This window comes from Fructobacillus tropaeoli (assembly GCF_016860625.1).
GTDB classification, from domain to species: domain Bacteria; phylum Bacillota; class Bacilli; order Lactobacillales; family Lactobacillaceae; genus Fructobacillus; species Fructobacillus tropaeoli.
Window position 1 is genome coordinate 227,807 of sequence record NZ_BOJU01000003.1, and the last position, 52,704, is coordinate 280,510.

Below are 52,704 nucleotides of genomic sequence, written 5' to 3' on the forward strand. Positions count from 1 at the left end.
CAGATTCCTTCATTTCGTGGTACATGTCGTTACCTTCACGGGTACGTTCCCCGACACCAGTAAAGACAGAAATACCATTGTGCCCTTGGGCAATGTTGTGGATCAATTCTTGGATCAGAACAGTCTTTCCAACCCCGGCTCCACCGAAGAGCCCAATCTTTCCACCACGGATATATGGTGCCAGGAGATCAATAACCTTGATTCCTGTTTCCAAAATTTCCGTTGAAGTTGCAAGTTCATCAAATTCAGGGGCATCACGGTGAATTGGGTGGCGTGCGACTGAAGAGTCGACGGCACCTGCATTATCCACTGGTTCACCCAAGACGTTGAAAACTCGACCCAAAGTAGCTTCCCCTACGGGAACTTCAATGGGCTTACCGGTATCGGTCACGGCCATGCCGCGTTGCAATCCATCAGTTGAGTCCATGGCGATGGTACGGACAACACCGTTTCCCAAAGCCAAAGAAACTTCAACCGTCAATGTTTTGTCAGATCCTAAATCAACCAACAAGGCGTTGTTGATTTCAGGAACAACTTGCCCTTCTTCAAAGGCAACATCAACAACTGGACCGATCACTTGTACGACTTTTCCAGTAGTCATCGTTGTTTCCTTTCAAATTCAAAGCTTTGCTGCTTAAAAATCAGCAAAGATGCTGCGATTAGCTTATTCCAAAGCAACCAAACCACCAGTAATTTCGGTGATTTCAGTCGTGATTTGAGCTTGACGCGCACGGTTATATTGCAAACCTAACGTTCCAATCAAATCGTCGGCTGAGTCGGTTGCCGATGACATCGCCGTTGATGATGCGGCATGTTCCGCCGTCTTAGCATCCAATACGGCTTCGAAAACCAATGATTGGATGTATTGAGGCAAAACCACGTTCAAAACTGCAGTTGAATCAGGTTCGGAATCATAGGCTGATTGAACTTCAAAGTCAGCTGCCACGTGTTCGTGACTATCATCCATGTCTTCCAAAATGTCCTTTGTCAATGGCAATAATTGCGTGTTGCGTTGCTCTGATTCCAAGCGGTTCACAAAGTGATTGTAAACCAAGTGCAAAGAATCAAAGGCTTCCGCTTCATACAATGAAATCACCGTCTTTAACAGTTGGCGAATTTCATTGAAGGTTGGGACATCGGAAATACCGCGGTGTTCCAAGGCAATTGAGAAGCCACGTTGCTTGTAAAAATCAGCCCCGTTACCACCAATTGCTAAGATCACAGTATTTTCTTTGGTTAAGTTGTGCTTTTCCATCAAGGCATTGGTTTCCTTGATGATGTTGGCGTTATAAGACCCAACTAAACCTCGGTCTGAGGTCACAAGCAAGATTCCCGTCTTCTTTACCGGCCGCTTAGCAACCATTGGTAAATGAGCAGAATCGACATTGTCCAACACGTGCGCCTCAATTAAGTGGCCCACAACTGCCTTCAAACGGTTAGCATATTCATGATAACCGGTTGCCGAATTTTGAATCTTACTTAGCTTTGCAGTTGAAACCAACTGCATTGCGGCTGTAATCTGCCGAGTCTTTTTTGTTGAGCCAATTCGCCGTTTAATATCTTGTAAAGAAGCCATGTTGCCTCCTTTTATTGGTCAACTGAGCCAGCAAAGCCATCCTTAAAGCTCTTCACTGCAGCATCCATCTTAGATTCGTCTGGCAAGGCCTTTGTTGTGACGATTTCGTCCAACAAGTCCTTTTGACTAGCATCCAAGTATGAAACAAATTCATCTTGGAAGCGTTGCAAATCTTCGATTGCCACGTCATCCAAGAAGCTGTGTGTCAAGGCATACAAGACAAAGACTTGATGCTGAACAGACATTGGCGCGTGCAAAGGTTGCTTCAAGATTTCAACAGTGCGCTTTCCACGACCCAACTTAGCTTGTGTTGCCGCATCCAAGTCAGAACCGAATTGAGCGAAAGATTCCAATTCGCGGAAGGAAGCCAAGTCCAAACGCAAAGTACCAGAAACCTTCTTCATTGCCTTAATCTGGGCATCCCCTCCAACACGGGAAACAGATGTTCCGGCATCGATGGCAGGACGAATACCGGCGTAGAATGAGTCGGAATCCAAGAAAATCTGACCATCGGTGATTGAAATCACGTTGGTTGGGATATATGCAGAAACGTCACCACCCTGTGTTTCAATGATTGGCAAAGCAGTCATTGATCCACCACCGAGTTCGTCTGACAACTTGGCTGCACGTTCAAGCAAACGTGAGTGCAAGTAGAAGACATCACCAGGGTAAGCTTCACGTCCAGGCGGACGACGCAAGATCAAAGATATCTCACGGTAGGCCGTTGCTTGCTTTGACAAATCATCAAAGACAATCAAGACGTGCTTGCCGTTGTACATGAATTCTTCACCCATGGCTGCACCAGCATAAGGAGCCAAGTACAACAAAGCGGCAGCTTCAGATGGGCCGGCATTAACAACAATCGTGTAATCCATTGCGCCCATCTTCTTCAAAGTTTCAACTTGTTCACGAACAGTTGAATCCTTTTGACCAATAGCGACATAAACAACAATCATGTCTTGGTCTTTTTGGTTCAAAATTGTATCAATGGCAATTGAAGTCTTTCCAGTCTTACGATCACCAATGATCAATTCACGTTGTCCACGTCCGATTGGAACCAAGGCATCAATGGCCTTAATTCCAGTTTGCAAAGGTTCTGAAACGGACTTACGTTCCATGACACCAGGAGCCTTTACTTCGATTGGTCGTGTCTTCGTTGTTTTCAAGTCGCCTAATCCGTCAATTGGTTGTCCCAATGCGTTGACGACGCGCCCGATAAGTTCTTCACCAACTGGCACTTCCATGATGTGTCCAGTTCGCTTAACTGTATCACCTTGGCGGATACCATCTGAACTACCCAAAACGATAATTCCGACTTCGCTCTCTTCCAAGTTTTGGACCATTCCGAATTCGCCGTTTGTAAATTCGACCAATTCACCAGAAAGGGCATTTGCCAAACCAGTAGCTCGTGCAATTCCATCTCCGATATAGGTAACAGTACCAATTTCTTCTACAGTCAGTTTTGTGTCGAACTTTTCGAGCTGTTGCTTAATTAAAGCAGAAATCTCTTCAGCTTGAATCGCCATGTCTTTTCCTCACTAACCTAGTAACTCTGCCCTCATTTTGGCAATCTTTGTCTGCAATGAGCCGTCAATTAACAACGACTTCGATTGCATTACCACGCCCCCAATAATGTCTTGATCGACTTTATAGGTTGCTTGGATTTTCTTTGCGCCACTTTGCTTCTTAAAAGCATTTGACAACCGCTCTTTTTGGTCTTCATCAGCTTCCACTGCTGTGGTGATGGTCACGGCCTGAATGCCTTGACTTTGCTGGTAAAGGTCAAAGAAACGATCAACTACTGCAGGCAAATATGCGAAATGGTGGTGGGCCAAAAGAATTTTAACCAAGTTCACCACTGCATTATCTGCGCCTTGCGTCAGCGCATCAACTAACCCACCTTGGTCAGCATCAGAAATTGTCTGTGCTGTTAACAAAGAAGTTAATTTTGGTTCAGCGACAACCACTGAACGAATGGCTAGCAAGTCTGCACTAATGTTTTCTAAAACATTGTGTTCGTCTGCATAAGCCAAGATTGCTTGGGCGTATTGGTTAACAATTTTTTCTTTTTGCTTGGCCATACGCCCCCCTTACTGCTGGTCTAAGTCTGCCAAATAGGCATCAATCAAAGACCGCTGATCATCAGCAGATAAATTCTTTTGAATCAATTTAGATGCAATTGTTACAGACAAGTCTGCAACATCCTTCTTGGCAGAAGCCAACGCCTCAGTCTTCAACTGATCAGCATCATTTTCAGCTGCTTTACGCAAGCTTAAGGCCTGGTCATTAGCAGTCTTCAAGAGAGCTTCTGACTGGTCCTTAGCTGATTTCTTAGCAGCGCTAATCACTTGACTGGCTTGGTCTTTGCCGTCAGCCAATTCCTGTTCACGTTGTGCAGCCAACTTGGCTGCATCTTCGTTTGCCTTTTGGGCACTATCCAAATCGTTGTTAATTTTATCTGCACGTGCATCCAATGCCTTCGTTAAAGGACCGTAAGCAACGTGCTTCAAGATGACCATCAGAGTAAGGAAAGCGACGATAATGAAGACCATATCACCTAAAGGCATGGCCTTTGTCATTGATAGTGTTGGAACCATCATTTTTTCCTCCCTCTGGGACTATTACTTGTTGATAAGTGTGAAGGCCATACCCAAAACGATAATTGGTGTGGCTTCAGCCAAGGCCAATCCCAAGAAGGCACGTGACAAAAGCTTGTTAGCCAATTCAGGTTGGCGAGACATTCCAGCTAAGAACTGTGAGTACATCACACCGACCCCGATACCACCACCGATGGCAGATCCCGCAAAGGCAATCCCGGCTGCGATTACGCCTAAGTTGTGTAAATCCATTGTAATTCTCCTTTAATGCTAAAACGCTCCGCGTTTTTTTCTTTCGGTTTGGATGATAACGCTCCCGCGTGTGGCCTAACGCTGTGCTAGACCAAGTCAATCCTATTCATTGCCAGATAACTGAGCCGTAAAGACGGCGGTCAACATGACAAAGACATAGGCTTGAATTCCACCAATTAGTAGTGAGAATCCCTGCCATGCAATTTCCAATGGGAAGGCTAGGATAATCCAGAACCCATTTAGGTGAGTTCCCCAAGCCATGCTTGCGAGCAAATTTAACATCAATTCGCCGGCGAAGATATTTCCAAAGAGCCGCAAAGCAAGGGTCAAGAAGTTCGTAAACTGCTCAACCACATTCAAAGGAAACATCGCAACGTAGGGTTCGAAGAACATGTTCTTCAGATAGCCACCCAAACCAAGTGTCTTCACACCTGTTCCATGGGCAAGCATCAACGACATAATCGCCAATGTAAAGGCAAATAATGGGTCAGCTGTTGGCGACTTAACATAAGTAACGCCATTACCCATCTTAACTTGCAACAGCAAGCCCATCTCGTTTGCAACAATCAAAAACAAGAAAAGGGTGAAGGAATAGAGACCGAATTGTCGGGCCAAATTGGCCGGCAACTGGTCGCCTAAGATTCCGCGAACAAAATCTAAGACATACTCAATTGCGTTCTGCCCTCGGCTTGGACGAATACCCACTTTTCGAGTCATCAAAACCGCTACCAAAACCACGATTGACATTGCCAAAAGCGTTGAAATAATCGTCGTCCAGTTAAAGGTTAGACCCAACAAGGTAAAGGTTGATGTTGGTTCATCCATCGATTTTCTCCTTTCTAAAGAACTTATTTTGATGCAAGGCGTTGGGCGCACTCCTCAAAATATATCCCCAATAATACTCGTCAAAGTTCTCAAATACAAGCAACTTTGTTGGAATTTCACAACATTTTTTATTTTGTTTTAATCGTAACCTAATTAAACAACAAAATAAGGAAAGTGTTGATAAAACTCCATTAAATCAGGACTTTAGCGGTCTGATTTTGCCACCTTAGGCAAAATCAAATTCAGAATGATTCCGAGAACAGTCGCTAATGCGACACCAGAGAAGTCCACTTGTGAACCAAGCGCTAAATGGAAGTTTCCAATTCCAACAACCATCACTGGACCGGCAATCATTAAGTTCCGCTTTTGTCCATAATCAACTTTATTGTCAACAATTACTTGCACGCCAGCCGCAGCGATCACACCATACAGCATAAAGCCAACACCGCCAGTAACGGCACCAGGGACCGTTCCAATCAAAGCCGACAGCTTACCAATGAAAGCAAATCCAGCAGCTAAGACGGCGGCACCACCAATCACCCAGACAGAGTAAACACGTGAAAGCTGCATCACTCCAATATTTTCACCATAAGAAGTAACGGCTGGGCCACCAACTAAACCAGCAAAGACAGAGGCTGCTCCGTCACCGGCCAATGTCTTGTGTAAACCAGGATTTTCAAAGAAGTCTTGACCAGTAATTTTAGAAAGAACCAACAAGTGGCCTAAATGCTCCGATAAGGTCACCAAAACTAAGGGGGCCATGGTCAAGACGGCCATTGGATAAAAGTGCCAAGAAAGGCCATTATGGCCGGAAAAGAGAAAATCAAACTTTGGTAGCGCAAACCAGTGGGCGCTAGCAACAGGACTCAGGTCCACTAAGCCAAGTGCCAAAGCCAACAAGTAACCAAAGATAATGCCAATTAACACTGGAATTAGGCCCAAAAAGCCACCGAGATACATATTGGCAAAAATCGTGACTAACAACGTTGCGCCAGCAACTAGAAAGACCTTGATGTCATAGTGGCCATTAAGTTCCGTCGCTGATTGGGCTGCTGTCGCAGCCAATGAAAGACCAATCACCAAAATCACCGGTCCAACAACTTCTGGTGGAAAAATTTTATCAATCCAAGCAGAACCGACTCGCCAAACAATCAATGAAATAATCAAGTAAACAATTCCAACTGAAACAACGCCCTGACCAACGGCCGGATAGCCAATGGTCTTCATCATCGAAGCCATTGGGATGATAAAGGCAAAAGAAGATCCCATATAAGCGGGAACCTTACCTTTCGTTGTTAGCAAGTGAATTAATGTTCCAACACCTGATGAAAAAAGGGCGACACCAGGATTTAAACCAACCAAAAGTGGCACTAAAATCGTCGCTCCAAACATTGAAAACAAGTGTTGTAGTGACAACCCAATTAATTGAAAAAACGGAGGCCGTTCATGTAAGTCGTAAATCGGCTGCCTTTGCTGTTTTTCTTCCATATTTTTTACCTTTATCTAAAAAATCCTAATAAAAAGCCCACCGGGGAATACTCTTCCCAGACAGGCTTTTTGTTGACTTTATGCGCCCAACGTCTTCTTTGACTTGATTGACAAATCATCTGCCAAGTCATAAACGATTGGTTGGCCGTTAGCAATTTCAAGGTTCAAGATGTCATCATCTGAAATCTTTTCCAAGTGCTTAGCCAAGGCACGCAATGAGTTACCGTGAGCTGCGATCACAACGTTCTTGCCTTCTTCCAAGTCCTTCTTGATCTTGGCTTCGTAGAATGGCAATACTCGTTCCAAAGTAACCTTCAAGTTTTCACCTAATGGCAATTCTCCGAAAGGAACATCAGCATAACGGGCGTCAAAGGCAGGATAAGTCTTACCCTGAACTTCAACTGTTTCTTCATAGTTTTCAAGCAATGGAGGCAAAACATCGTATGAACGACGCCAGATGTGCACTTGATCGTCGCCCCACTTTTCAGCGGCTTCTGCCTTGTTTTGTCCTTGCAAAGCGCCATAGTGACGTTCGTTCAAACGCCATGACTTTTCTTCCGGGACGTACAATTGGCCAGCTTCTTCCAATGCGTAGTGCAAAGTCGTGATAGCACGTGTCAAAACAGAAGTATAAGCTTGGTCAAAAACCAATCCTTCTTCCTTCAAGAGTGCTCCAGCTTGCTTAGCTTGGTCAATTCCCTTGTCAGACAACTTGGTGTCAATCCAACCATTAAAGAGGTTTAATGCGTTCCATTCACTTTGACCGTGACGGATCAAAACTAATTTTGCCATTTCCATGCTCCTTTGATTATTACAATAAGATTCCTTGCTATTATACAACATTTGGTCTTTGAATTGAATTTATTCCAAAGAAAAAACCCGGGAAAAATTTCCCGAGTTTTTAGACAAAGACTAAATAATTAGTCCTTTACGATGTTAACAGCTTGCAAACCGCGGTCTGAGTTTTCAACATCGAAAGTTACGGCTTGGCCGTCTTCCAAAGTCTTGAAACCGTCACCTTGGATTGCTGAGAAGTGTGCAAACACATCTTCGCCTGATTCGCGTGTGATGAAGCCGTAGCCCTTTTCGCTGTTAAACCACTTTACAGTGCCTTTTTCCATGATTGTTTCTCCTTGGGTCATCCCAAAATTGTAGTTGTAATTAAGAATTGTTGGTATGACGCCTTCCGAAAAAAACAAATCAAAATCAAAACCTAAATTACATTGTTACTGTAACATAGAAATCAAGACTAAGCAATATTTTTCACTTAATTTAGGTGGAATCATACTAGTTTAATTAAAAAGTACAACTTCCTTTTAACTAATTTTTAATGATTATTAGCTAAGAGATTTTGATAATAAGAAACGGCAGTTTGCGCTGCTCCATCCGGATCGGTTTGGGATTGTGACTTAACCTGTTGGAACCATTGAATAAAGTCCGCTTGGTTAGCCATTCCCGAAACAATACTCTTCAAACGTTCCCCATCTTGTGATGAGAGTGCCAACCATGTTGGTGGCACTTGGTAAGTTACCTGACGTGACTTCAAGTCATGGTTGTTACCTGAGATGGCAAACATAAACTTATAGAAGCCGTTGCGGTAAACATAGTTCTTAGAAGTTGTCACCTTAAAAGCTTGATTTCCTTGAACATTTTGGATGGCCGTCTTGGTCTTCAAATCAGGCTTGGCCACCGTTGGCGTTGTACTTGTCGAAGTGTCTCGGTAAATAAAGACCTTTTCCTTACCAGACGTGCCAACTTGTTGGTAGGACAAAACGCCATAGATATTTTGACCCTGAACAGAATAAATTTGCTGCTTGGTCGTCATTGTTTGCACCTTCATTCCAAAATGATCATGCATATTGGCGATGATTAAAACAACTGAGGTAATCACGATTAGAAAAGAAACAGCAACAGCAATAATCCGCTTTCTCATATCCTGAATCATCATCAGTGAGACAAAAGCTAAGATAACAAAAATAAATAGAATAAAGATAATCATCTTAGTTCTCCTTTCCTGCTGCTGGCTTTGGCTCAACCTTACCCTTATGCATCAAAAATGACAGTGCAAAGGCTAGCAAAGCAAAGCAAGCGGCCAAGAGGAAGGACGCATGGAAACCATCCAAGCTGGCCTGTAAGGCCTTTGAGCCATAGGCAATCGGATCGGCCGTCTTCAAAGAATCGCTTGGCAAGTTATTATTAATTTGTGACTGCATCACGGAAGCAAGAATTGCCGTTCCCAATGAGGCCGCAATCTGACGAGCCGTGTTGTTAACCGCAGTTCCCTGCGCCGTTTGATTGAGGTGCAAGGCACCCATAGCAGATGACGTTAATGGCATCATCGTAATCCCAACACCCATCATTCGAACCATGTACAAGGCCGTGATATAAATCGTTGGTGTTGTTTCAGTCAAGAATTGGAACGGAATCGTTCCCAGCAAAATCATGGCAAAACCAAAGGCAGCCAAGCGCTTTGCCCCATAAAGGTCATAGAAATAACCAGCAATTGGTGACATGACCCCAATCATCAAAGCACCAGGCAAAAGTGTCAGACCCGAATTCAAGGCTGACAAACCACGAACCTGTTGCATATAGATTGGCAAAACCATCTCAACACCAATCATGGCGATAAAGGTCAAGGCAACCAAGGCTGACGTCAAAGCAAATTGCTTATTTTTAAAGACAGAAACGTCCAAGAATGGCTTTTCCATGTGGAGTTGGTGACGTACGAACTCAGCAATCACTAAGACCCCAACAATCATTGGTGCCAAAACCCAAGTAAAGTTTGTCCAAGAATAATTTGAAACCATGGCTGAGCCAAAAAGAACCAAACCGAACCCAACCGTTGATTCAATCAACGAGCGGATATCCAAACTAACCTTACGCGTTTCCAAAACATTGCGGAAGTAAACAATCGACAAAACGAGGACAATCACAGCCAGTGGCAAGACCATACCAAAAATTGATCGCCAGTCACCACCAACTGTCATCCCCAAGACATCATGCTTTGAATCCAAAATCCAACCAGTCAATGTTGGGCCAATAGCTGGGGCCATTCCGATGACCAAACCAACCATTCCCAATGCCTTACCGCGTGACTTGGCATCAAAAAGCGTTAAGGCCACAACCTGCATCAGTGGCATCACGATTCCAGCAGCAATCGCCTGCAATGCACGAGCGACCATTAACAGCCAAAAGGCATTCGTTGGCGTCACGTAAGCCACTGCCGTACCAATCGTATAGACCACCAAAGCAGATAGATACAGATACTTCGTTGGAATTCTCGTCGTCAAAAAGGCGGAAACAGGCACCATAATACCGTTAACCATCAAAAAGATGGTTGTCAGCCATTGAACCGTCGCCGTATCGACATTAAAAGCAGTCATCAAGGTTGGCAAAGCTGTTCCCAATGACGTCTGCATGATAATAATGATAAAAGATCCGATCATCAACAGGGCCATCATGGCCGCGCGATTAATCGGCTTTCCATTCATGTCAGTATTTTCTGCCATGTTCTTCCTCCATTTGTTGTGCAAATAAAATTTGTTGCCTATGGATACTTTAACCCATAATTTGTTATTTTTCTAATATTCTAAACCCAAGCAACAATCTTACCAATGGAAATGACCCCTGTCAAATTTCCGAACATTCGGTCTTCTAGTTCTGTGATCGAGAACCCATCGTTAAAGAAACAGGATGATGGTAGCGATCAAGCTGTAAAATCAGGTCGGCATCCGCCCGTGTTTTTTGGATATAGCGATCATAATTGACCTGATTTGTCTTCTCCCAAACGGATAAAGCAAGGTCGTAAAAGTCCTTAATCGCCATGTCCTTGTACTGGTAACGCCAAGACTGCGGCTGGTTGCTTGCCTTCACCGTTGCCAAGAAGTTACGTTCCAAGTACCAGTCCTTAATATCGTTCATATCCGCTTCGACAAAAACCGTTTGATCAAGGTTTTCTGCCGGTAATTGAAGGGCAACGACACCCTCAATAATTAAGACGTCTGGTCGACTAATTTCTTGCTTTTCACCCGGCACAATATCGGCCCAGGTTTGTGAATAGCGGTTAATGACCTGATTTGTCATGCCAGCCTTAAAGTTTTCAATCAACTGAACTAAATCCTGCAAATAATAACTTTGCGGGAAGCCCTTTTGATCAAAAATCCCCTCATCCTTTAAGACTTGGTTGGTTTTCAAAAAGTCATCCGTTGAAACCACCGTCGCTACGAGTCCTCGGTCTTGCAGACCCTGGGCCAATTCCGCCGCCAAAGTCGATTTACCAACAGCAACTGATCCGGTCATTCCAACCGTTAAAAAAGAACCATGATGGGCCTCATAAATTTTTTCAACTAAATTTGTCATGCTTACTCCTCCACTGTGGCGTAAAGGGCCTTTGGTACTGCAGCAATCAATGGTGACACCTGACCCTGACCAATCATCGTCAGACGGTGCATTGCGCGAGAGGCGACCGTATACAGCAAGCGCTGCTGGTCTTCCTTTTCGTAGTGAGCAGCATCCGCCTGCCAAATGATCACCGCGTCAAATTCCAAGCCCTTGGCCAGGTATGATGGAATAATCACGGCACCTGGCGCCAAGCGCTGATTTTCAGAGTGAATCAACGTCACCTTCGTGTCAGACAGCTGCTGAGCCAATTCTCTTGCAGCATCCAGTGTTTGAGTGATAATCGCCGTTTTTTCACCATCAGCCGCGTTTTCGGCCAGTTGTTCCTTGACCAAGTCAACAGCCTGGTCAGTCGTTTTTGCCATCTTCAAGACGGGTATTTCACCTTCACGGTTAAAGGCCTCAATCGCCTTTCCATTAGCCAACAATTCCTTGGAGAAATTCGTGATTTGTTCCGTTGACCGGTAGGTCTGAGTTAAATCAATCAATTCCACCTTAGCGGGATCGAAGAGTGAGGCAAAGTCTTCTTCAAGGCTATTTGCCCAGTCTTGTGTGAAAATGGCCTGGTTTAAGTCACCCAAAACGGTAAATTTAGCATTTGGGAAGGAGAACTTCAAGAAGGCCAGCTGGAATGGCGTATAGTCCTGAATTTCATCGATAAAGAGGTAACGAATGTCGCGTTGACCGTGCTTACCAGTAATTAAGTCATACAAATACAGGTAAATCGTTGTGTTTGCCAACGTTAATTCGTGCTTCTTTAAGTTTGCTACGACTTCGTTCAGATATGACTGCCATTCGTCTTCTGTTACGCCAAAATCATCTAAGGACAAGAACTTTGGCAAGGCCTTTAAGAAGTCAACAAACTGCGTGTTGATGTTGATAAAGCCAGAGCGACGAATCTTCTTCGCCAAGGGGCGCAAAGCCTGTGTCGTAATCTTTTTGGCGAGGAAATTTCTTTCCTGCTTATCTGATTTAAACTCGCGCTCCTGCGGACCGGCACCAAGTTGGTGACGACGAGTCATTGCTGCGGCGTCGCCCTCCTGGTCATCCCCCAAACGGGTAGCACCAGCGCCAACCAATTCGTCATATTCTTCCTTAGAGAGGTTTTCAATGGCTAATTCAACCCAGTCCTGCTTCATCTGGTGACTGACTTGGGCTCGCAGTGACCGTAGCAAGGAGTCCTGAGTAGCTTCCAAGCGCTGTGACAACTTGTAATTACTATTATATTGATAGTAAATTTCTAGGATTTTTTCTTTGGAAATCAGTGGTTCGCCACGGAAGTTCAGGCTGCGCGCAGCCAGTCCCTTTTCATTGAGGGATTCCGCGTAGGCCTTTGTTGCCTCAAACATCTGCAAAGAGCCAAGCATCCGTTCAATCTTTTCGTGTTCCACTGATTTTTCAAACCGCTCTGCCAAAGTCTGAACAGAGAACCGGGGCAGACGCCGGGAAGCGTATTGGAAGAAGGTCAATTGAACCAGGTTCTGTTCCCCTAATTCAGGCAAAACTTGGTCCACATAGTCATTAAACAACTGGTTGGGTGAGAACATCACAACCTGGCCAGAGTTCAACTTACCGCGATAACGGTAAAGCAAGTAAGCCACTCGCTGCATAATGGCGGCCGTCTTCCCAGACCCTGCTGCCCCCTGTACGAAGAGCAAATCAGCATCCGTATTTCGAATAATTTTGTTTTGTTCCTTTTGAATCGTCGTGACAATCGACTTCATCTTAGTGGAAGACTCACCGGACAAGGCGTTGAGGAGCATGGCATCCCCAATGGCCTCTTCGGTATCAAAGAGGGTCACAATGACCCCATCTTCAATTTCAAACTGACGCTTCAAAGAAACGTCGGCTTTTTGTGGGCCGACTGGCGTCAAGTATTCGACATCACCCAAGCCACCATCATAGTAGATGGAGGCAACCGGGGTCCGCCAATCATAAATGTAGAAACGACCATTATCATCGGAATAAGAAGCTAAACCAATATAGATTGACTCAGGCTCTTGATTCTCCTCACTGGGATCAGTAAAGTCGATGCGAGCAAAATAAGGCTTAACGATTTGCTTCGATAAGGTCTGATAGCGGACTTCAGCCCGTGACTGGGCTGCTTCACGCTCTGCAATGGCTTGTTGCTGTTGACGGACGGACATGGCCGTTTCAACAATGCCAGAATAAGTACTGGTTTTGACCCGGACATCGTCCCAGGCGCTGGCGACGTCTGCCAGTGACCCTTTGGATTTTTTAATCTCCTCTTTGGTACTTTCCAGGGAATCGGTAATCTTTCCCAGGGTTTGGTCTAAATAGGCTTGTTCATTGACTAATTGCTCTTTTGACACGGTGCACCTCTCGAAAATAAGTTGTTGTCATTATACGCTAATTTCTTCTATTTATAAAGAGTATAAATAACAAACAAATTCAAACTTTTTGTTCGTTTTCTCTCCCACGATTAGCTTCTATTTTAACAGACTTATTAGGAAGAATTCGGATTTTATGTATAAAAAAACCAAGCACAAAATGGCTTGGTTTCAAATCGTTTTTTACTTATCAGTCAATGATTGGATACCTGGCAAAGTCTTACCTTCCAAGTATTCCAAAGATGCGCCACCACCAGTTGAGATGTGTGACAATTGGTCAGCAACACCCAAAGCTTGAACAGCGGCAGTTGAGTCACCACCACCAACGATGGTTGTACCACCATTCTTGGTTACATCCACCAAGGCGTTTCCGATTGCCAAGGTTCCCTTGGCAAAGTTTTCCATTTCAAAGACACCCATTGGGCCGTTCCATACGACCGTCTTGGCATCTGACAAAACCTTCTTGAACAAGTCAATTGACTTAGGACCAATGTCCAAGCCCATGTAACCGTCAGGGATACCAGCGTCTGAATCAACAGTCACTGTCTTAGCATCGTTGGCAAAGTTGTCAGCAGCAACAGCATCGATTGGCAAAACCAACTTGTCCCCTGCTTCTGCCATCAATTCCTTAGCCAAGTCAACCTTGTCGGCTTCAAACAATGACTTTCCAATCTTGTTGCCCTTGGCAGCATCGAAAGTATAAGCCATTCCACCACCGATGATAACCTTGTCAGCCTTCTTCAACAATGATTGAACAACTTCAATCTTGTCAGAAACCTTGGCACCACCAATGATGGCAACGAATGGACGCTTTGGTGTATCAACAGCGTCACCCAAGAACTTGATTTCCTTTTCCATCAAGAAGCCGGCTGCAGCTTGGTCAACGTTTGAAGCGATTCCAACGTTTGAAGCATGGGCACGGTGAGCAGTTCCAAAGGCATCGTTGATGAACATGTCATCACCAAGTGAAGCCCAGTACTTACCCAATTCAGGGTCGTTCTTTGATTCAAGCTTAACTTGTTCACCGTCATGAACATCTTCATAACGAGTGTTTTGGACCATCAATACTTGACCGTCCTTCAAATCAGCAATAGCTTGTTCCAATTGAGCACCACGTGTTTCAGGAACAAAAATAACTTCTTGTCCAAGCAATTCGCCCAAGCGCTTTGCTACTGGTTCAAGTGACAAACCTGGCTTGTCTTCTTCTGACTTGATTCGACCCAAGTGTGAGAACAAGATTGCACGGCCGTTTTCGGCGATAACGTGCTTGATTGTTGGTAATGCGGCTACGATTCGGTTATCGTTACCAATCACACCATCTTTGATAGGGACATTAAAGTCCACACGCATCAAAACCTTCTTGCCGCTCACGGCCAAGTCAGTTACTGCTAATTTTGCCATAATTGCCTCCAAATATTCTTTGTTTAAACAAGACCAATTATAAAGCAAAAAGCTGTAAATGTCTTGGGGTCTCATAGAATTTTATTGTCGAAAGACGTCAAAAAATAACGATTCTAAATCAGATACTCACCAAAACTGATTTTTTAAGAAAATCAGAAAAAAAGACGACAAAAAAACCGGCTCATCACTGAACCGGCGTCTTAGTTGCCCCTGCTGGGATCGAACCAGCGCATGGAGGTACCAAAAACCTCTGCCTTACCACTTGGCCAAGGGGCAATGCTTCTATTTTGCCTGAAGCGAGGCAATGGGAGCGGTAGGATTCGAACCTACGAACCCGAAGGAACGGAGTTACAGTCCGTCGCGTTTAGCCAGACTTCGCTACACTCCCGTTTGCTAAACAACTATTCTATAATAACAAGAATTATTGCAGGTGGCAAGTCTTTTTTCTGATTTTTCTGATTATTTTTCAGTAATTATTCCAAAAAATAACGTCCTTTGCCGTTAATGCAAAACAAAAAGAAAAAGCCAGTTGCGAGAATTTGCCCACACGAATGTTTCGTGGCCAGATTTGTAACTGACTTTTTCTATTTTTTCGAACAAGGTGAATAGCCCTCACCCCGCTTTGTTCAATTGAGGAAAAAACTTGAACGTATTACCAAATTTGAATGCGCTTTTCAGGATCCAACCACATGCCATCCCCCACCTGAACGCCATAAGTTTGTTGGAAGTCATCAAAGTTCGGCAAGATAACGTTCGTCCGCAACTTCGCTGGTGCATGGACATCAATCTTCGCTAACATAGCAAGGTAAGCCGGTGCTGCCTTTTGCCGCCACAATGTGGCAAAGTTTTCAAAGAAGGCTTTGGCATCAAAGTCCTTTTGTTCCTTAGCGGCTGCCAAAGCGGCCGAGACCCCGCCCAAATCAGCAACGTTTTCGGAAACCGTTAGGTGGCCATTAATCTTAGCCCCTGCTGAATCTTGACCATCAAAAGCAGCAACAACCGCTTGTGTCTTCTGCTCGAAGTGTTCAAAGTCTTTCTTTGTCCACCACTCCTTCAAGTTTCCATGTTCATCATAACGGGCACCGTTAGTATCAAAGGCATGAGTAATTTCATGAGCAATCACCGTCCCAATGCCACCAAAGTTTTGGCTTGATGATTGGTGGTAATCGTAAAATGGTGCTTGCAAAATGGCTGCTGGGAAGACAATTTGATTAAATTCAGGTGAATAATAGGCATTCACAAGGTCCCCTGGCATTTCCCAGCGACTCGTATCGGGTGCCTGTCCCCACTGACTAAAGTGGTCGGCCACTGCTGCCTTAGAAAAGTCTTCCACGTTTTCCAAAAGCGACTTGTGAACATCGACTTTACGATTCTCCAAGTAGGCAGGAATCTGATCCGGATATCCAACTTTGACTTGCAAGGCAGCCAACTTCACCTTGGCCTTTTCACGCGTGGCAGCCGACAACCACTTTTGTTGATCAAAGCGGCCATCGTAAACGCCAATCAAATCCTGGACCATCTTTTCAACATCTTTTTTAGCAGCCTCGCCAAAATAAGTTTGACCGTACCAACGACCAACGATTTGGGCAAAGAAGGCTCGAGCCTGGCGGAAGGCAGCTTTGTCTGCATCAACCGCTTCCTTGGCACCAGACAGCTTTCGCCCAAAGACACCGGCATCGATTCGGCTCTGATTTCCCAATAATTTGGCAATATCAAGCATATTTTGAACAATCGACCAAGACTTGATCAAGGCAAAGTTCTTTTCTTGATAAATGGTGTTCGCCTTGTCAAAGAATGCCCCATCAAAGATGATGACCTTTTCCGGCTTTTGTCCTAGCACCTTTTCAATCACCGCAGCAATTCGATAGTCGGTGAATTGTTCTGTCAAATCAGCCAAGGCCGTTGGATGATAATTCTTCCAGTAATCCGACAACGTTTCACGAGAACTCTCACTATCCGCCAAAATTTGGTCAAACGCCAAAGTCTCTTCAACTAATTTTTGCGCCTCTTTTTCTGCAAAACCAAACCGTTGCAAGAGCCCAACAACCATTGTTGACCAGGTAGCCAACAAATCCTTTTTGCTGTCTTCGTCCTGATAACTGGTTGTATCAGGCAAAATCAGCCCCGGATTGGCCAACCACAATTCGTTACGAGCCGTATTTTTTGAATCCGGACTAACCGTCAAGGACAGCGGTGTCGTATAAGAATCCAAAATCAATTGGCCTTCGGCTGCTTGGAAGTCATCCCAGTTTTCAATCTTGAGCAACGGTTGCAAGAATTGCTGTACTTGACCAGCCTCATCTTGACCGCGACGGTCCCAGTCCTTTGTCAACTGGTGGAGGGCAACAAACTGGTCCAAAGCGGCAACTGCCTTTTGACCGGCTTCAATTTCTTTGACCGTGGCCCGTTCCAAATCTTCAATCTTATCCGCCAAATCATAAAAACCGCCGGTGACAGGTTTGTCGGCTGGAATTTCGGCCTGATTTAGCCACTCCTGATTGACCGCTTGATAAAAATCATCTTGATACTTTGCTACCATGTGCGCCTCCTAATAATTGTTATTTTCATTATTATCCACTAGACCACTTCTAAAAAGCAAATTTCTTCATAAAAAAAGCCAAACAAAACGCTGTTTGGCATTCTTTTATTAAATTTAACTAAGAGTTTGCGCACCCGCATCCTTCGGCAATGTTAAGACTTCCATGAGCGGATACAAAGAAACTAGCCCCACAATCAAGAAGGTTAACTGGTAGGCCGTTGTGGTTTTCACAACCTGGCCAAGCAAGGCCAAAATTGTTGCGACAATTCCGACCCCCAATGCTTGTGATAGCATTTGCAGGACAGATGTCAGGGTATTGGCTGAATTCTTCTGTTCTTTTGAAAGTTCCGAGAAAGACAATGAATTATAAGCCGTCAAAGCCAACGAACGACCAACACCAGATACGAAAGCGACGAAGGCAATCCAGACCTTGGCGCTATCAGCATGAAAGGCGGCCATCAGCAACGTTGCCAAACTAGCCAAGCTCAGAGCCACTACTAGAGCATACTTGTAGCCTAAACGGCGAATAATCACTGTGGTAAAGGGCTTAATGGCGATATTACCAACGAAGATAAAAATGACATAGGTTCCAGCCATAATTGGTGACCAATGGAAAGCGACCTGCAGAACCAAGGTCAAAAGGTATGGCAACGCACCAATCGTCATCCAAAAGATTGAACCGCCAGATTCATAGACACGGAAAGTTTTGACCTTTAGAGGTTCTAGCGAGAAGAGCGGTTGGTCACTAGCCGAAAGATGATGCCAGGCCAAGGCCAAAAAGACGAGTGCTACGAAAAGCACCAAGAAGCCCCAGAAAAAGAGTGACAGTCCACGTGAAAGAATTTCGGAAGCAATCAAAAGGCCACCACCGGCAACTGCCACCAACAAGAAACCAAATAAATCAAAGGGCAAGTCTTCCCGTTCGTTATCATCCAAAATAAAGAATGCACCCGTTAAAATGATTAACAGGCCAATTGGCAGGTTCAAAAAGAAAATCCAATGCCAGGACAAACTAGCAATAACGTAACCCCCAAGTAAAGGCGCAATCGCAGGTGCCAAGAGTGCCGGCCAAACCAGGTAAGACAGGATTTGGAGCATTTTCTTTGGTTCCGTATTTTCCAAAATAATTAAGCGGCCGACGGGCACCATCAAGGCCCCGGACATCCCCTGGATAGCCCGCATGACCAACAAATAGGTCAAATTGTTAAAGAGCCCGGCCAGCACGGATGAGACAGTGAAAAGACCCACGGCAATCAAAAATAAGTTCTTGCGGCGAACCTTTTTGGCTAACCAACCAGATAATGGAATAAAAATAGCGGAAAACAGCATATAAACCGATACGAGCAATGAGGCTGTACTCTGGGCAACTTTCAAATCAGTTGCAATCTGTGGTAGCGCTGTTGTGACAATGGTTGAATCAAGCATTTGCATAAACAGGGCTGCAGCTACGACCAAAGCCGCCCGTTTCATCTGCGAAAAATTCATTTGCGAATTATTGGTCATGAAAAAAATCCCCTTTTAAATGACGAATGAAATCAAAGAAGCTCCTCATTTGTTAGAGAAGCTCACTTTACATCTATCAATTTTAGTCTTAGATCAAAAAGAAAACAAACGGCATTGAAAAAAGCCCGAAGGGCTTTTGAACTTACTTTGAATGAGTCACCGTTGATAAGTGGTGATAAACCACCGTCCGCCCGGATAAGGGCTGGCAATCCCGGTAGTTATCCGGATAGGCTTCGGCAAAAGTTGCCAAATCTTTAGGACTTATCCCCACCGGTTTGTCTAACAAGAACCAATTTATGTCTTTTTTCAACGGCGGTGTGGTTAACGAGCCCGTATAGGTAAAGCAGCCCGTTTTTTCCACAGGCAGCAAATCCTGCAAATTGACGGTCTTTTTTTCTTCCGAAAAGAGCGGAGCGAAGATGACAGGTTGCTTTTCGTCGACTTCGGCAAAGGCCCCGACCACCATGGTTTGGCCAAGCTGATTTTGACAAACGATGTGAATCTCAGCCGCATCGCGCTGACCATCAATCAGGTGTTCAGCGCCATCATGAATATGAAAACGAACGACATTCCAAGTTTGCTGGTTTAAAATCAGCTGACCCTGACAATAAAATTGATCACCAATCACTTCCGGACTCTTCTTGACCGGTGTGTTTTGAAAATCAGTCCAATCAATCTGCCAGTCATCACCCGTGACAACGGCTGATTTTTCAATTGCAATTGGCGACTCTAGGTTGCTTAACGCAGTGGCTGTCCAGGCACTTTGAAAGTGATAATCCAGCTTTTCCATCTTTTTGACCTTCTTTCAATCTAAAGAGTTAGATATATTGAGCAGTACATGAGTCCGGCACCAACCAGCACAAAAACATGCCAGTAAACGTGACCCATGGGAATTTTTGGTACGAGGTAAAAAATGGTTCCAAGAGAGTATACCACACCACCGGCTAATAGTAACCAAAAGGCAGTCGGTGATAAAGCAGTCCACAATAATGGCATGGCAATAATAATTAACCAGCCCATCACCAGGTAAATCAGGACAGATAACCAAGGAAAGCGACCAACCAGAAACAAATCATAAATCAGACCGGCAATGGTCATCAATAGAATGGCGGACCAGATACCGATTCCCCAACCACCCTTCAAAACTAACCAAGTATAGGGCGTATAAGACCCTAATATCACAAAGTAAATACCGGCATGATCCATAAATTGAAAAATCTTGGCCGCTCTAGTAAAAACAAGTGAGTGAAAAAGTGTCGAAGCCAGTAAAAATAGTGATACCGAGGTCAAATAAATACTGACCGCCGCGATTTCAATGCCACTCGTCTGCCCATCACGGACGATTTTCAGCGCTAAAAAGACACTGGCGATAATGGCTAAGATAAAGCCAAGACCATGGGTAACGGCATTTAAAACCTCATAGACAATCTGATAAGCTTTTCCATGTTTTTTGATTTCCATTTTTTATAAAACCCCTTAAAAGTTGTCTGTCGCACGAATTTTCTCTATTGTCATCGTAAAAATAAAACAAATAACAACTATACCAATTGACAAACATTGTTAAACATTATATACTAATCTTGTTACTTAAAGATGAATTGGAGGAATATTTTATGAAATTGACTTTTACACCAGCAGCAGCTGACCGTTTGCAGAAGTTCTTAGGCGACGATGTCAAGATGGTCTTGGACTTTGACGACGGCGTTGGCCCATTCTCAGACGAAGCAAACTGCACCTTGGCTTTGTCATTTAACCTCGTGTTCGTCAATAAGGATACTGATTTGTCCGAATTTGGTGCGAAGATTGACTCAAACCTTGGTGAAATCTATGCTAAGCCTTATTCAACCGATCAAATGGACGAAGAAATGACCGTTGACGTCAATGAAAAGTACTTGCGTTACTCATTGGCTGGTCGCGGTGGCGAATTGGACCCAGCCTTGGGTATCAAAAAAGTTGCCTAACCCATCTTGATAGTCAGGCATTAACCAATATTTATCTGCTTACTAAAAAGTCAGCCGTTCGGCTGGCTTTTTATTTACTCTAAATCACTATTTCAGTCTTCTTTTGCCATGACTTGCCAATCATGTGACCAAATAACGGCCATTGCCCCATCTCCTGTATGCACACCAATGACGGGATCCATGCTGGCGCGATCAAAGGCAACCGTTGGATACTTGGCCTGAAAGTCCTTCAGCCATCTATCCCCTAATTTGGCATTATTACCATCGATAATATAAGCCCGAACTGGAAAATCAGCAGCTCTTAGGTAGTCTTCAAAAGCTTCTTGAATCTGTTCCTTTGCCCCAGACATCTTTCGTGCTTTGCCAACGGCGCCAATCTTTCCATCCCCAACGATGTCAAAGGATAGGATTGGTTTAATATTCAATAAACCGCCAATAAGGGCTTGTCCACGAGATAGGCGTCCCGTTCGCTTCAGATGCGAAATATCGTTGACGACCAAACGAACGCCCAGGTCTTCACGGAAAGCCGCGAGCGCTTGGTCAATTTCGGCCAAAGTACGGCCCTTTTCGGCTAATTTAGCGGCCAACAAAGCTTGACTGGCCTGCCCCATGTTAGTCAATTTGGAATCGACTACAAGAATTTCTTCAAGGCCATCGAAACCATCAGCAACCAGCTTTGCCGTTTGAAAGGCACCTGAAATTCCTGAAGACAAGGTGATGATGATGGCTTCTGTATAGCCAGCTTGGACCGCCTGGTTCAAAGCCTGTTCCCATTCGGCTGGACTTGGTTGCGATGTCGTTGGCAAAACATCTTTTTTAGTCATTAATTCAACCAAATCAGCTAGAGAAGTTAAATCCTGGCCACCCATATAAGTTTCTTGGCCAAATAAAATCGGAATTGACACTTCCTCAATTCCATATGAACGGCGGATTTCGGCCGGCAACGCTGCCGATGAATCCACGATTATTGCTGTTTTCTTTGTCATAAGTTGCTCCTAATCCTAAGGGCTATTTTACCATACTAACGAACGGCCCCTGCTAGGACTTGACCCAAGAAGAAAGCAATGGCACCTGCGAGAACCTGCACGAATAAATAAAGCAGTTGCTTAAAGAGGCCATCTCTTTGCTTCGCCTGAGTCATCATCGTTGAAAAGGTGGTCAATCCACCCAAAAAACCAGTTTGCGTCAACAAGACAGCATGGGAGCCTTGACCGATACTTGAAAGAATCCCAAGTAAAAACGATCCAAGGATATTAACCGCCCAGACCCCGGTAAATAAATCAAAACGTTGCGGCCACCAAATCAGTAACAGGTAGCGTAAAAGAGCCCCGAGCCCGGCACCAATCATCACGAGCAGGTAGTTTTCAAGCATGGCTGACCCCCTTCTGATTTGGATTCAAAACGGCCCGAGCCGTTAACTGTCCGGCAATCACCAGTGCTAGACCACCAAAAAGCGAAAGGAAAAGATAAGAAAAGGCCAAAAATGGTTGATGCAGGCCGAGATGGAAGGTTTGTAAAATCATGGTTCCAAAGGTTGTAAACCCACCCATGATGCCGGTTCCCAAAAATGATTGCCAATAAGCGGGGCGTTCCATCTTGCCCACTAAATATGCCCCCAAAAAGGCCAATAAGAAAGCCCCGAGCCAATTAATCAGCATCGTCGTCAATGGCCATTCGCCAATGACTGGCACAAAGCTTAATAAATAGCGGAATAGGCCCCCAATCGCTCCCCCAAGGAAAACAACCAATCCTTCAATTTTTCGATTTGTTTCAACTGTCATGATGTCGCCTACTTTCTATATATAAGAAGATTCTATCACGCAATCATGGTTCAAATTGGGAGCGTTTGGTTCTTTTTAACGTCTTCGACGAGATCAAAAAGAGTCATTTCACCCATGACGGCCATCACCGCTTGGTCGATTTCACCATAATACTTTGACAGGGCCGAACCAATTGAAGAACCGACTGGACAGTCAGGGTTGGTGTGCTTATCCAAGGCAAAAACGGCTGCACAGTCCTCAACGGCCTGCAAGACCTCTGCAAAGGTAATGTCCTTACTATCTCTTGCCAGCACAGGACGGCCAGGATAAGGACCCTGCCGACACAAAATATTAGCATTCTGCAATTCAGCTAAAAGTGCTCGCACGCGTGACGGGTTAGTATTAATGGAACCCGCAATCGTAGCGGAGCTTAATGAATCTGTTGGGCGCGCGGTTGCCACATAAACAAGGATGTGGAGCGCATTTGTTAATCGTAATGATGGTTTCATAAAAATTAGTCCTTGTATTTTTCTAAAGTCTATTATAACATAGTGTTGTACTTTTAAAAAATACAACCAACAAGGAGACAGAAATATGTCAGAATTTTTAGATTTGCAAAAGAAGCGTCGCTCAATTTACGCCCTTGGTAAGGACGTTTCAAAGACTCCTGAAGAACTTAATTCAATTATTAAAGAAGCCATTGAAAACACACCATCAGCCTTTAACTCACAATCAACACAAGCCGTTGTTTTGACTGGTGCAGCACACGATCGTTTGTGGGATATCACATTAGCTGAATTGAAGAAGGTTTCTGCTGATGAAGAAGCCTTTGCTGCTACGAAGGCCAAGGTTGACGGTGCTTTCAAGGCCGGCTTTGGTACTGTTTTGTTCTATACTGATACAAACATCGTCAAGGGCTTGCAAGAAGGCTTCCCACTTTACGCTAACAACTTCCCTGATTGGGCAGAAGAAGCAGTTGGTATCTCACTTTACGCCGTTTGGTTGCGCTTAGCTGAAGAAGGCATTGGGGCTTCATTGCAGCACTACAACCCATTGATTGATGCAGCCGTTGCCAAGGAATTCAACTTGCCTGAAAACTGGACTTTGCGTGGTCAAATGCCATTTGGTTCAATCGTTGCTCCTGCAGGCGACAAGGACTACTTGGCAGAAGACGTTCGTTTCCGTTTCTTCCAAGACTAATTTTCTCTTAACGTTATTGTAGACTTTTCTGATAACTTTTTCATTTTTTCTTGACAGGCCTAGTCCCGTCTTGTATGCTTAACTTAACTTTTAGATGTTTTAAGGAGTCGCGTATGCGTCAGTTTGCTTCACAATCTAACCGCCAATGGTGGCGCCGGTAGGAAAGCAGCTCGTCGATTGGACAAGCTGTGACAACAGTTTTGTCCCAACCGGCTCTTTTGCAATGTTGCAATTCATTAAAAGTCTGTTTGGGTTTAATCACAATACCCAGGCAGGCTTTTCTTTTTGTCTAAAACTTGTCTGGGCCAGTATATTAGAAGTTTGAAGGAGTAAAAAATGAATAAACGTCTACTAACCGTGACATCATTCATCGCCCTTTTCCTAGTCGTTGCCTTTTTCACCACGGGCAATAGCAACACGAGTACGAAAAAAGGCATCCCCACTGTGGGTATTTTGCAATTAGTCACTCACCCTGCCTTGGATCAAATTCACCAAGGAGTAGTGGCCGGGCTGGCTGATGGTGGTTACAAAGCCGGCAAAAACGTGAAAATCGACTATCAAAACGCGCAAGCGGACCAAGCTAATTTGAAAACAATGGCACAAAACTTTGCCAATAAGAACGAAGACTTAACCGTTGGAATCGCTACGCCAGCAGCCCTTTCCTTAGCTAAGGCAGCTGATGGCAAGACCCCCGTTATCCTAGCAGGAATTACCAACCCTAGCGGCTCTAAGTTGGTGAAATCAGATGCTCATCCTGGCGCTAACATTACAGGGGTTGGTGGTGATTCTCCTTATGAAAAACAGGTTGCTGTCTTCAAGGAAGTCTTACCAAAGGCCAAGACAATCGGAATCGTTTCCACTTCTTCTGATGCTGGTGGTACTTATAATGCGAAAAAAATGGCCAATGCATTAAAAAAGGCCGGTTATCAAGTCAAAAACTATACGATTGCTTCCACTAATGACATGCAACAGGTTGCAACCACCATGGTCAGCCAAGTCGACGCTGTTTACGCACCGCAAGATAATGGTGTTGCCACGGCGATGAAGACTTTGGTTGCCGTCGCTAACCAAGCCCATGTAGCTGTGATTCCTGCCGCTGACTCAATGGTGAAAGACGGTGGTTTAGTTACTTTCTCTAATTCACAGTATGAAATTGGTTATCAGGCTGGTCGGATGGCTGCCCAAGTCCTTAGTGGCAAGAAGAAAACGGCCACGATGCCGGTTTACAACGTTACTAAGGGAAATTACGTCATCAACCAACAAACAGCGAAAACGCTTGGCATTACATTGCCTGCCGATATCGTTGCAAAGGCTGAAAAAGCTGGGGAGGTCTTCTAATGTCAATTGTTGTTTCGAGTATTTCTCAAGGGATCTTGTGGGCCGTTTTGGGCCTGGCCCTGTTCTTAACCTTTAGAATTTTAAACTTCGCTGATATGACGGTTGAAGGTTCCTTCCCACTTGGTGGTGCAACCGCTGTTGCCCTGATTGCCCATGGGACCAACCCTTATCTGGCAACATTAGCCGCCGTCTTCGTTGGTGCACTAGCCGGTTTAGTAACTGGTCTTCTGTATACCAAAGGTAAGATTCCGATTCTGCTATCCGGAATTTTGGTTATGACAGCCTGCCTGTCCATTAACCTCCGGATTATGGGCTCTGCCAACATTTCCCTCTTGAACCAAAAAACAATCTTCTCGTCACCATTCTTAGAAGGTCTACCAAAATACTTTGACGGCGTCTTTGTGGGCCTGATTATTATTGTTTTGATTACCCTCGCCTTAATCTGGTTCCTACAAACGGAACTCGGCCAAGCCTTCATCGCAACTGGCGATAACGCCAAGATGGCTGCCGCCTTTGGGATTAAAACTGATCAAATGACCATCATGGGTCTGATGGTCTCAAACGCCATGATCGCCTTTGGTGGCGCCGTTATTGCCCAAAACAACGGTTTTGCGGATATTAACATGGGAATCGGTATTATCGTCATTGCCCTGGCTTCGATTATTATTGGCGAAGTTGCCTTTGGTGATTTGTCATTAAATCAGCGTTTAGTGGCTGTCATTATCGGTTCCATTATTTATCGCCTGGTTTTGCTGGCCGTCTTGCAACTTGGCTTCTCAACCAATGACTTGAACCTGATTTCATCTATTATTCTGGCCATCGCGATGGTTTTGCCTCAAGTGCGCCATTATTTGAAATTAGACAAGATTTTGCAGTTAGGAGGACGGCATCATGACTGAACCTGTGATTACGCTGAAAGATGCAACCGTGACCGTCGGCAATCAAACCGAAATTTTAAAGCAGCTCAACCTAGAAATTTATCCCGGTGATTTTATCACTGTCTTAGGGACCAATGGGGCTGGGAAGTCGACTTTGTTCAACGCCATTTCTGGAGATCTCGCACTTAGTTCCGGATCTGTCTATCACCAGGGCAAAGATATCACCAACCTGCCAGCCGTTAAGCGGACCGCCTTTTTGGCCCGGGTTTTCCAGGATCCAAAGATGGGGACGGCCCCCCGGATGACGGTTGCCGAAAACCTCCTCTTGGCTGAGAAACGTGGTTCACGACGGACATTAAGAAACCGTCACCTCACCAGTCAAAAGCTGGATTTCTACCATGAAATCACCGAAAAGATGGGTAACAACCTTGAAAATCGTTTGCAGACAGCTGCTGGCTCTCTTTCTGGGGGCCAACGACAGGCCTTATCTTTTCTAATGGCTATTCAGGTGAAACCGGAGCTTTTGCTCTTAGACGAGCACACAGCCGCCTTAGATCCCAAGACTTCGGCACAACTAATGGATGCCACAAACCACCAGGTTGTCGATAATCATCTGACAGCTTTGATGATTACCCATAATTTGGCAGACGCCCTCACCTATGGCAATCGCCTGATTGTTTTAAACGCTGGTAAGATTGTCTTAGATGTTAAAGACCAAGAAAAAAAGGACCTAAGTGAAGAGGACCTTCTTGAATACTTTGTTCACTAAAATGAGGCTTCACAAATAATCAGTGATAACCATTTTGACTAGTACTCACTACATCAAAAATAAAAAGAAAACATGTTTTCTTAAAAAGCTCTGATTGTGATTCGGAGCTTTTTTATTTACCAGAATTTGTATAGACGATTTTAAGTAATCAATGTGTAATGCCCTGAAGGCTCCACCCGGTAAAGACCCGCTGTACCTGTGCCTCCATCCAACCGATAAGCTTTAATAATCAACTTGACAATGAAATCTTTTGGATTACTTTCATCATTGAATACATCAAATTCCAAAGCATTTAAGTCTGATCCAACCGACTTATAAGCTTCCTTAATAACATCAACCGCATCCTGACCATTGCTAACTGCATGCCCTTGGCCCTCTATGGTTGCTGATGGTACATCTGAGGCGCTCGATTCACCAGTACTTGCACTATTTCCAGTACTGCTGGCATTTGCCGTCGAAGATGCGGAAGATTCGCTGGCACTCATACCCTCTCCAGCACTGCTGACATTTGCCGTCGAAGATGCGGAAGGTTCGCTGGCACTCATACCCTCTCCAGCACTGTTTGCATTAGTCGTCGAAGATGCGGATGATTCGCCAGCGCTTGCGCTATTTCCAGCACTGCTAGCATTATCCGCAGAGGAAACTGGGGATACACTGCTTGAATTGGCTACAGAAGATGCAACCTTTTTTGCATTCTTCGCATTGCCAATAGCAAAAAGAACAGTCCCACATGTCAGTACAATCATGGTTAGCACAACAACAATTTTTTTCATTAAACCCCCACTATCTTAAAATCACTTCTTTTCATATAAACTATTAAAATATTAATGGTCGTCTATCTTATTTCGAATGACTACAAAAGGAAACCCAGTAATATAACTTCTATCATCAAGTTTTCCATGGTCTCGAATCTCGAGAGCAAAGTAAAAGGACTAAAACCGATTAAATATCGGGCATCAGTCCTAAAGGCTATTCAGTGACATCCCCTTATCTTGAGGGACGAATCACTTTTTACTTTTTAAAATTCCATCCCAGAACCATTAGTATTAATCCGATCAAAAACTTCAAAAAGATGTTCTCGCTCGGTTAACCGGTACTTTTTACTTTTGCGATCAAAGATGATTTCTGATTTAACCTCATCTTCGACCTGCAAGTCCGCAAGAAACTCACGAATCGCGGCAATATCACGCTGAACGGTCTTGCGACCAACGAAAAAGAGGTTTTCGATTTCATCTACGCCCATTGATTGCTTGGAAATCAGGACGGAATAAAGACGTAAAATCCGTTGCTTGTCATTATATGCTGGTGGTTTTCTTGACATAAGATTTCTCCTAACCCTATTTTATCAAAGCCAAACAGAAAGAAAAGACCTGTTTTTAGAATTATTCGCATGTATGTACTAAAAAAGACTGCTTAAGCAGTCTTTTTTATTTTTAAATTAGACAGAACGTCGGTTGAAAATCCAGTAAGCCAAGGCGTACATCACCAAGACATAGGCACCATAAACGACGAAGAGCACCCAAGAACCAGCACCAAAGTAAGAATGGATAGTTTTATTAAAGTCTGAAGTACCAGTGTAGTAAGAAACAACATTTTGGACCGTCAATGGGTTCCACTTTAATGGAGCCCACAGTTGAATCAGTGCAGAGGTCACTGCTGACAAGATATTGGTTGCCACTAATATCACAACACCCAAAGAAATGGCTGCCGCAGAAGACTTGGCAATATTTGAAACCAAAAGAACAATAGCCATTACGAATAATGAACCAATAAAGCTCATCAACAAGGCAAATAGGAATGCCTTCCAATCAAGGGATGTGTAATAAGTCGTATAAATCTTTTCAGTTGAACCATCATGCATTGCCCGGTAAATTAAACGACCGATTGCGGTTCCAGCGAGTGAAAAAACAATCAAGAGGAAATATTCAACAATGACCGTAATAATCTTAGCTAAGAAAATCTGAAGCCGTGAATATTGCCGTGAAAGCAAAGGTCGGATAGTACCAAAAGTAAATTCTTGTGTAAATGACAAGGCTGTTAAGACCAACATTCCAATCGTAACAATGATGCTTGATCCACCCAAGGAACCGTACATTGTTGCTTGACTAGCCATTGGCGTAAAACTAGTCAAAGTAATAATTGGTAGAACAAAGGCGATAATCGCCCAGATATAGACCCGGTTTTGCTTCCAGGCCTTCATTGCTTCTTGCTTTAATAACGTAAACATGAATTCTCCTTCGTTGACTAGGCCCGAGTGGCGTCAGTTGACAATACAGATAACAAATGATCCTCTAAGTTGCCTTGACCAGTTTGAATATCCGTTACTTCAAGCCCTTCATCAGTGGCTAGTTTCAACACTTTTTGTGCTGTCACATCGCCCTGAACAGCAATCAAGACACGGTCATCGCCCATTGAGGCGTCCCAACCGGCAGCCTTAGCTGCAGCCAACATCTTATCATTATCATTGGTTTGAACCTTGACCTGTGTCTTTCCTTCGGCCAAGAAGTCCACCATCTTTTCACGACGCAAGACTTTTCCCTTGTTAATGATCACAACATCATCAGCCAAACGTTGCAATTCATCCAACAAGTGTGAAGAGATCAAGAAGGCTACACCCTTGTCAGCTAGTGAACGAATCAAGGCACGAATGTCACGAACAGACTGTGGATCCAAACCGTTCATTGGTTCATCCAAAACAACAAATTTTGGATTACGAATTAAGGCGATGGCAATCCCAAGGCGTTGCTTCATTCCCAATGAGAATTTCTTTGCCTTACGCTTACCAAACTTTTCGCCGTCGATTCCAGTAATCTTCATCAATTCATCGATGTCTGCATGATCCTTGGCATCCATGGCATAGTATGTCATATGGTCACGTGCAGTGAAATTAGGGTAAATTGCTGGATATTCAATCAAATTACCCATCCTTGCCAATGACTTATTCTTGGCAAAGCGGATGCGTTCATCATCAAAAATGATTTCCCCATCGCTATAAGACATTAATCCAGTAATGGCGCGCATTGCTGTCGACTTCCCAGCCCCGTTAGGACCAATCAACCCAACAATTCGCCCAGGTTCTACGGAAAACGAAACGTTATCCAAAGCCTGGTAAGAACCGAAGTTCTTTGACACGTGATGCAGTTCTAGTAATGACATTAACTATGTCTCCTTTGTCTTGATACTGATCTGAGGATGATTTCTGCGCTACCGGTCTTTGTTTTTGACAGTTTTAACACCATCGCAAAAATCAGTCTCTGCGCCCATTATAACAAAGACCCACACGCATTCAAAAGCCCAGCACCCATCACCAATAAAGTTTCAGGTAGTAAAAGGCCCCCTGATAAAAATCAGGGGGTCGTCCATCTGCTGAACCTCCACCTCGGCACGGGAGAGAAGGTATAAATTAGGTTTAGAGAGAAGTATTTATAGATGTGCCGAGATGAAGTTTTTGATGTCCGATATATCGCTATATCGATAATATAAGTATAGGGAATTGAGATTAAACTAAAATTAAAGAAAAAGATTTCTTTTTATTTATTTTTTTTAAAAGAAAAAAGGCCCCTAAAGGCCTTATAATCCACTTTTCTTACTTAACCGTTCCCAAGAAATACTTCTTCTTACCGCGTCGTACTAAGATATATTGACCATCATAACTGGCGCTTGGATCAACTTCGGCTTCAACGTCTGTTTCCTTTTGACCATTAATAGTAATCGCACCGTTCGTCACGTCTTCACGGGCCTGACGCTTAGACTTTTCAATGCCAGCGTCAACTAAGAAATCAACTACATTTTGCTTAGCATTAGTTGTTTCAAATCCTGGAACACCCGCAAAAACATCGCGAATTTGTTGGACAGAAAGTGCTGCAACATCACCCGAGAACAAGGCCTTGGACAGCGCTTCTGCCTCTTCCACGGCTGCTTGACCGTGAACAAAGGCTGTCACTTCTTCCGCTAAGCGCTTTTGGCCAAGACGAGCACCAGGATTTTCAGCAACTTCCTTTTCCAAATCAGCAATTTCTTCGGGGCTCAAGAACGTGAAATACTTTAGATACTTCACGACGTCTTCATCACGCTGGTTATACCAGAACTGGTAGAACGTATATGGTGATGTCTTTTCTGCGTTCAGCCAAATGGCATTCCCTTCTGATTTTCCGAACTTCTTTCCAGTAGAATCCGTCATCAATGGAATGGTCAATCCAAAAGCTGGTGCATCGGAACCTTCAACCGTATGAATCAAATCAACACCGGCAGTGATGTTCCCCCATTGGTCGGAACCACCGATTTGCAAACGCACGTTTTCTTCGCGCCAAAGATGCAAGAAATCAATGGCTTGTAAAATCTGGTAAGTAAATTCCGTATAAGAAATCCCTGTTTCCAAACGAGAAGCAACGACATCCTTCTTCAGCATGACATTCACGGAGAACAGCTTGCCGTAATCTCGCAAGAATTCTGGCAAAGTCATTGGGCTCAACCAATCGGCATTATTAACGATTGTTGTATCATCGGAACCAAATAACTTAGTCACTTGGGCTGCAATGCCCTTTTCATTCACTTTCAACTGTTCTTCTGATAGCAATTGACGTTCAGTTGTTGGTCGAGGGTCCCCAATTGATCCGGTTGCCCCACCAACAATAATCACGGCCTTTCCGCCTGCTTTTTGGAAACGCTTCAAAACCATAAATGGAATCAAATGTCCCAAGTGAAGGGAGTCGGCCGTTGGATCAGTGCCGACATAAGCCCCGATTTGGCCGGCTTTCATCGCCTTCAACAGACCCTCTTCATCAGTAACCTGGTTTAACGCCCCACGCCACTTCAAATCTTCAATAAAATTCATTTTACTTTCCTCCATTTGATTACCGGCACGTTCGTCTCAGCTAAAAATCAGGACAAAAAAAGCCCTAATCATCACTGATTAGGGCGAATTGTCCGCGGTACCACCTAAATTGCCTCTTTAAGGCCACTCATTTAGTCTTAACGCGACTCGACGTCATCGTTTCCTGTTGTGTAACTCAGTTTAAGAATGGGTTAGCTTACAGCGACCGCTAACTTTCTGTTTTTTCCATGGAAGTAAACTTTTGCCAACAGATGATAGGTCTATTATAACAAATTCCTTTTTTATTTGGGATTTACTTTGATTAGTTACCTTTTTTTTCAATCATATTTAGAGTAGAATTAGTTTAAGAAATATTATAAATTTTAGACACATTAGTTGTAATGTTTCTAACTTATTTTTTCAAAAATTCATTTTCATAGCTAGCGCTTACTTTATCGTTGGCTTTTTATTTTCACTTGATACAGGAGTCCCCATGCAAATTGCTTTAATTGGAGCGGGTCCGAGAAATCTTGCTATTCTCGACCGCCTTATTCAAAAAGCTGATTCAAACCAGGCCTTAACAATTAATATTTTCGACCCTTACCCGGTTGGTGGTCGCGTTTGGAATCCTTTTTTTGAAAATAATCAAACTTATTTAATGAATACAAATCCCAACCAGGTGACGTTATTTAATGATTATGATATTGGTCAACGTCGCGGTGAAGATTTAACGCCAAACCTACTTACTTGGGCCCAATCTTATGCCCTGCCCTTCTTAAAACAACATCACGAATATCCAATGGCTTATCGTGAGGAAGTTTTATCACTAACATCAATGACTGCCTATGCTTCCCGCGGTTTAATGGGTGTCTATGCGGCTTGGTTCTTTGAAGAAATTCTAAATAACTGCCCAAGTAACCTTTCAGTGCGCTTTCACCAGGTCGCCGTCAAAAGCTTATTAGAAGCTAATCCAGGTTTTAACATCACGACTACCGATTATAATCATTTTTTTGCTGACAAAGTCGTCTTGGCACTTGGTCACCTTGATGCCGAGTTAAGTGAAAAGAAGAAAGATTTGGAAAAGTTTGCAAAAGAAAAAGGCTTTCACTATTATCCTGCCTCTCACCCGGCGGAAAATGACTTTTCTAGCCTGAACGAAAATGATACTGTTTTGGTTCAAGGTCTTGGTCTCTCCTTTTTTGATGATCTCCTGTCTTTGACAGCTGGTAAAGGTGGTTTCTTTTTGACTAAAAAAGATGGTTCACTTGTTTACCATCCATCTGGTCATGAACCACATTTGATCATTGGTTCTGGCTCTGGGCTTCCACCCCGAGCACACGGGCTTAACCAAAAAGGAGCAAACGAGCTGTATCAACCACGATTCTTCACGCTCGAGCGCATGCAGCGCATTGCGAAAGATTGCGGTGGTCACCTGCCCTACAATACTTTCCGCCATGTCTTAGATCAAGAGATGACCTACAAGTATCTAACTAACCAAGTAAACCTGCTTGATAAGCTATCTGATACAGAAAGAGAAGAAATTTTGGATTTTCTAGAAAATCCAAAAAATTGGCAGCATGTTAACGAAAAGTTTCATCTAAAATTAGATGTGCACATTTCTTGGGAAAAGGAAGCAACCCCCTCCCGCGACGTAACTTCTCTTTCTGCTTTCCGGAAATTCTTCGTTCAACATTTAAAAGAAGATATTGATTCTGCCGCCTTAGGTAATGACAAATCACCGCTAACGGGCGCCTATGACATTCTTCGTGATGTTCGTGGTACTGTACGAACACTTTATAATGACCGTCTTTTTGATGAAGATGATTATCAAAAACTCTTAACTGACTTCAAGCTTTTTGATACGCAGCTATCGGTTGGACCACCATTAATTCGAACACGGCAACTTTTGGCCTTAATTAAAGCTAAGCAAGTCACTATTGCTGGTCCAAATTTCAGTGTTGCTCATGATCAACAATTCTTTACCGCAACTGACCGATTTGATGAACATTATCAAGGAACTGCCCTCATTGAGGCACGACTTGGTCGGCCTGATTTCCGCACAGCTAAGAGCCCATTGCTAAAATCTCTCCGTCAGCACGGATTAATTGTTGGTGATAATCGAATTATTAACCAGGATGGTACTGCTCCTTTAGCCAATACCATTAAAGTTGATCTGAAAACATTTACGGTTTATAACAAGGAAAATCAGTTAATTCCCAACCTGTTTGTCACTGGCGTCCCTCTGGAAGGCCAAAGTTGGTTCACCACAGTAATCCCCCGACCACACGTGCAAACAATCGCTTTCACTGAAGCAGCTACCGTTGTTAACCAAATTTTAAACCAATAAAAAGAAGGTAGGATTTGATTCCTACCTTCTTTTTATGTTCTAAATTTTCTTAAGCGTTGGTTTCAATCTTTATCTTTCAAGAAAGCCAGTTTTTCTTGGTAAATAACCGGTGTATCATAATCAAAAATACCATGGTGGCCGCCTGCGATGATATGGCAGGTGGCTTTTTTTTCTGTCATTTTCTGATAACGAGCAATCAAATCAATGCTTTGTTGATGAGGCACAACTTGATCAGCACTGCCTGCATAAGCTAATACAGCTGGCGTCTTTTGAGTAAAGTAGTTGGCTGGATTTGCCTGGCTAACACCGATTGGATTTTCAGCCACTGCTAAACCTGCTAAGGCTAATCCTTCAAACGAAATTGCTTGGCCAGATTCGGCATATTTAGGTTGAATGCCCTCTTCTTGAAACTGTCGGGCGAATTGATCAAATTCATAAGGTCCATAATTGGCAATTACATGTTTAATTTCTGGCAAATCAGTTAAATCATCGGGTGCTGCAATCCGTCCTAATTTCACTTTGGCCGTTACGGATGCGGCTGTCAGCATTGCCAGCTGAGCGCCTGAAGATTCTCCGATTAAATCAACACTATTAGCTTCTAACTGATACTTTTGTGCATCTTTTTTAGCTTTTACCAAAACCGCTCGAATTTCTGCTACTTGCTTTGGAAAAGAAAATGATTTGGTTGAGATAAGTGCATAGTTCATTGAAATGACGGCATAACCTTCTTTAACAAATTTCAATGAAGGCCCTAATTTAAAGGATGATTTCACCCCTCGAACTAAGCCACCCCCTTGAAGATCCAAAATAATTGAGTGTGCTCCGCCACCCGCTGGTAGGTAAATATCAAAAAGTTGATAATCTTCTGGACCGTATTTTTGATTTTCAATAACACGACCAACGTAATCAGGCACTTCAACAGGATCGATTGTCACCTGTGCATCTTTAAATAACATTTTCCCATCCTTTCTGTGTTTCACGTGAAACAGCCGGTAAAATGTTTCACGTGAAACACCACCAAAGAAAAGTAAAGAAAAAGCCAAGAAAGAATCTTAGCTTTAAGAAATATCAATGTTCTTTACTTTTTCTTAATCAATTTCATCCTTACGACGATTATCCCACAAATAGGCGATCAACAAAATGACCGTCCCCAAATTGGCGCAAACCAGAGAAAAACCTTCCTGCTTGAAAATCCAACTTGCAATCGAAATAAACATCAAAACCAACGCGATAATCGTGACGATAACTGTTGTTTGCTTCATCCTTCTTCCCTCTCCCTTTAGACTAACTCTTTTGCTTGCTTTCAGTTAGTGCCTGCAAAACCTTTTCCTGCAGCTCATTATTCTTTTTAATCAAATCATTGTTTTCTCGCTGCAATTTTTGCAAAGCCATCATATCCTCATGGGGTTCATCATAACCCCATTTTTCACTCTCCGAATTAATTAACTTATTATTAATAAATTGGATTGTATAATAAACCGCCAACGCAATCGAAATCATTGTTAAAAACGAAGTGATAAACGCTGACCAAGCTTGTTGCGTTGCCGCAAAGTACATCGGATGGTTCTGGGTAAAGAGCCATCGCCAAACAAAGGAAATAAAGCTAGCTAACAAACTCACTAAGTCTTTGATTGCGCCACCAAAAGCATTACCAACAACGACCGAAATCACAAAGGTCAACAGATTCGGTGCAAACAAAAAGCGGCGGAAAGAAACCCAGCCAGCAGAAGACTTCTCTAACAGTAAATCTCGCTGCTCGATAAATTCATTTTTCCGTTTTTTTCTCGACATAATATCCTCACAACATTTGAAATGTTCTTGTTATAAATTTATTATACGGCAATGTGATATAAAAATCAGGGTCTTTGTCTACTTTTTCAAAAAACCATAATGATAGAACAAATAGGTCGCACCAACCATCATTAAGAACATGATAATGATGGTGACCCACCAGCCCGAAGCACCATGAGCAAAAGGCAGATAATCAACGTTTTCACCATAAAAGCCAGAAACAATCGTTGGAATCGTAAAGACAATTGAATAGACAGTTAAGACCTTCATCGTCCAGTTCAAATCCCGATTTCCCAGTGATCCTGTCGCATCTGCAACAGCATTAATCACTTCCATTGCTAAACCAGCCATGTCCCGCGCCTGCTCAACCTCGACCCGAACGGCATCTAATCGATCCAAATCAGCTTCCGAAACGTGGCTTTCATATGAACGTCGGATTTGGTCAAACATAATTAAATCGTTTGCCAATGAATTTTGGAGGTAAATCATTTGAATTTGCAGATGCAATAAATCGTTTGTGTGCTTTGTTAACTGCTTGCGATTACTAAACTGTGCCTGAATCGCACGTCGTTGCCGGTTAATCTCGGTAATTTCATCACCAAACATCGTCATTAATGGGTAAATGCCCGTCACCATAAATTCAAAGACCGACATTTCATCATCATCCGAGCGATGAAAGGTAGTATCACCATTTAAAAAATTTTTCTTAATATAGTCCGTTGGTCGATGCGCAAAAGTATATAAATCACCATTAACCAAAACAATCCCTAACGGACGGGTTAAAACTGGTTCTGGTTCAGCAGAGATGACATCTAAAATAATCAAAGCCTCATCCGCTTCAGGATCAAATTCCATTCGAACACTTTCGTTATGGTCATCCGCATAGCCAATCATTTGTTCTGTTAAACCATGGTCGTCCAAAAGTGTTTTCTCATCTGCAGGACTCATATCGGTGATATGGTACCAAGAAAACTTTGGTGTCTGCTTTAACATCTCAATCATGATGACCCTCCCCTCACTAATTTTCAAAAGAAAATAACACTAGGTATCATAGCAAAAAAAACAGTCTAATTAAACCATCGTTCGTCAAACTTTTAAGACCATCAAACGCTCTTCTTTACTATAAAAGTAATCAAATAAAAAAACCACAGCAAGTCATTGCTGTGATTTCATTTAAACAATAAAAATTAACGCTTTTTACGCTTCTTTGAACGTTGGGCTTTGCGAACCTTACGTGCCTTTTCTTTTTCCAAAGCCAAGGCTTCTTCACGTTCGCGGCGCATCTTGAATGGATTTTGCAAGAAGAACGTTTGTACCATCTGGAACAAGTTTCCAACCACCCAGTAAAGAGAAACGGCAGAGGGAACAGCCAAAGCCGTAAACAAAATTAGGAATGGGAAGACATATGGCATCGCCTTCGTCATCGCATTTTGCTGAGGGTTAGCCTGGGTCGACAACCATGAAGAACCAAAGGTAAACAAGGCAGCCAAAATTGGCAAGATGAAATAAGGATCTTGGTGACCCAAATTCAACCAAAGGAAAGAACCTGAACGCAACACAGGTGAATTATGAATTCCTTGGTATAAGGCAATCAAAACCGGCATCTGAACTAACAAAGGCAGCATTGAGGCAAAAGGTGAAATACCGCGATCCTTGTAAAGTTGCTGCTGGGCGGCAGCTAACAACTGTCGACTCTCAGTATCTCGACCAGGATAAGTATCCTGCAAGGCCTTAATTTCATCTTGCAAGCCCTGCATCTTCTTCATGGAATCGACCTGATAAACCATCAATGGCAAAATTAGGAAACGAACAAAGACCGTAAAGACAATGATTCCAAGCCCATATGAAGACGAGAACCAAGAAGAAACGCCCAAAATCGAGCGAATAAAGATGGCCACAAAGCCACCCCACAGGCCAGAACCGGCAACATGGCCACTATATGAAAGGTCAGCAAGAACAATGCCAACAATGGCCAAGGCTGCTAAGAGCAGTGGCAAAAAACCAATTGTTTTTACCCATTTATTGATTCGAGTCATGATTTTCTTCCTTTAAAAGTTTCGCAAGCTTTAAAACATGTTCTAGTTGTTTCTTAATAAAAGCTTGGGACTGGTGTGCTGCAGCTGGTCTGGCAATCACTAAAATATCAACATGTGAATCCAACATTGGTTTTAATTCCAAAAAAGCTTGTCGAATTCGTCGTTTAACAAAAACCCGGTCATGAGCCTTACCGACTTTTTTACCAACTGAAAGCCCAAGACGGAAATGTTTTTGATTCTGTTTTTTTAACCGATATAAGACAAAATACTTATTTGCCACCGATTGATGGTGGTCAAAGACGTTTTGAAATTCGGCTGGTTTTTTAATCCGAAATGTCTTGCGCATGGTCTCTTACCTAAATCACCGTTCACTTATGTACACAGGAAAACCCTGCATTAAAAATCCAATAAAAATAAAAAGGCCACTGCATGCAGCGACCTGATTAGGCAGATAACACCTTACGGCCCTTAGCACGACGGCGAGCCAATACCTTACGGCCATTGCTAGTGCTCATACGCTTACGGAAACCGTGTACGCGTTCGCGATGACGCTTCTTTGGTTGGAATGTACGCTTCATCTATATTTCCTCCATTAATAATTTGTCTGCAAAATTTCTTGCAATTCGAGACTAATCATACCACGGATCCGCCTTTGAGGCAAGTTTTGCACCAAAGTCTCCAACTAAAATACTAAAAATTTTAAAATCGGGTCAAATCAGCTTTCCACGGTTTTATCCAAAAGAAAACCACAAGGTTGTGGACACAAGGGGACAATAACTGTCTTTTCACGTCTTATGCCCGACTTATCCACATATCCACAGGTTGGGGACTGCTTTCTGGGGATAACGTTGAAAAAGTCAGGAAAAACGAGCATAATCCCCTTTTCGTCGTTGATAACTTTGTTGATATGTGGATAACCCGAAAATTTGTTCCCTTTCTTCTCCACATGACAGACAGTTATTAGTCCCCAAGCGGGATAACTTTCTTTTTATTCGCTTTCCTGTGGATAACTAGTCTTTACCCCTTTTTTTTGCTATAATATTCAGCATAGCTTCATCCGTTATCTAATTTTTCTTGGAGATTTACATGTCAAAACAACTTGATCCCGACGTCCTCTGGAAAGAGGTCAGTCTCAGACTTTACAAAACAACCGGTCCTGTCAGTTTTGAAGCAATGATCGCCCCACTTACGCCAATTGGCTTTAAAGATGGCAAGCTTGTTTTATCTGTCCCTGCCGACCATGCCGCTGATATCATCCAGGCATGGAATACACAACAATATGCCATGGACTTCGTCCAACATGCCAACGAAATTACCGGTGACTTCATTCGACCTGAACTAAAGGTCGAAGAAGACAGCGAAGCTGAAACAAATAGTAACTTCAACGGCTACAACGAACCCACCCAAATTCCTTTCTCCCAAGAAAACGATTTAAATTCTGATTTTACATTTGATAAATTCGTCAAAGGTGCCGGGAACGAAAACGCCTTAGCAGTGGCCTTGGCTGTTGCTGAAGCACCCGGCAAAGTTTACAACCCCTTCCTTATTTATGGAGGGGTTGGTTTGGGTAAGACGCATTTAATGCAGTCCATTGGTAACGAATACGCCACTACCCATCCAAATGCCAGCATCAAATATGCGACAGCGGAAGACTTTTTAAATGACTTTACGGATTCACTTCGTGAAGGAAACAAGGCCGATTCGAATGCGACGGCTAAATTTAAAAAAACATACCGCTCGCTCGATATGCTTTTAATTGATGATATTCAGTTTTGGTCGGGTAAGGAAAAAGTGCAAGAAGAGTTCTTCAACACCTTTAATGCCCTAACGAAGGCCGGCAAGCAAATTGTGATGACTTCCGATCGCTACCCAACCGATATTCCAGACTTGCTAACTAGGTTGACCTCTCGCTTTGAAGCTGGCATTACTCAGGACATTCAAAAACCTGATTTGCCAACTCGAGTCGCTATTTTGCGAAACTTGCAGGAACGTAATGATCTCGATATTCCAAACGAGGTCCTGGAATTAATTGGCGAAAAAATTGATACCAACGTCCGTTCTTTGGAAGGCGCCTTTCACAAGTTTGAAGCCAAGATTCGCTTCATGAACAAGCCGGCAACCATTGAAACGGCCCAATCAATCTTGACTGAGCTGAATATCGACCAAGGCAAAAAGATTACGGTGGAACGGATTCAAGAAACCGTTGCCAACTACTTTATGCAAACAATTGCCGATATGCAGGGCTCCCGACGCCAGGCTGATTTAGTCACGGCAAGACATATCGCCATTTACCTCACCCGTACCATGACAAACAAATCATTACCCGATATTGGCCGATCATTTGGTGGCCGCGACCACTCATCCATTTCGCACGCCTACAACAAGGTAGCCGAACAGGTTGAAACGGAGCCAAAGACAAAGGAACTGATTGAAGACCTCGCAAACGAGATCAAAAACGGGAAATAAGCCTTGTGGATAACGCTTTCTTTTCTTTCAAGTTAGTCCCAAAGTTATCAACAGGCAAAAAGTGAGTAAATTAGGCCTCATTCATCAATCCCCCGTTTCCACAGCCCTTATTATTACTACTAGTTAAATAATACTAATATAATATAGATGTACCGACCATAAAGGAGGCCGTGCGCCATGAAATTTTCGATTAACCGTCAAGCCTTTATCAAAGCTTTAAATGATGTTGCTCGCGCAATTTCATCTCGAACAACCATTCCGATTTTGACAAACATTAAATTGGATTTGACTGAGGAAGACCTTGTCTTAACTGGATCAAATGCTGATATCTCAATTAAGATTACATTGGAAGCCAGTGATACCACCAATGAATTGGTAGTTGAAAGTACAGGTGGCATTACTTTGCCAGCAACTTTCTTTATTAATATCGTGAAGCATTTGCCTGCCGATAAGATGACACTTGAAATCGATGGTTTGCAAGCTTTGATTACTTCTGGCTCAGCATCATTTAAGATTAATGGCCAACCAAGTTCCGCTTATCCAAAATTACCTGAATTATCAGAAAGCAAATCATTAAAAGTTTCAGCTGCTCAATTAGTTGAAATTATTGCGCAAACAAAAATTTCGGCTTCAACGCAAGAAAGTCGGCCAATCTTAACAGGAATTCATTTAACGTTGGATGGTAATCAAATTAAAGCCGTAACAACCGATTCACACCGTTTATCGCAACGAATCGTGACGTTAACTGGCACTGAAAATACCGATAAGGTATCCGTGATTATTCCAGCAAAAGCCTTTAATGAATTGCAATCGTTGTTAGATGGACAAAACCGTGTTGAAATTAAGCTTTCAAGTAACCAGGCTGCCTTTATCTTTGGCAAGACAACTTTCTATTCACGGTTGTTGGAAGGAAATTATCCAGAAACTGATCGCTTGATTCCAAGTGAAGCAACTACCGAACTGCAAATTGATGCCGCTGCTTTATCAGGTGCCATCGATCGTGCTTCCTTGCTGTCACACGAATCACGCAATAACGTGATTTTGCTGACCATTAAAGATGGTCAGGCGCAACTTTCTGGAAATTCACAAGAAGTTGGTCAAGTGAAAGAAGAGTTAACAGCTGAAAAGGTTGTTGGGGAAGATTTGGAAATTTCCTTTAACCCGGATTATGTTCGTGATGCCTTGCGCGTTTTGCAGGGAAAGACGGTTGAATTGAAGTTTACGACTAATTTACGGCCTTTCATCATTATTCCTGAAGGTGAAACCGATAATAAACAACTCCAATTGGTAACACCAGTTCGTACATTTTAATCAATTCTTTAGAAAAAGATGGCTCATGCTGATGGCCGTCTTTTTTTGTGCCATTTTGCACAAAAAAGCCTTCTACTGCTTTTTTATCTGTTTGGCATGAATGCCCAAACGAAAGAAATTGAGCTAAAAACGGCTCTCAGGGGCAAATTAGCGTAAGTATGGTATAATAACGGGGTAAGTATTTACCAAGAAATCGGGGAAAACGATGGCTGAACGCGTAGCAATTAAAACCGCTTATATTACCCTGGCCCAGTTGCTTAAAATGGAAAACATTATTGCTTCTGGTGGCCAGGCAAAAGCTTTTCTCGCTGAGCAATCAGTGTTGTTAAATGGCGAAGAAGAAAATCGCCGGGGCAAGAAATTGTACCCAGGTGATCAGGTTGACTTCCAAGGAACGCGCTATTTGATTGATCATCAAAGTGCAGAGGAAGAGGCCGAAGAAGCTGAAAAACAGGCAATCTTAGCTCGGTTTGCTGCTAGCCAAAAGCAAGTGGCACACAAGGAACAAAAGCGCCAAACAGCGATTTCTCGTCAACAACGGGCGAATAAAAAAGCAGCCCAGCGGTCATCGAATAAAAAGCCGAGTGGACCAGGCTCTTGGAACTAAGCGAGCTGTCCCTCAGCCATTTTCGTAATTATGATCAAACTGATTTGCATTTCCAAAGCGGGATTAACGTCTTTTTAGGGGAAAACGCCCAGGGAAAGACGAACCTCTTGGAAAGCATCTACGCGCTGGCTTTGGCCCGCTCTCACCGGACAAAAACCGATAAGGATTTAATTCAGTGGGGACAAAAAGAGGCCAAAATTGCAGGGCGAATCAAAAATCGTTTCGGTCAAACTCCCCTTTCCCTTTCTTGGTCGGCTAAAGGCAAGCAGGCTCGGGTTAATCATCTTGATCAATCCCGGCTGTCAACTTACATTGGTCAGCTAAACGTCATTTTATTTGCTCCGGAAGACCTGGACTTGGTTAAGGGGGCACCGACGGTTAGGCGCCGCTTTATCGACATCGAGTTTGGACAAATGAACAAACTCTATTTACAGCAAAGTAGCCAATACAAAAAAATTCTCAAAGATCGCAATGCCTATCTGAAGGCTTGGGCACAGGGTGGCCAGCGCGACCAAATCTTTTTAGATGTCTTAACTGAGCAGCTAATTGACGTCGCTAGTCAAATTATTTTGGCGCGACAGAAATTTTTAATCAAATTAGAAGCCCAGGCAAATCAGATTCACCAGGAAGTAGCAAGCCAAAAAGAGGTTTTAACCTTGCATTACCAAACGGCGATTCCAGTTGAAGAAGGTATGCAAAAAGACCAAGTGCAAGAGGCCCTTTCATTGGTCTTTGAGAAGAATGCCGACCGAGAAAAGCGGCAAGGCACTACTTTGGCAGGAACGCATCGAGATGATTTTATTATTGATGTGAATCAAGCCAATGTGGCGGTTTTTGGGTCACAAGGACAACAAAGAACGGCGGCCCTGGCCCTAAAACTTGGTGAAATCGAGTTGATGCATCAAGAAACGGGTGAATACCCTGTCTTGCTCTTGGATGATGTTTTAAGTGAGTTGGATGCCAACCGGCAAACACACCTTTTAATGGCCATTCAAGACAAGGTCCAAACCTTTATCACGGCGCCTTCCCTAACGGAAGTTGCCCGTCAGTTGATTAAGGAACCTAAAATTTTTATCGTCAAAGCCGGTCATGTTCAAGTGGAAGAGTAGCCATGATGGCGTAAAGGAGAATGATGGCAGAGCAAGAGTATCCAGAAAATCAAGAAGTTGCCGCAGTAAATCCGGAAGAAGCAAGTCAAATGCATACGGATGCGGATGCCTATAATGCGGACCAAATCCAAGTTTTGGAAGGCTTAGAGGCCGTTCGAAAGCGTCCGGGGATGTATATTGGGACAACGACGGCCCAAGGTTTGCACCACCTCGTTTGGGAAATTGTCGATAATGGAATCGATGAAGCCCTAGCCGGTTTTGCTAGCCATATCACCGTGACAATTGAGAAGGACAACTCCATCACCGTCACGGATGATGGCCGTGGAATTCCAGTTGATATCCAGTCAAAGACGGGCAAGCCAGCCTTGGAAACCGTCTTTACGATTTTGCATGCCGGTGGAAAGTTTGGCGGCGGTGGTTATAAGGTTTCTGGTGGTCTTCACGGTGTTGGAGCCTCTGTTGTAAATGCCCTTTCAACGTCATTGGATGTCCAAGTTGTTCGTGACGGTCAACTCTACTATATGGATTTCCAAACGGGTCATGTTAAGACACCGATGACGAAAAAAGATGGGCCATTGCCAATCGAACGAGGAACAATCGTTCACTTCAAGCCCGATGCTGATATTTTCCAAGAAACCACTGTTTATAACTATCAAACTCTGTTAACCCGTGTCCGAGAATTAGCCTTCTTGAATAAAGGGTTGCGGATTTCAATCGAGGATAAGCGCTCGGATGAACCACTGAAGGAATCTTTCCATTTTGAAGGTGGTATTAAGGAATACGTTTCTTTCCTTGATGAAGACAAGCAAGCTTTGTTTGATCAACCGGTCTATGTTGAAGGTGAGGAAAACGGCATCGTCGTTGAAGTTGCCTTGCAATATACAACTGGTGTCAAAGAAAATCTGAAAACATTTACCAATAACATCAACACCTATGAAGGTGGTACGCACGAAACCGGCTTTAAGACAGCTTTGACCCGAGTGATTAACGACTATGCTCGGAAGCAAAAGATTATTAAAGAAGGGGCCGAATCATTAACCGGAGAAGATGTCCGGGAAGGGATGACGGCCATTGTTTCCATTAAGCACCCAGACCCTCAGTTTGAGGGTCAAACAAAGACAAAGTTGGGAAATTCGGATGCCCGTCAGGCAACTGATCGGATGTTCTCTGAGACTTTTTCACGCTTTATGATGGAAAACCCAGCGGTCGCTAAGCAAATCGTTGAAAAAGGTTCGCTAGCACAACGAGCTCGTTTATCAGCCAAACGGGCCCGCGAAATGACCCGGAAGCAGTCAGGTTTGGAAATTTCGAACTTGCCTGGTAAATTAGCTGATAATACTTCAAAGGATCCTGAAATTTCAGAACTCTTTATTGTCGAGGGTGATTCCGCCGGTGGTTCTGCTAAGCAGGGGCGTAACCGCTTGACGCAGGCTATTTTGCCAATTCGTGGAAAAATCTTGAACGTTGGAAAGGCAACGATTGACCGGGTTTTGGCTAATGAAGAAATCCGTTCCCTCTTTACAGCGTTAGGTTCTGGTTTTGGGGATGACTTTAATGTCGAAAAGGCCAATTATCACAAGATTATTATCATGACGGATGCCGATGTCGATGGCGCCCATATTCGAACACTGCTGTTAACGTTGTTCTACCGCTACATGCGACCAATGATCGATGCTGGCTATATTTATATTGCTCAGCCACCTTTGTACGGTGTTTCTTTGGGAAATTCCAAAAACATGACTTATTTGGATTCTGATAAAGAACTAGATGACTATTTGGCTCAATTGCCAAGTAATGCCAAGCCAAAGGTGCAACGATATAAGGGGCTTGGAGAGATGGATTATGACCAATTAGCGGATACAACGATGGATCCCGCTAACCGACGGTTGTTACGGGTTGACCCGGCCGATGCCGAAGAAGCAGATGCTGTGATTGATATGTTAATGGGTGGCGATGTGCCACCACGGCGTAAGTTTATCGAGGATAACGCGGTCTTTGTGCAAGACCTCGATATTTAATTGTCGGTCGTGTTTGACGAGGAGTAAATGAAATGCCAGAAGAAATGGATACTCGGATTCAAAATACACATTTGTCCGAGCAAATGAAGACGTCATTCTTGTCCTATGCCATGTCAGTAATCGTGGCCCGGGCACTGCCTGACGTTCGCGATGGAATGAAGCCTGTCCATCGCCGAATTTTGTATTCGATGATTGAACAGGGAAACACACCGGATAAGCCCCATAAGAAATCAGCCCGTGTTGTTGGGGATGTTATGGGTAAGTACCACCCTCACGGTGATTCGGCAATCTACGAGTCAATGGTCCGGATGGCGCAGGATTTTTCATACCGTTACATGCTTGTTGACGGTCACGGAAACTTTGGTTCCGTCGATGGTGATAGCGCTGCTGCCATGCGATATACGGAAGCTCGTTTGTCGAAAGTGGCGATGGAAATGGTCCGTGACCTGAACAAGGATACGGTCGATTTTGTGCCGAACTACGATGGTGAAGAACGCGAGCCAGAGGTTTTGCCTGCTCGAATCCCAAACCTCTTGGTTAACGGAGCAACTGGAATCGCCGTTGGAATGACAACCAACATCCCAACGCACAACTTGGGTGAAGTTATTTCGGCCTTGCATATCTTGATGAACAATCCGGAAGCAACAACCGCTGATTTGATGGAAGCATTGCCTGGTCCTGATTTCCCAACTGGTGGGATCGTGATGGGGAAGGCTGGGATCCGAAAGGCCTACGAGACTGGTCGTGGGACGATTACGATTCGGGCCAAGGTCGATATTGAAACGACAAAATCAGGTCGGGAGCAGATTATTGTAACTGAACTCCCCTATGCCGTGAACAAGGCGCGCTTGATTGAACGAATTTCGGAGTTAGCTCGCGATAAGAAGATCGAAGGCATTACCGGTATTCGTGATGAAACCGACCGCGAAGGGTTGCGAATTTCAATCGATGTCCGACGCGATTCTTCCGCGTCAGTTATTTTAAATAACCTGTACAAGCAAACCCTTTTGCAGACTGGGTTCTCTTTCAACATGTTGGCCATTGATCATGGTGCCCCTAAGACACTGAGCTTAAAGGAAATCTTGATTGCTTATCTGGATCACCAGCGTTCTGTTATTCGCCGTCGGACAAGCTTTGAATTAAAGAAGGCCGAAGCAAGAGCCCATATCTTAGAGGGATTGCGCATTGCCCTCGACCACATTGATGCAATCATCAATATTATTCGTTCATCCAAAACGTCTGATGAAGCCAAGACACGCTTGATTGAGGGATACGACCTTTCTGATAAGCAGTCACAGGCTATTTTGGATATGCGTTTGGTTCGTTTGACCGGCTTGGAACGCGATAAGTTAGAAGACGAATACCAAAAGTTGGTGGCGTTGATTGCTGATTTGAAAGACATTTTGGCCCATCAGGAACGAATCGATCAGTTAATTTACGACGAATTACTTGAGATTCAAAGTCGCTTTGGTGACCCACGTCGAACAGAATTACAAGTCGGTGATGTGACCAGCATCGAAGATGAAGATTTGATTGAAGAAGAAGACGTCATTGTCACTTTGACTAACAACGGCTACATCAAGCGGGTGCCAGCGAGCGAATTTAAGGCTCAAAACCGTGGTGGTCGTGGTGTCCAGGGGATGAATCTGAATGATGAAGACTTTGTGGACCAGTTGGTAAACCTTTCAACTCACGATTCCCTCTTCTTCTTTACCAATAAGGGAAAAGTTTATCGGATGAAGGGTTACGAGATTCCTGAATACGGTCGTCAGGCCAAGGGAATCCCTGTGATTAATCTGTTGAACTTTGAAGAAGATGAAAAGATTCAAACCCTTCTTTCTGTGAATGGTAATCCGGCTGAAAGCCAGGATAACCTCTTCTTCGTTACTCGTAAGGGTGTTGTTAAGCGAACACAGGTGCAAGACTTTGCCCATATCCGGACGTCCGGTTTGAAGGCCTTGACCCTTCGCGACGATGATGAAATTTTGAAGGTTTTGCAGACAGATGGTTTGCAAAATATTGTGATTGCCACGATGAATGGTTACTCTGTGACCTTTGCGGAAGAAGCGGTCCGTCTCATGGGTCGTGGCGCCGCGGGTGTTCGAGGAATCAACTTGCGTGACGGGGATGAAGTAATTGGTGCCGATATCCTAACGCCGGACTCTAAGGTCTTTGTGATTAGTCAAAAAGGCTATGGAAAGCAAACAGCTGCCGTAGAATACCCTGTGAAGGGCCGTGGTGGTAAAGGAATTAAGACGGCAACCATTACCGAAAAGAACGGACCTCTGGCCGGCATGGTCACGGTTGATGGCGATGAGGACATTATGGTCACGACCGACCAAGGGGTCATGATTCGCTTTAGTGTTGATACCGTTAGTCAAACCAGCCGAGCAACGCAAGGCGTTCGTTTGATTCGTTTGGAAGATGATAGTAAGGTAGCCACCTTAACGAAGTTGGAACCGGTTGAGATGGACGATGAGAGTCCAGAAGCTGCTTTGGCTGAAAGCCAGGAAGAAGCAGATAATAGCCAGTCCCCTGTTAGCGACCAAGTTAGTGACTTAGTTGCTCGAGCAGAGGCTGACCAAAACGATACAGATTCTGATCAATAATTAAAATGAAACGCCACGGTATTGAAGGACGAATCGTCCTTGATTGAAAGACCGTGGTGTTTTTTACCAGAAGTCAAGCTCATCAAGGGTTTTGACTTCTTTTCTTTTGCTAAAAGTGATGATTTTTATTTTGGATAAAAAATAAAATGAGAAAGTTGACATTTTAAACTCATCAATATATAATCATTTTAGATTAAGAGAAAAGAGGAGGACCACTCATGCGAATGTGTATGCAACGAACATATCGAGAACGTGATAAACACAAAAGTTGAGAAGATGGTCCTCAAAATAAGTCACGCATAGATTTTCGTTGCATTGTTTGATAATAGCTACCAGTAGTATTAGATGACTTTCATGAAATGAATATCGACGCGACTAAAAGGCAACTTCAATTTTTGGAGTTGCTTTTTTTTTGTGGCCTTTTTTTGAGGATACCGTTGATTCTCGTTGTGGAAATAGGGAGAATTTTATGTCTTGGATATACATCCAACAGGCAATTCCGGCTTTTATTAACGGCTTCTTTCTAACGTTAAAATTGGCCACCATTGGGATTATTGGTGCCCTTTTGCTAGGAATTGTTGTTGCGTTTTGGCTTTACTATCAAGTTATTGGCCACCATGTATTGCGGGTTTATATAGCCGTCTCACGAAATACGCCGTTACTAATCCAGCTATTTTTTATTTACTACGGTCTGCCGGGCATTGGGTTAAAAATACCCGCCGAACAGACAGCCATCATTGGCCTGATTTTTCTAGGTGGGTCTTATATGGCCGATGCTTTCTTAGGTGGCCTGGAGGCAGTGCCTAAGATTCAGGTGGAATCAGGGCAAGTGATTGGGTTAAGTACCTGGCAACTGGCACGATACGTTATTTTTCCGCAAGGAATTTTGTATTCGCTGCCAGCGATTGGTGCCAATATTATTTTTTTAATTAAGGAAACGTCCATCTTTACGGTGATTGCCATTCCCGAGATTACCAATACGGCATTAGACCTGATTGGTCAGAATTATCGTAGCAATGAATATTTATTGATGATGGTCGTTAGTTACGCAATTATTTTAATTCCCCTTTCGCTGGGACTTTCTTGGGTTGAAAGGAGGCTGCGCCGTGTTAACTTCAGCAATTAATCTTATTCTGGCTGGAACGAACCTTAGTCGATTGATTGAGGGATTGGGTGTGACGATTGAAATTTCGGTTTTGTCCATTTTCTTTGGCACAATTCTTGGTGGCTTTTTGGGTTTGTTGTGGTCGAACGTTACGGGGGCTGAACGAGGTTTTTTCCGTACTTATTTGGAAATTTTTCGAATTGTGCCAACGATTCCCCTGCTCTTTTTGTTTTATTACACCTTCCCACGGGATTTGAATTTCAATTTACCCGCAACAGCAGTGAGCGTTTTGGTTTTCTCACTATGGTTTGGCGCTGAATTTTCAGATATTGTCCGTGCCGCGGTTCAGTCGGTTGCGAAGGGACAAAAAGAAAGTGCTTATGCAATTGGGCTGACGGCTTGGCAGAGTTATCGCTATGTCCTGCTACCTCAAAGTTTGGTCAATATCTTGCCAGCATATATTAACTTGAGTACGCGGATTATTAAGACAACTTCTATCTTGTTATTGATATCTGTGACGGAAGTCATTACGGTTGGCCAGCAAATTATTGAAGCCAATTCGTCGAATCGTGCGGTACCACTTGTCGTTTACGGTCTAATTGCCCTTTTTTATTTTTTAATCAATGGCACCCTCACCTGGTTAAGCAAGAAAATTGAAAGGAAAGTTGTTGCTAATGACAGATGAAATAATTCAAGTAAGGCACTTAAATAAAAAGTTTGGCGACAAAGTCGTTTTAAAAGATATTAATCTCACCATTCCTAAGAATAAGGTGACCGTGGTTTTGGGCCCATCTGGTTCAGGAAAATCAACGTTAATTCGGACCTTTAATGGGCTCGAATCATTTGATAGCGGCGATTTAGAAATTTTCGGTCAAAAGATTGACCCACATGATAAAAAAGCCTTTGCGGTCATCAAACATGAAATTGGCATGGTCTTTCAAAGTTATGATCTCTTTCCGAATCGAACGGTGATGCAAAACATTACTTTAGGACCTTTAAAAGTTCAAAAAAGAGATGAAACAGAAGTTCTCGACCAGGTAAGACAGTTACTGGCCGAGGTCGGCTTACAAAAATTTGAAAATTATTATCCACAGCAACTATCCGGTGGTCAAAAGCAACGAGTGGCCATTGTGCGTGCGCTGATTTTAAATCCGAAATTAATGCTCTTTGATGAAGTAACGGCTTCACTTGATCCGGAGATGGTTCGTGGGGTTTTGGAAATACTCAAACAATTAGCTGAACAGGATTTGACGATGGTTGTGGTCACCCATGAAATGAACTTTGCTAAACAAGTTGCTGATAAGGTCATCTTTTTGGATAGCGGTGAAATTGTGGAAGAACAAAATGGGAAAAAATTCTTTCAGGAACCACAAACAAAAAGAGCTCGTGACTTTTTGGACAGTATGTCTTTCTAGAAACATAAAACTAGGTATTGATTAATTAGGAGAAAAACAATGAAAAAGAAAATTATTTGGTCAGTAGTGGCCGTACTGGTCATTATTATTGGCATTTTTAGCGTCCATGCTTTCACCTCAAAGGACGGCTCAAGTCAAAATGGTCGCACGATTCAGCAAATTAAGAAATCTGGTGAAATTAAAATTGCTGTCTTTGGTGATTTGAAACCTTACGGTTGGGTTGATCAAAACGGTAATCGTCAGGGATACGATATTGCTTTGGCTAAGAAAATCGGTCAGGACCTCGGCGTTAAGGTTAAGTACGTGCAGGTTAACGCCAATGCTCGAGTTGATGCACTTAATTCTGGCAAGGCCGACATTGCCCTCGCTAATTTCACGGTCACGCCAGAAAGAAAGCAAGTAATTGATTTTGCCAAGCCATACATGAAGGTGTCAATTGGTGTTGCTTCAAAGAAAACAAGCTTAATTACCAACGTTAATCAGTTAAACGGTAAGAATTTGATTGTCAACAAGGGAACAACGGCTGAAACATACTTTACGCAAACGTACAAAAATGCCAAGTTATTGAAGTTTGACTCCAAGACACAACAGTTTGCTGCCTTGAGTGACGGACGAGCAGATGCCATTACCGATGATAATTCATACCTCTTCGCCTGGGTTAAGGATCACCCAGACTATCAGGTCGGCATTAAGCAATTAGGTGACCAAGCCTATATTGCCCCTGGTGTTCAAAAGGGTAACAAGAGTGTCTTGAATTGGACTAACGATGAAATCAAGAAGTTGAACAACAACGGCTTCTTTACGGACGATTATCAACAGAACTTGGCACCGTTCTTTGGGGATGATGTTAAGGCAAGTGATATTACGATTAATAAGTAATTTTGAATGACTTATCCCTCCCCTTTGTTTATCAAATCGTTTAAATCAGTTTTCAAAAAAACATCACAACCACACTATCTATGGTCGTGATGTTTTTTCTTTTAATCATTGCGCTTGAAGTTTGGATTTTCATCTTTGCTTGGTGGTTGAGTAAACCGAGTCGTGTGCATTCGGACTTCGCTTGCATAGCGACGAGAAACCGGTAAGGCATTGCCGGTTGAGAGCGTAATAATTTTTTTCTTGGGTTGGTAGTCCTTTAAATAGTTTAAATTAATCGCAAAGCTTGAGTGAATCTGACAAATATCTTTATGGAGTGGGACAACGGTTTTAAGTGTGGCCCTGATTTTTGTGATACGGTCGTGTTCATGCAAAATAAGGTGATGAGTCCCCTTTTCACATGAGATATAAATGATATGTGTTAGGTCAACTAAAATTGACCGTGTTCCGTTTGGAAAACGCACAAAAATTGGTTTTGTATAAAAAATTTTGTGAAGATTGTACTGGGCTTTTTCAATGGCGCGTAAAAGACGCTTTTGAAAAGTTAAATCACGGTCATTCTTAATAATGAAGTCTAAAACCCCTACTTGGTACTCGAAACAGTAGTTAGCCAATCGACTATCTTCCGCTAAGAGAATGATTTGGGCGTTGGGATTGTTCTTCTTAACTAATTCGGCAGTTTGAAAGCCAATTTTTTCGTGGCCACGGATCTCCAAATCAATAATTAAAATTGGACCTCTTTTATTTGAACGAATCGCGAGTAAAAGTTCTCGTGGAGTTTCAAAAATATGTGGATCGGTTAAAATTTTACGGAACAAGCGCTGGTCACGCTTCTTTGTTGTTAGAATATAGCAAGCCATATTCGCCTCCTTTCCCGTTTAGAAACCTTTCTAAATCAATGGATGAAATTGATGAGTACTATTAGTTAAAGAATAAATTCTATATTAATTATACGAAAACCATAATTTTTTACCACAAATATTTGTAAAAAGTCGCATTTTTAATCATATTTAGATAAATGTTAAATTTAAAGGAGTGTAAAGTACAGTATCTTTTTACAATAAATTAACAAAAAGTAGTCATCATCGAAAAATGTACAATAACGCCTTTTAGTGTAATCAAAACTTTCAAAAAATTATCAAAAAAAGTGTTGACGAATTGAATCAAGGGAGATATACTAGTTATTGTTCGTTATGAAGCAAACGTGCTTCTAGCGAGGCGTTGGTTATCTCTGGTAGCCGGCAGTTGATAAAAGTTTTTTCAGAAAGTTGTTGACATCGTTCAACATTCCTGATAAACTAATCAAGTTGCCCTAACAAAGCAGCTCAAATAACTTTCCAAATTAGTTGTTGACTTTGGTTCACA

At 43.3% G+C, this 52,704-nt stretch carries 52 protein-coding genes and 2 tRNA genes (1 of these 54 running past the window's edge); 16 read left to right on the forward strand and 38 right to left on the reverse strand.

Annotated features, from left to right (window positions below; genetic code table 11):
• From atpD to trhA, 21 genes are all read right to left on the reverse strand, one after another.
• On the reverse strand, nucleotides 1–601 hold the 5' end (the start) of the coding sequence (atpD, locus tag FT12353_RS05270; RefSeq protein WP_059394052.1) for a F0F1 ATP synthase subunit beta. 800 nt of this gene lie to the left of the window's left edge; 601 of the gene's 1,401 nt are visible here — the first part of the coding sequence; it begins with the start codon at nucleotides 599–601; the stop codon falls past the left edge of the window.
• A gap of 63 nt (nucleotides 602–664) precedes the next feature.
• On the reverse strand, nucleotides 665–1,576 hold the full coding sequence (locus FT12353_RS05275; protein WP_059394051.1) for a F0F1 ATP synthase subunit gamma: 912 nt from the start codon (nucleotides 1,574–1,576) through the stop codon (nucleotides 665–667).
• Between the two features lie 11 nt (nucleotides 1,577–1,587).
• A complete protein-coding gene (gene atpA, locus FT12353_RS05280; RefSeq protein WP_059394050.1) occupies nucleotides 1,588–3,102 on the reverse strand; it encodes a F0F1 ATP synthase subunit alpha in 1,515 nt (504 codons plus the stop codon).
• 12 nt (nucleotides 3,103–3,114) lie between these two features.
• The gene (atpH, locus tag FT12353_RS05285; RefSeq protein ID WP_059394049.1) at nucleotides 3,115–3,657 is read right to left on the reverse strand and encodes an ATP synthase F1 subunit delta; all 543 of its coding nucleotides are present in this window, start codon (nucleotides 3,655–3,657) and stop codon (nucleotides 3,115–3,117) included.
• Between the two features lie 9 nt (nucleotides 3,658–3,666).
• Nucleotides 3,667–4,173, reverse strand: a complete 507-nt coding sequence (atpF, locus tag FT12353_RS05290) for a F0F1 ATP synthase subunit B (RefSeq protein ID WP_114679980.1) — start codon at nucleotides 4,171–4,173, stop codon at nucleotides 3,667–3,669.
• Between the two features lie 24 nt (nucleotides 4,174–4,197).
• A complete protein-coding gene (gene atpE, locus FT12353_RS05295) occupies nucleotides 4,198–4,425 on the reverse strand; it encodes an ATP synthase F0 subunit C (protein ID WP_047975171.1) in 228 nt (75 codons plus the stop codon).
• Between the two features lie 102 nt (nucleotides 4,426–4,527).
• The gene (gene atpB, locus FT12353_RS05300; RefSeq protein ID WP_047975172.1) at nucleotides 4,528–5,250 is read right to left on the reverse strand and encodes a F0F1 ATP synthase subunit A; all 723 of its coding nucleotides are present in this window, start codon (nucleotides 5,248–5,250) and stop codon (nucleotides 4,528–4,530) included.
• Nucleotides 5,251–5,454: 204 nt separating this feature from the next.
• Nucleotides 5,455–6,738 carry a solute carrier family 23 protein gene (locus tag FT12353_RS05305; RefSeq protein WP_203618975.1) on the reverse strand — a complete coding sequence of 428 codons (1,284 nt, stop codon included), beginning with the start codon at nucleotides 6,736–6,738 and terminating at the stop codon, nucleotides 5,455–5,457.
• Nucleotides 6,739–6,816: 78 nt separating this feature from the next.
• Entirely contained in the window at nucleotides 6,817–7,530 is a 714-nt protein-coding gene (gpmA, locus tag FT12353_RS05310) for a 2,3-diphosphoglycerate-dependent phosphoglycerate mutase (protein ID WP_047975174.1), read from the reverse strand.
• Nucleotides 7,531–7,658: 128 nt separating this feature from the next.
• Complete coding sequence (locus tag FT12353_RS05315) at nucleotides 7,659–7,859, reverse strand: cold-shock protein (RefSeq protein ID WP_059378954.1); 201 nt, start codon at nucleotides 7,857–7,859, stop codon at nucleotides 7,659–7,661.
• A 206-nt stretch (nucleotides 7,860–8,065) separates the two neighbouring features.
• Nucleotides 8,066–8,737: a DUF4811 domain-containing protein gene (locus FT12353_RS05320; RefSeq protein ID WP_203618977.1), complete on the reverse strand. Its 672-nt coding sequence runs from the start codon at nucleotides 8,735–8,737 to the stop codon at nucleotides 8,066–8,068.
• Between the two features lies 1 nt (nucleotide 8,738).
• Nucleotides 8,739–10,247, reverse strand: a complete 1,509-nt coding sequence (locus tag FT12353_RS05325) for an MDR family MFS transporter (protein WP_059394045.1) — start codon at nucleotides 10,245–10,247, stop codon at nucleotides 8,739–8,741.
• 145 nt (nucleotides 10,248–10,392) lie between these two features.
• Nucleotides 10,393–11,097, reverse strand: a complete 705-nt coding sequence (locus FT12353_RS05330) for a nucleoside/nucleotide kinase family protein (protein ID WP_059394044.1) — start codon at nucleotides 11,095–11,097, stop codon at nucleotides 10,393–10,395.
• Nucleotides 11,098–11,099: 2 nt separating this feature from the next.
• A complete protein-coding gene (helD, locus tag FT12353_RS05335; RefSeq protein ID WP_203618979.1) occupies nucleotides 11,100–13,469 on the reverse strand; it encodes an RNA polymerase recycling motor HelD in 2,370 nt (789 codons plus the stop codon).
• 201 nt (nucleotides 13,470–13,670) lie between these two features.
• On the reverse strand, nucleotides 13,671–14,888 hold the full coding sequence (locus FT12353_RS05340) for a phosphoglycerate kinase (RefSeq protein WP_059394042.1): 1,218 nt from the start codon (nucleotides 14,886–14,888) through the stop codon (nucleotides 13,671–13,673).
• 204 nt (nucleotides 14,889–15,092) lie between these two features.
• Nucleotides 15,093–15,164 (reverse strand) — tRNA-Gln (locus tag FT12353_RS05345).
• A 29-nt stretch (nucleotides 15,165–15,193) separates the two neighbouring features.
• Nucleotides 15,194–15,276: transfer RNA gene (locus FT12353_RS05350), tRNA-Tyr, on the reverse strand.
• 264 nt (nucleotides 15,277–15,540) lie between these two features.
• Nucleotides 15,541–17,427: a M13-type metalloendopeptidase gene (locus tag FT12353_RS05355; protein WP_059394041.1), complete on the reverse strand. Its 1,887-nt coding sequence runs from the start codon at nucleotides 17,425–17,427 to the stop codon at nucleotides 15,541–15,543.
• A 114-nt stretch (nucleotides 17,428–17,541) separates the two neighbouring features.
• Nucleotides 17,542–18,930 (reverse strand): MFS transporter, encoded by a 1,389-nt coding sequence (locus FT12353_RS05360; RefSeq protein ID WP_239061183.1) that lies wholly within the window; start codon nucleotides 18,928–18,930, stop codon nucleotides 17,542–17,544.
• Between the two features lie 142 nt (nucleotides 18,931–19,072).
• A complete protein-coding gene (locus FT12353_RS05365) occupies nucleotides 19,073–19,720 on the reverse strand; it encodes a carbonic anhydrase family protein (protein ID WP_059394040.1) in 648 nt (215 codons plus the stop codon).
• 20 nt (nucleotides 19,721–19,740) lie between these two features.
• Nucleotides 19,741–20,391: a PAQR family membrane homeostasis protein TrhA gene (gene trhA / locus FT12353_RS05370; protein WP_059394039.1), complete on the reverse strand. Its 651-nt coding sequence runs from the start codon at nucleotides 20,389–20,391 to the stop codon at nucleotides 19,741–19,743.
• 152 nt (nucleotides 20,392–20,543) lie between these two features.
• Between trhA and FT12353_RS05375 the strand changes: the two genes are divergently transcribed.
• Entirely contained in the window at nucleotides 20,544–20,891 is a 348-nt protein-coding gene (locus tag FT12353_RS05375; protein WP_059394038.1) for an iron-sulfur cluster biosynthesis family protein, read from the forward strand.
• Nucleotides 20,892–20,983: 92 nt separating this feature from the next.
• Here the strand turns inward: FT12353_RS05375 and FT12353_RS05380 are convergent, their stop codons facing one another.
• From FT12353_RS05380 to FT12353_RS05395, 4 genes are read right to left on the reverse strand one after another with little or no spacing between them, the layout of a single operon-like run.
• Complete coding sequence (locus tag FT12353_RS05380) at nucleotides 20,984–21,877, reverse strand: DegV family protein (RefSeq protein WP_059394037.1); 894 nt, start codon at nucleotides 21,875–21,877, stop codon at nucleotides 20,984–20,986.
• A 35-nt stretch (nucleotides 21,878–21,912) separates the two neighbouring features.
• The gene (locus FT12353_RS05385; RefSeq protein ID WP_059394036.1) at nucleotides 21,913–22,263 is read right to left on the reverse strand and encodes a fluoride efflux transporter FluC; all 351 of its coding nucleotides are present in this window, start codon (nucleotides 22,261–22,263) and stop codon (nucleotides 21,913–21,915) included.
• Nucleotides 22,256–22,672, reverse strand: a complete 417-nt coding sequence (locus tag FT12353_RS05390; protein WP_059394035.1) for a fluoride efflux transporter FluC — start codon at nucleotides 22,670–22,672, stop codon at nucleotides 22,256–22,258. Before FT12353_RS05390 ends, FT12353_RS05385 begins: the two co-directional genes overlap by 8 nt.
• A gap of 50 nt (nucleotides 22,673–22,722) precedes the next feature.
• The gene (locus FT12353_RS05395) at nucleotides 22,723–23,160 is read right to left on the reverse strand and encodes an Rrf2 family transcriptional regulator (RefSeq protein WP_059394034.1); all 438 of its coding nucleotides are present in this window, start codon (nucleotides 23,158–23,160) and stop codon (nucleotides 22,723–22,725) included.
• Between the two features lie 85 nt (nucleotides 23,161–23,245).
• Here FT12353_RS05395 and FT12353_RS05400 point away from each other — a divergent pair, with 85 nt between their 5' ends.
• The 4 genes from FT12353_RS05400 (at nucleotide 23,246) to FT12353_RS05415 (ending at nucleotide 26,836) form a co-directional block, all read left to right on the forward strand.
• Complete coding sequence (locus tag FT12353_RS05400; RefSeq protein WP_059394033.1) at nucleotides 23,246–23,851, forward strand: nitroreductase family protein; 606 nt, start codon at nucleotides 23,246–23,248, stop codon at nucleotides 23,849–23,851.
• A gap of 336 nt (nucleotides 23,852–24,187) precedes the next feature.
• Nucleotides 24,188–25,189 (forward strand): tryptophan ABC transporter substrate-binding protein, encoded by a 1,002-nt coding sequence (trpX, locus tag FT12353_RS05405; RefSeq protein WP_059394032.1) that lies wholly within the window; start codon nucleotides 24,188–24,190, stop codon nucleotides 25,187–25,189.
• Complete coding sequence (locus FT12353_RS05410) at nucleotides 25,189–26,088, forward strand: ABC transporter permease (RefSeq protein WP_059394031.1); 900 nt, start codon at nucleotides 25,189–25,191, stop codon at nucleotides 26,086–26,088. Before trpX ends, FT12353_RS05410 begins: the two co-directional genes overlap by 1 nt.
• Entirely contained in the window at nucleotides 26,081–26,836 is a 756-nt protein-coding gene (locus FT12353_RS05415) for an ABC transporter ATP-binding protein (protein WP_203618987.1), read from the forward strand. Before FT12353_RS05410 ends, FT12353_RS05415 begins: the two co-directional genes overlap by 8 nt.
• A 140-nt stretch (nucleotides 26,837–26,976) precedes the next feature.
• Here FT12353_RS05415 and FT12353_RS05420 read toward each other — a convergent pair whose 3' ends face one another.
• The 5 genes from FT12353_RS05420 to tyrS all read right to left on the reverse strand — a co-directional run bounded on the left by FT12353_RS05420 (nucleotide 26,977) and on the right by tyrS (nucleotide 31,670).
• Complete coding sequence (locus FT12353_RS05420) at nucleotides 26,977–27,582, reverse strand: hypothetical protein (RefSeq protein ID WP_203618989.1); 606 nt, start codon at nucleotides 27,580–27,582, stop codon at nucleotides 26,977–26,979.
• 272 nt (nucleotides 27,583–27,854) lie between these two features.
• A complete protein-coding gene (locus FT12353_RS05425; RefSeq protein WP_047975194.1) occupies nucleotides 27,855–28,157 on the reverse strand; it encodes a hypothetical protein in 303 nt (100 codons plus the stop codon).
• A 117-nt stretch (nucleotides 28,158–28,274) separates the two neighbouring features.
• Nucleotides 28,275–29,063, reverse strand: coding sequence for a DUF2705 family protein (locus FT12353_RS05430; RefSeq protein ID WP_059394028.1), 789 nt, complete (start codon nucleotides 29,061–29,063; stop codon nucleotides 28,275–28,277).
• A 17-nt stretch (nucleotides 29,064–29,080) separates the two neighbouring features.
• The gene (locus tag FT12353_RS05435) at nucleotides 29,081–29,992 is read right to left on the reverse strand and encodes an ABC transporter ATP-binding protein (protein ID WP_059394027.1); all 912 of its coding nucleotides are present in this window, start codon (nucleotides 29,990–29,992) and stop codon (nucleotides 29,081–29,083) included.
• 430 nt (nucleotides 29,993–30,422) lie between these two features.
• Nucleotides 30,423–31,670: a tyrosine--tRNA ligase gene (tyrS, locus tag FT12353_RS05440; protein WP_059394026.1), complete on the reverse strand. Its 1,248-nt coding sequence runs from the start codon at nucleotides 31,668–31,670 to the stop codon at nucleotides 30,423–30,425.
• A gap of 472 nt (nucleotides 31,671–32,142) precedes the next feature.
• Here tyrS and FT12353_RS05445 point away from each other — a divergent pair, with 472 nt between their 5' ends.
• The gene (locus tag FT12353_RS05445; protein ID WP_059394025.1) at nucleotides 32,143–33,996 is read left to right on the forward strand and encodes an FAD/NAD(P)-binding protein; all 1,854 of its coding nucleotides are present in this window, start codon (nucleotides 32,143–32,145) and stop codon (nucleotides 33,994–33,996) included.
• 62 nt (nucleotides 33,997–34,058) lie between these two features.
• Here FT12353_RS05445 and FT12353_RS05450 read toward each other — a convergent pair whose 3' ends face one another.
• The 7 genes from FT12353_RS05450 to rpmH all read right to left on the reverse strand — a co-directional run bounded on the left by FT12353_RS05450 (nucleotide 34,059) and on the right by rpmH (nucleotide 38,401).
• Entirely contained in the window at nucleotides 34,059–34,952 is an 894-nt protein-coding gene (locus FT12353_RS05450; protein ID WP_059394024.1) for an alpha/beta hydrolase, read from the reverse strand.
• A 132-nt stretch (nucleotides 34,953–35,084) separates the two neighbouring features.
• Nucleotides 35,085–35,258 carry a hypothetical protein gene (locus tag FT12353_RS05455; protein ID WP_168778895.1) on the reverse strand — a complete coding sequence of 58 codons (174 nt, stop codon included), beginning with the start codon at nucleotides 35,256–35,258 and terminating at the stop codon, nucleotides 35,085–35,087.
• Nucleotides 35,259–35,280: 22 nt separating this feature from the next.
• Nucleotides 35,281–35,787, reverse strand: a complete 507-nt coding sequence (locus tag FT12353_RS05460; protein WP_239061184.1) for an MscL family protein — start codon at nucleotides 35,785–35,787, stop codon at nucleotides 35,281–35,283.
• Nucleotides 35,788–35,865: 78 nt separating this feature from the next.
• The gene (locus FT12353_RS05465; protein WP_059394022.1) at nucleotides 35,866–36,789 is read right to left on the reverse strand and encodes a magnesium transporter CorA family protein; all 924 of its coding nucleotides are present in this window, start codon (nucleotides 36,787–36,789) and stop codon (nucleotides 35,866–35,868) included.
• A 185-nt stretch (nucleotides 36,790–36,974) separates the two neighbouring features.
• Complete coding sequence (locus FT12353_RS05470) at nucleotides 36,975–37,823, reverse strand: membrane protein insertase YidC (protein WP_168778897.1); 849 nt, start codon at nucleotides 37,821–37,823, stop codon at nucleotides 36,975–36,977.
• Nucleotides 37,807–38,169, reverse strand: coding sequence for a ribonuclease P protein component (gene rnpA, locus FT12353_RS05475; RefSeq protein WP_059394020.1), 363 nt, complete (start codon nucleotides 38,167–38,169; stop codon nucleotides 37,807–37,809). The genes FT12353_RS05470 and rnpA overlap by 17 nt, the downstream gene beginning before the upstream one ends.
• A gap of 97 nt (nucleotides 38,170–38,266) precedes the next feature.
• Nucleotides 38,267–38,401 (reverse strand): 50S ribosomal protein L34, encoded by a 135-nt coding sequence (rpmH, locus tag FT12353_RS05480; protein ID WP_047975516.1) that lies wholly within the window; start codon nucleotides 38,399–38,401, stop codon nucleotides 38,267–38,269.
• A gap of 508 nt (nucleotides 38,402–38,909) precedes the next feature.
• Between rpmH and dnaA the strand changes: the two genes are divergently transcribed.
• The 10 genes from dnaA (at nucleotide 38,910) to FT12353_RS05530 (ending at nucleotide 51,342) form a co-directional block, all read left to right on the forward strand.
• Entirely contained in the window at nucleotides 38,910–40,289 is a 1,380-nt protein-coding gene (gene dnaA / locus FT12353_RS05485; protein ID WP_059394019.1) for a chromosomal replication initiator protein DnaA, read from the forward strand.
• Nucleotides 40,290–40,466: 177 nt separating this feature from the next.
• Nucleotides 40,467–41,600: a DNA polymerase III subunit beta gene (gene dnaN / locus FT12353_RS05490; RefSeq protein WP_059394018.1), complete on the forward strand. Its 1,134-nt coding sequence runs from the start codon at nucleotides 40,467–40,469 to the stop codon at nucleotides 41,598–41,600.
• A 205-nt stretch (nucleotides 41,601–41,805) separates the two neighbouring features.
• Complete coding sequence (yaaA, locus tag FT12353_RS05495; protein WP_083994446.1) at nucleotides 41,806–42,207, forward strand: S4 domain-containing protein YaaA; 402 nt, start codon at nucleotides 41,806–41,808, stop codon at nucleotides 42,205–42,207.
• Nucleotides 42,198–43,316 carry a DNA replication/repair protein RecF gene (recF, locus tag FT12353_RS05500; protein ID WP_203618991.1) on the forward strand — a complete coding sequence of 373 codons (1,119 nt, stop codon included), beginning with the start codon at nucleotides 42,198–42,200 and terminating at the stop codon, nucleotides 43,314–43,316. Before yaaA ends, recF begins: the two co-directional genes overlap by 10 nt.
• A 23-nt stretch (nucleotides 43,317–43,339) precedes the next feature.
• A complete protein-coding gene (gene gyrB / locus FT12353_RS05505; protein WP_059394016.1) occupies nucleotides 43,340–45,334 on the forward strand; it encodes a DNA topoisomerase (ATP-hydrolyzing) subunit B in 1,995 nt (664 codons plus the stop codon).
• Between the two features lie 32 nt (nucleotides 45,335–45,366).
• Complete coding sequence (gene gyrA / locus FT12353_RS05510; protein WP_059394015.1) at nucleotides 45,367–47,943, forward strand: DNA gyrase subunit A; 2,577 nt, start codon at nucleotides 45,367–45,369, stop codon at nucleotides 47,941–47,943.
• A 469-nt stretch (nucleotides 47,944–48,412) separates the two neighbouring features.
• Nucleotides 48,413–49,069 carry an amino acid ABC transporter permease gene (locus tag FT12353_RS05515; RefSeq protein WP_059394014.1) on the forward strand — a complete coding sequence of 219 codons (657 nt, stop codon included), beginning with the start codon at nucleotides 48,413–48,415 and terminating at the stop codon, nucleotides 49,067–49,069.
• Nucleotides 49,050–49,733 carry an amino acid ABC transporter permease gene (locus tag FT12353_RS05520; RefSeq protein WP_059394013.1) on the forward strand — a complete coding sequence of 228 codons (684 nt, stop codon included), beginning with the start codon at nucleotides 49,050–49,052 and terminating at the stop codon, nucleotides 49,731–49,733. The genes FT12353_RS05515 and FT12353_RS05520 overlap by 20 nt, the downstream gene beginning before the upstream one ends.
• On the forward strand, nucleotides 49,723–50,463 hold the full coding sequence (locus FT12353_RS05525; RefSeq protein ID WP_059394012.1) for an amino acid ABC transporter ATP-binding protein: 741 nt from the start codon (nucleotides 49,723–49,725) through the stop codon (nucleotides 50,461–50,463). The genes FT12353_RS05520 and FT12353_RS05525 overlap by 11 nt, the downstream gene beginning before the upstream one ends.
• A gap of 39 nt (nucleotides 50,464–50,502) precedes the next feature.
• Nucleotides 50,503–51,342, forward strand: coding sequence for a transporter substrate-binding domain-containing protein (locus tag FT12353_RS05530; RefSeq protein WP_203618993.1), 840 nt, complete (start codon nucleotides 50,503–50,505; stop codon nucleotides 51,340–51,342).
• Nucleotides 51,343–51,443: 101 nt separating this feature from the next.
• Here the strand turns inward: FT12353_RS05530 and FT12353_RS05535 are convergent, their stop codons facing one another.
• Nucleotides 51,444–52,199 (reverse strand): LytR/AlgR family response regulator transcription factor, encoded by a 756-nt coding sequence (locus FT12353_RS05535; protein ID WP_203618995.1) that lies wholly within the window; start codon nucleotides 52,197–52,199, stop codon nucleotides 51,444–51,446.
• Nucleotides 52,200–52,704: the final 505 nt, after the last annotated feature.

Bases quoted from the DNA above. Each gene is read 5' to 3' on its own strand.
- FT12353_RS05275 (WP_059394051.1), bottom strand. From the start codon at position 1,576: ATGGCTTCTTTACAAGATATTAAACGGCGAATTGGCTCAACAAAAAAG.
- atpA (WP_059394050.1), bottom strand. From the start codon at position 3,102: ATGGCGATTCAAGCTGAAGAGATTTCTGCTTTAATTAAGCAACAGCTC.
- atpH (WP_059394049.1), bottom strand. From the start codon at position 3,657: ATGGCCAAGCAAAAAGAAAAAATTGTTAACCAATACGCCCAAGCAATC.
- atpF (WP_114679980.1), bottom strand. From the start codon at position 4,173: ATGGTTCCAACACTATCAATGACAAAGGCCATGCCTTTAGGTGATATG.
- atpE (WP_047975171.1), bottom strand. From the start codon at position 4,425: ATGGATTTACACAACTTAGGCGTAATCGCAGCCGGGATTGCCTTTGCG.
- atpB (WP_047975172.1), bottom strand. From the start codon at position 5,250: ATGGATGAACCAACATCAACCTTTACCTTGTTGGGTCTAACCTTTAAC.
- FT12353_RS05305 (WP_203618975.1), bottom strand. From the start codon at position 6,738: ATGGAAGAAAAACAGCAAAGGCAGCCGATTTACGACTTACATGAACGG.
- gpmA (WP_047975174.1), bottom strand. From the start codon at position 7,530: ATGGCAAAATTAGTTTTGATCCGTCACGGTCAAAGTGAATGGAACGCA.
- FT12353_RS05315 (WP_059378954.1), bottom strand. From the start codon at position 7,859: ATGGAAAAAGGCACTGTAAAGTGGTTTAACAGCGAAAAGGGCTACGGC.
- FT12353_RS05320 (WP_203618977.1), bottom strand. From the start codon at position 8,737: ATGATTATCTTTATTCTATTTATTTTTGTTATCTTAGCTTTTGTCTCA.
- FT12353_RS05325 (WP_059394045.1), bottom strand. From the start codon at position 10,247: ATGGCAGAAAATACTGACATGAATGGAAAGCCGATTAATCGCGCGGCC.
- FT12353_RS05330 (WP_059394044.1), bottom strand. From the start codon at position 11,097: ATGACAAATTTAGTTGAAAAAATTTATGAGGCCCATCATGGTTCTTTT.
- FT12353_RS05340 (WP_059394042.1), bottom strand. From the start codon at position 14,888: ATGGCAAAATTAGCAGTAACTGACTTGGCCGTGAGCGGCAAGAAGGTT.
- FT12353_RS05355 (WP_059394041.1), bottom strand. From the start codon at position 17,427: ATGGTAGCAAAGTATCAAGATGATTTTTATCAAGCGGTCAATCAGGAG.
- FT12353_RS05360 (WP_239061183.1), bottom strand. From the start codon at position 18,930: ATGACCAATAATTCGCAAATGAATTTTTCGCAGATGAAACGGGCGGCT.
- FT12353_RS05365 (WP_059394040.1), bottom strand. From the start codon at position 19,720: ATGGAAAAGCTGGATTATCACTTTCAAAGTGCCTGGACAGCCACTGCG.
- trhA (WP_059394039.1), bottom strand. From the start codon at position 20,391: ATGGAAATCAAAAAACATGGAAAAGCTTATCAGATTGTCTATGAGGTT.
- FT12353_RS05375 (WP_059394038.1), top strand. From the start codon at position 20,544: ATGAAATTGACTTTTACACCAGCAGCAGCTGACCGTTTGCAGAAGTTC.
- FT12353_RS05380 (WP_059394037.1), bottom strand. From the start codon at position 21,877: ATGACAAAGAAAACAGCAATAATCGTGGATTCATCGGCAGCGTTGCCG.
- FT12353_RS05385 (WP_059394036.1), bottom strand. From the start codon at position 22,263: ATGCTTGAAAACTACCTGCTCGTGATGATTGGTGCCGGGCTCGGGGCT.
- FT12353_RS05390 (WP_059394035.1), bottom strand. From the start codon at position 22,672: ATGACAGTTGAAACAAATCGAAAAATTGAAGGATTGGTTGTTTTCCTT.
- FT12353_RS05395 (WP_059394034.1), bottom strand. From the start codon at position 23,160: ATGAAACCATCATTACGATTAACAAATGCGCTCCACATCCTTGTTTAT.
- FT12353_RS05400 (WP_059394033.1), top strand. From the start codon at position 23,246: ATGTCAGAATTTTTAGATTTGCAAAAGAAGCGTCGCTCAATTTACGCC.
- trpX (WP_059394032.1), top strand. From the start codon at position 24,188: ATGAATAAACGTCTACTAACCGTGACATCATTCATCGCCCTTTTCCTA.
- FT12353_RS05410 (WP_059394031.1), top strand. From the start codon at position 25,189: ATGTCAATTGTTGTTTCGAGTATTTCTCAAGGGATCTTGTGGGCCGTT.
- FT12353_RS05415 (WP_203618987.1), top strand. From the start codon at position 26,081: ATGACTGAACCTGTGATTACGCTGAAAGATGCAACCGTGACCGTCGGC.
- FT12353_RS05420 (WP_203618989.1), bottom strand. From the start codon at position 27,582: ATGATTGTACTGACATGTGGGACTGTTCTTTTTGCTATTGGCAATGCG.
- FT12353_RS05425 (WP_047975194.1), bottom strand. From the start codon at position 28,157: ATGTCAAGAAAACCACCAGCATATAATGACAAGCAACGGATTTTACGT.
- FT12353_RS05430 (WP_059394028.1), bottom strand. From the start codon at position 29,063: ATGTTTACGTTATTAAAGCAAGAAGCAATGAAGGCCTGGAAGCAAAAC.
- FT12353_RS05435 (WP_059394027.1), bottom strand. From the start codon at position 29,992: ATGTCATTACTAGAACTGCATCACGTGTCAAAGAACTTCGGTTCTTAC.
- tyrS (WP_059394026.1), bottom strand. From the start codon at position 31,670: ATGAATTTTATTGAAGATTTGAAGTGGCGTGGGGCGTTAAACCAGGTT.
- FT12353_RS05445 (WP_059394025.1), top strand. From the start codon at position 32,143: ATGCAAATTGCTTTAATTGGAGCGGGTCCGAGAAATCTTGCTATTCTC.
- FT12353_RS05450 (WP_059394024.1), bottom strand. From the start codon at position 34,952: ATGTTATTTAAAGATGCACAGGTGACAATCGATCCTGTTGAAGTGCCT.
- FT12353_RS05455 (WP_168778895.1), bottom strand. From the start codon at position 35,258: ATGAAGCAAACAACAGTTATCGTCACGATTATCGCGTTGGTTTTGATG.
- FT12353_RS05460 (WP_239061184.1), bottom strand. From the start codon at position 35,787: ATGTCGAGAAAAAAACGGAAAAATGAATTTATCGAGCAGCGAGATTTA.
- FT12353_RS05465 (WP_059394022.1), bottom strand. From the start codon at position 36,789: ATGATTGAGATGTTAAAGCAGACACCAAAGTTTTCTTGGTACCATATC.
- FT12353_RS05470 (WP_168778897.1), bottom strand. From the start codon at position 37,823: ATGACTCGAATCAATAAATGGGTAAAAACAATTGGTTTTTTGCCACTG.
- rnpA (WP_059394020.1), bottom strand. From the start codon at position 38,169: ATGCGCAAGACATTTCGGATTAAAAAACCAGCCGAATTTCAAAACGTC.
- rpmH (WP_047975516.1), bottom strand. From the start codon at position 38,401: ATGAAGCGTACATTCCAACCAAAGAAGCGTCATCGCGAACGCGTACAC.
- dnaA (WP_059394019.1), top strand. From the start codon at position 38,910: ATGTCAAAACAACTTGATCCCGACGTCCTCTGGAAAGAGGTCAGTCTC.
- dnaN (WP_059394018.1), top strand. From the start codon at position 40,467: ATGAAATTTTCGATTAACCGTCAAGCCTTTATCAAAGCTTTAAATGAT.
- yaaA (WP_083994446.1), top strand. From the start codon at position 41,806: ATGGCTGAACGCGTAGCAATTAAAACCGCTTATATTACCCTGGCCCAG.
- gyrB (WP_059394016.1), top strand. From the start codon at position 43,340: ATGGCAGAGCAAGAGTATCCAGAAAATCAAGAAGTTGCCGCAGTAAAT.
- gyrA (WP_059394015.1), top strand. From the start codon at position 45,367: ATGCCAGAAGAAATGGATACTCGGATTCAAAATACACATTTGTCCGAG.
- FT12353_RS05515 (WP_059394014.1), top strand. From the start codon at position 48,413: ATGTCTTGGATATACATCCAACAGGCAATTCCGGCTTTTATTAACGGC.
- FT12353_RS05525 (WP_059394012.1), top strand. From the start codon at position 49,723: ATGACAGATGAAATAATTCAAGTAAGGCACTTAAATAAAAAGTTTGGC.
- FT12353_RS05530 (WP_203618993.1), top strand. From the start codon at position 50,503: ATGAAAAAGAAAATTATTTGGTCAGTAGTGGCCGTACTGGTCATTATT.
- FT12353_RS05535 (WP_203618995.1), bottom strand. From the start codon at position 52,199: ATGGCTTGCTATATTCTAACAACAAAGAAGCGTGACCAGCGCTTGTTC.